The sequence below is a fragment of the Pseudomonas sp. WPR_5_2 genome (assembly GCF_003634475.1).
Taxonomy (GTDB): domain Bacteria; phylum Pseudomonadota; class Gammaproteobacteria; order Pseudomonadales; family Pseudomonadaceae; genus Aquipseudomonas; species Aquipseudomonas izuensis.
Window position 1 is genome coordinate 228935 of record NZ_RBLA01000003.1, and the last position, 56438, is coordinate 285372.

General features: G+C 60.3%; 53 protein-coding genes (2 of these 53 running past the window's edge). 30 read left to right on the forward strand and 23 right to left on the reverse strand.

What is annotated here, in order from left to right; translation table 11 throughout:
- Both BJ917_RS13600 and BJ917_RS13605 read right to left on the reverse strand, forming a co-directional pair.
- Positions 1 to 416 carry the 5' portion of a transporter substrate-binding domain-containing protein gene (locus BJ917_RS13600; protein WP_096513112.1) on the reverse strand. It extends 367 nt beyond the left edge of the window, so 416 of the gene's 783 nt are visible here — the first part of the coding sequence; it begins with the start codon at positions 414 to 416; its stop codon lies off the left edge, out of view.
- Between the two features lie 330 nt (positions 417 to 746).
- Entirely contained in the window at positions 747 to 3197 is a 2451-nt protein-coding gene (locus tag BJ917_RS13605) for a penicillin acylase family protein (protein WP_121103619.1), read from the reverse strand.
- A 220-nt stretch (positions 3198 to 3417) separates the two neighbouring features.
- Between BJ917_RS13605 and BJ917_RS13610 the strand changes: the two genes are divergently transcribed.
- Complete coding sequence (locus BJ917_RS13610; protein ID WP_121103620.1) at positions 3418 to 3969, forward strand: cysteine hydrolase family protein; 552 nt, start codon at positions 3418 to 3420, stop codon at positions 3967 to 3969.
- A 133-nt stretch (positions 3970 to 4102) separates the two neighbouring features.
- Here the strand turns inward: BJ917_RS13610 and BJ917_RS13615 are convergent, their stop codons facing one another.
- The 4 genes from BJ917_RS13615 to BJ917_RS13630 all read right to left on the reverse strand — a co-directional run bounded on the left by BJ917_RS13615 (position 4103) and on the right by BJ917_RS13630 (position 5895).
- Positions 4103 to 4303: an SEC-C metal-binding domain-containing protein gene (locus tag BJ917_RS13615; protein ID WP_034146774.1), complete on the reverse strand. Its 201-nt coding sequence runs from the start codon at positions 4301 to 4303 to the stop codon at positions 4103 to 4105.
- Positions 4304 to 4308: 5 nt separating this feature from the next.
- The gene (locus tag BJ917_RS13620) at positions 4309 to 4794 is read right to left on the reverse strand and encodes an LEA type 2 family protein (protein ID WP_096513109.1); all 486 of its coding nucleotides are present in this window, start codon (positions 4792 to 4794) and stop codon (positions 4309 to 4311) included.
- Positions 4795 to 4916: 122 nt separating this feature from the next.
- Positions 4917 to 5393, reverse strand: a complete 477-nt coding sequence (locus BJ917_RS13625; protein WP_121103621.1) for a YchJ family protein — start codon at positions 5391 to 5393, stop codon at positions 4917 to 4919.
- Positions 5394 to 5397: 4 nt separating this feature from the next.
- A complete protein-coding gene (locus tag BJ917_RS13630; protein WP_096513107.1) occupies positions 5398 to 5895 on the reverse strand; it encodes a DUF6231 family protein in 498 nt (165 codons plus the stop codon).
- A 190-nt stretch (positions 5896 to 6085) separates the two neighbouring features.
- On the opposite strand from BJ917_RS13630, the gene BJ917_RS13635 reads away from it, so the two are divergent.
- The 4 genes from BJ917_RS13635 to BJ917_RS13650 all read left to right on the forward strand — a co-directional run bounded on the left by BJ917_RS13635 (position 6086) and on the right by BJ917_RS13650 (position 8760).
- Positions 6086 to 6781 (forward strand): OmpA family protein, encoded by a 696-nt coding sequence (locus BJ917_RS13635; RefSeq protein ID WP_096513106.1) that lies wholly within the window; start codon positions 6086 to 6088, stop codon positions 6779 to 6781.
- Between the two features lie 89 nt (positions 6782 to 6870).
- Positions 6871 to 7584, forward strand: coding sequence for an OmpA family protein (locus tag BJ917_RS13640; protein ID WP_096513105.1), 714 nt, complete (start codon positions 6871 to 6873; stop codon positions 7582 to 7584).
- A 146-nt stretch (positions 7585 to 7730) separates the two neighbouring features.
- On the forward strand, positions 7731 to 8009 hold the full coding sequence (locus tag BJ917_RS13645) for a DUF1145 domain-containing protein (protein WP_096513104.1): 279 nt from the start codon (positions 7731 to 7733) through the stop codon (positions 8007 to 8009).
- Positions 8002 to 8760 (forward strand): hypothetical protein, encoded by a 759-nt coding sequence (locus tag BJ917_RS13650; RefSeq protein WP_096513103.1) that lies wholly within the window; start codon positions 8002 to 8004, stop codon positions 8758 to 8760. Before BJ917_RS13645 ends, BJ917_RS13650 begins: the two co-directional genes overlap by 8 nt.
- A 131-nt stretch (positions 8761 to 8891) precedes the next feature.
- On the opposite strand, the gene BJ917_RS13655 is transcribed toward BJ917_RS13650, so the two are convergent.
- A complete protein-coding gene (locus tag BJ917_RS13655) occupies positions 8892 to 9356 on the reverse strand; it encodes a CopD family protein (protein ID WP_096513102.1) in 465 nt (154 codons plus the stop codon).
- A gap of 99 nt (positions 9357 to 9455) precedes the next feature.
- Here BJ917_RS13655 and dinG point away from each other — a divergent pair, with 99 nt between their 5' ends.
- The 5 genes from dinG (at position 9456) to pdxH (ending at position 17584) form a co-directional block, all read left to right on the forward strand.
- The gene (gene dinG, locus BJ917_RS13660) at positions 9456 to 11600 is read left to right on the forward strand and encodes an ATP-dependent DNA helicase DinG (protein WP_096513101.1); all 2145 of its coding nucleotides are present in this window, start codon (positions 9456 to 9458) and stop codon (positions 11598 to 11600) included.
- 95 nt (positions 11601 to 11695) lie between these two features.
- Positions 11696 to 14209: a beta-galactosidase gene (locus BJ917_RS13665; RefSeq protein WP_121103622.1), complete on the forward strand. Its 2514-nt coding sequence runs from the start codon at positions 11696 to 11698 to the stop codon at positions 14207 to 14209.
- Positions 14210 to 14661: 452 nt separating this feature from the next.
- The gene (locus BJ917_RS13670; protein ID WP_096513099.1) at positions 14662 to 15807 is read left to right on the forward strand and encodes a serine hydrolase domain-containing protein; all 1146 of its coding nucleotides are present in this window, start codon (positions 14662 to 14664) and stop codon (positions 15805 to 15807) included.
- A 115-nt stretch (positions 15808 to 15922) separates the two neighbouring features.
- On the forward strand, positions 15923 to 16912 hold the full coding sequence (locus tag BJ917_RS13675; RefSeq protein WP_096513098.1) for an OmpA family protein: 990 nt from the start codon (positions 15923 to 15925) through the stop codon (positions 16910 to 16912).
- Between the two features lie 24 nt (positions 16913 to 16936).
- Positions 16937 to 17584: a pyridoxamine 5'-phosphate oxidase gene (gene pdxH / locus BJ917_RS13680; protein WP_096513097.1), complete on the forward strand. Its 648-nt coding sequence runs from the start codon at positions 16937 to 16939 to the stop codon at positions 17582 to 17584.
- Between the two features lie 6 nt (positions 17585 to 17590).
- Here pdxH and BJ917_RS13685 read toward each other — a convergent pair whose 3' ends face one another.
- The gene (locus tag BJ917_RS13685) at positions 17591 to 17827 is read right to left on the reverse strand and encodes a hypothetical protein (protein ID WP_121103623.1); all 237 of its coding nucleotides are present in this window, start codon (positions 17825 to 17827) and stop codon (positions 17591 to 17593) included.
- 174 nt (positions 17828 to 18001) lie between these two features.
- On the opposite strand from BJ917_RS13685, the gene BJ917_RS13690 reads away from it, so the two are divergent.
- Entirely contained in the window at positions 18002 to 18466 is a 465-nt protein-coding gene (locus BJ917_RS13690; protein ID WP_096513095.1) for a glycine zipper 2TM domain-containing protein, read from the forward strand.
- 119 nt (positions 18467 to 18585) lie between these two features.
- Here BJ917_RS13690 and nhaA read toward each other — a convergent pair whose 3' ends face one another.
- Entirely contained in the window at positions 18586 to 19773 is a 1188-nt protein-coding gene (gene nhaA, locus BJ917_RS13695) for a Na+/H+ antiporter NhaA (protein WP_096513094.1), read from the reverse strand.
- Positions 19774 to 20013: 240 nt separating this feature from the next.
- On the opposite strand from nhaA, the gene BJ917_RS13700 reads away from it, so the two are divergent.
- A complete protein-coding gene (locus tag BJ917_RS13700; RefSeq protein WP_096513093.1) occupies positions 20014 to 21108 on the forward strand; it encodes a PLP-dependent cysteine synthase family protein in 1095 nt (364 codons plus the stop codon).
- Between the two features lie 125 nt (positions 21109 to 21233).
- On the opposite strand, the gene BJ917_RS13705 is transcribed toward BJ917_RS13700, so the two are convergent.
- Both BJ917_RS13705 and BJ917_RS13710 read right to left on the reverse strand, forming a co-directional pair.
- The gene (locus BJ917_RS13705) at positions 21234 to 22847 is read right to left on the reverse strand and encodes an NAD(P)/FAD-dependent oxidoreductase (protein WP_121103624.1); all 1614 of its coding nucleotides are present in this window, start codon (positions 22845 to 22847) and stop codon (positions 21234 to 21236) included.
- 95 nt (positions 22848 to 22942) lie between these two features.
- Positions 22943 to 23608 carry a COG3650 family protein gene (locus BJ917_RS13710; RefSeq protein ID WP_121103625.1) on the reverse strand — a complete coding sequence of 222 codons (666 nt, stop codon included), beginning with the start codon at positions 23606 to 23608 and terminating at the stop codon, positions 22943 to 22945.
- Positions 23609 to 23823: 215 nt separating this feature from the next.
- Here BJ917_RS13710 and BJ917_RS13715 point away from each other — a divergent pair, with 215 nt between their 5' ends.
- Positions 23824 to 24153, forward strand: a complete 330-nt coding sequence (locus BJ917_RS13715) for a hypothetical protein (protein ID WP_254007501.1) — start codon at positions 23824 to 23826, stop codon at positions 24151 to 24153.
- Between the two features lie 35 nt (positions 24154 to 24188).
- On the opposite strand, the gene BJ917_RS13720 is transcribed toward BJ917_RS13715, so the two are convergent.
- Positions 24189 to 24785, reverse strand: coding sequence for a short chain dehydrogenase (locus BJ917_RS13720; protein WP_121103626.1), 597 nt, complete (start codon positions 24783 to 24785; stop codon positions 24189 to 24191).
- Positions 24786 to 24890: 105 nt separating this feature from the next.
- Here BJ917_RS13720 and BJ917_RS13725 point away from each other — a divergent pair, with 105 nt between their 5' ends.
- On the forward strand, positions 24891 to 25799 hold the full coding sequence (locus BJ917_RS13725) for a LysR family transcriptional regulator (RefSeq protein WP_121103627.1): 909 nt from the start codon (positions 24891 to 24893) through the stop codon (positions 25797 to 25799).
- A gap of 194 nt (positions 25800 to 25993) precedes the next feature.
- On the opposite strand, the gene BJ917_RS13730 is transcribed toward BJ917_RS13725, so the two are convergent.
- The 5 genes from BJ917_RS13730 to BJ917_RS13750 form a co-directional block, all read right to left on the reverse strand.
- A complete protein-coding gene (locus BJ917_RS13730) occupies positions 25994 to 26695 on the reverse strand; it encodes an ABC transporter ATP-binding protein (protein ID WP_096513087.1) in 702 nt (233 codons plus the stop codon).
- The gene (livG, locus tag BJ917_RS13735; protein ID WP_096513086.1) at positions 26696 to 27463 is read right to left on the reverse strand and encodes a high-affinity branched-chain amino acid ABC transporter ATP-binding protein LivG; all 768 of its coding nucleotides are present in this window, start codon (positions 27461 to 27463) and stop codon (positions 26696 to 26698) included.
- Positions 27460 to 28716 (reverse strand): high-affinity branched-chain amino acid ABC transporter permease LivM, encoded by a 1257-nt coding sequence (locus tag BJ917_RS13740; protein WP_096513085.1) that lies wholly within the window; start codon positions 28714 to 28716, stop codon positions 27460 to 27462. The genes livG and BJ917_RS13740 overlap by 4 nt, the downstream gene beginning before the upstream one ends.
- On the reverse strand, positions 28713 to 29636 hold the full coding sequence (gene livH / locus BJ917_RS13745; RefSeq protein WP_084321765.1) for a high-affinity branched-chain amino acid ABC transporter permease LivH: 924 nt from the start codon (positions 29634 to 29636) through the stop codon (positions 28713 to 28715). The genes BJ917_RS13740 and livH overlap by 4 nt, the downstream gene beginning before the upstream one ends.
- Positions 29637 to 29868: 232 nt before the next feature.
- Positions 29869 to 30996 carry a branched-chain amino acid ABC transporter substrate-binding protein gene (locus BJ917_RS13750; RefSeq protein WP_096513084.1) on the reverse strand — a complete coding sequence of 376 codons (1128 nt, stop codon included), beginning with the start codon at positions 30994 to 30996 and terminating at the stop codon, positions 29869 to 29871.
- A gap of 349 nt (positions 30997 to 31345) precedes the next feature.
- Between BJ917_RS13750 and BJ917_RS13755 the strand changes: the two genes are divergently transcribed.
- Positions 31346 to 31651 (forward strand): DUF2288 domain-containing protein, encoded by a 306-nt coding sequence (locus BJ917_RS13755; RefSeq protein WP_096513083.1) that lies wholly within the window; start codon positions 31346 to 31348, stop codon positions 31649 to 31651.
- 270 nt (positions 31652 to 31921) lie between these two features.
- On the opposite strand, the gene BJ917_RS13760 is transcribed toward BJ917_RS13755, so the two are convergent.
- Positions 31922 to 34123, reverse strand: coding sequence for a hypothetical protein (locus BJ917_RS13760; protein WP_096513082.1), 2202 nt, complete (start codon positions 34121 to 34123; stop codon positions 31922 to 31924).
- A 198-nt stretch (positions 34124 to 34321) separates the two neighbouring features.
- Here BJ917_RS13760 and BJ917_RS13765 point away from each other — a divergent pair, with 198 nt between their 5' ends.
- Positions 34322 to 35218, forward strand: coding sequence for an NAD(P)-dependent oxidoreductase (locus tag BJ917_RS13765; RefSeq protein WP_096513081.1), 897 nt, complete (start codon positions 34322 to 34324; stop codon positions 35216 to 35218).
- Here BJ917_RS13765 and BJ917_RS13770 read toward each other — a convergent pair.
- Entirely contained in the window at positions 35175 to 37391 is a 2217-nt protein-coding gene (locus BJ917_RS13770) for a bifunctional diguanylate cyclase/phosphodiesterase (RefSeq protein WP_305955485.1), read from the reverse strand. The genes BJ917_RS13765 and BJ917_RS13770 overlap by 44 nt on opposite strands.
- A 146-nt stretch (positions 37392 to 37537) precedes the next feature.
- On the reverse strand, positions 37538 to 37903 hold the full coding sequence (locus BJ917_RS13775; protein ID WP_096513079.1) for a YkgJ family cysteine cluster protein: 366 nt from the start codon (positions 37901 to 37903) through the stop codon (positions 37538 to 37540).
- 303 nt (positions 37904 to 38206) lie between these two features.
- On the opposite strand from BJ917_RS13775, the gene BJ917_RS13780 reads away from it, so the two are divergent.
- The gene (locus BJ917_RS13780) at positions 38207 to 39556 is read left to right on the forward strand and encodes an MFS transporter (RefSeq protein WP_121103629.1); all 1350 of its coding nucleotides are present in this window, start codon (positions 38207 to 38209) and stop codon (positions 39554 to 39556) included.
- Between the two features lie 159 nt (positions 39557 to 39715).
- Here BJ917_RS13780 and rapA read toward each other — a convergent pair whose 3' ends face one another.
- Positions 39716 to 42562, reverse strand: a complete 2847-nt coding sequence (gene rapA / locus BJ917_RS13785) for an RNA polymerase-associated protein RapA (protein WP_096513077.1) — start codon at positions 42560 to 42562, stop codon at positions 39716 to 39718.
- A 218-nt stretch (positions 42563 to 42780) separates the two neighbouring features.
- Between rapA and BJ917_RS13790 the strand changes: the two genes are divergently transcribed.
- The 3 genes from BJ917_RS13790 (at position 42781) to ccoM (ending at position 43654) form a co-directional block, all read left to right on the forward strand.
- Positions 42781 to 43122, forward strand: coding sequence for an aspartate-semialdehyde dehydrogenase (locus BJ917_RS13790; protein WP_096513076.1), 342 nt, complete (start codon positions 42781 to 42783; stop codon positions 43120 to 43122).
- Between the two features lie 67 nt (positions 43123 to 43189).
- Positions 43190 to 43396 (forward strand): hypothetical protein, encoded by a 207-nt coding sequence (locus BJ917_RS13795; RefSeq protein WP_121103630.1) that lies wholly within the window; start codon positions 43190 to 43192, stop codon positions 43394 to 43396.
- A gap of 141 nt (positions 43397 to 43537) precedes the next feature.
- Positions 43538 to 43654 carry a cytochrome c oxidase subunit CcoM gene (gene ccoM / locus BJ917_RS32540; RefSeq protein WP_281355032.1) on the forward strand — a complete coding sequence of 39 codons (117 nt, stop codon included), beginning with the start codon at positions 43538 to 43540 and terminating at the stop codon, positions 43652 to 43654.
- Between the two features lie 264 nt (positions 43655 to 43918).
- Here the strand turns inward: ccoM and BJ917_RS13800 are convergent, their stop codons facing one another.
- Both BJ917_RS13800 and BJ917_RS13805 read right to left on the reverse strand, forming a co-directional pair.
- Entirely contained in the window at positions 43919 to 45394 is a 1476-nt protein-coding gene (locus BJ917_RS13800; protein ID WP_096513075.1) for an inorganic phosphate transporter, read from the reverse strand.
- A 375-nt stretch (positions 45395 to 45769) separates the two neighbouring features.
- A complete protein-coding gene (locus BJ917_RS13805) occupies positions 45770 to 45970 on the reverse strand; it encodes a hypothetical protein (RefSeq protein WP_008056863.1) in 201 nt (66 codons plus the stop codon).
- A 690-nt stretch (positions 45971 to 46660) separates the two neighbouring features.
- On the opposite strand from BJ917_RS13805, the gene pcaR reads away from it, so the two are divergent.
- From pcaR to pcaD, 10 genes are all read left to right on the forward strand, one after another.
- A complete protein-coding gene (gene pcaR / locus BJ917_RS13810) occupies positions 46661 to 47503 on the forward strand; it encodes a pca regulon transcriptional regulator PcaR (RefSeq protein ID WP_096513074.1) in 843 nt (280 codons plus the stop codon).
- Between the two features lie 128 nt (positions 47504 to 47631).
- Positions 47632 to 48978: an MFS transporter gene (locus tag BJ917_RS13815; protein WP_121103631.1), complete on the forward strand. Its 1347-nt coding sequence runs from the start codon at positions 47632 to 47634 to the stop codon at positions 48976 to 48978.
- Positions 48979 to 49272: 294 nt separating this feature from the next.
- On the forward strand, positions 49273 to 50130 hold the full coding sequence (locus BJ917_RS13820; protein ID WP_008054173.1) for a CoA transferase subunit A: 858 nt from the start codon (positions 49273 to 49275) through the stop codon (positions 50128 to 50130).
- Positions 50130 to 50909, forward strand: a complete 780-nt coding sequence (locus BJ917_RS13825; protein ID WP_096513072.1) for a CoA-transferase subunit beta — start codon at positions 50130 to 50132, stop codon at positions 50907 to 50909. Before BJ917_RS13820 ends, BJ917_RS13825 begins: the two co-directional genes overlap by 1 nt.
- Positions 50906 to 52111 carry a 3-oxoadipyl-CoA thiolase gene (pcaF, locus tag BJ917_RS13830; protein ID WP_177435588.1) on the forward strand — a complete coding sequence of 402 codons (1206 nt, stop codon included), beginning with the start codon at positions 50906 to 50908 and terminating at the stop codon, positions 52109 to 52111. The genes BJ917_RS13825 and pcaF overlap by 4 nt, the downstream gene beginning before the upstream one ends.
- A gap of 37 nt (positions 52112 to 52148) precedes the next feature.
- Positions 52149 to 52853, forward strand: a complete 705-nt coding sequence (gene pcaH, locus BJ917_RS13835) for a protocatechuate 3,4-dioxygenase subunit beta (protein ID WP_121103633.1) — start codon at positions 52149 to 52151, stop codon at positions 52851 to 52853.
- Between the two features lies 1 nt (position 52854).
- Complete coding sequence (pcaG, locus tag BJ917_RS13840) at positions 52855 to 53421, forward strand: protocatechuate 3,4-dioxygenase subunit alpha (protein WP_096513069.1); 567 nt, start codon at positions 52855 to 52857, stop codon at positions 53419 to 53421.
- Between the two features lie 192 nt (positions 53422 to 53613).
- Positions 53614 to 54918: an MFS family transporter gene (locus BJ917_RS13845; protein ID WP_096513068.1), complete on the forward strand. Its 1305-nt coding sequence runs from the start codon at positions 53614 to 53616 to the stop codon at positions 54916 to 54918.
- Positions 54919 to 54961: 43 nt separating this feature from the next.
- Positions 54962 to 56326, forward strand: coding sequence for a 3-carboxy-cis,cis-muconate cycloisomerase (locus tag BJ917_RS13850; protein ID WP_121103634.1), 1365 nt, complete (start codon positions 54962 to 54964; stop codon positions 56324 to 56326).
- Positions 56327 to 56337: 11 nt separating this feature from the next.
- On the forward strand, positions 56338 to 56438 hold the beginning of the coding sequence (gene pcaD, locus BJ917_RS13855) for a 3-oxoadipate enol-lactonase (protein ID WP_121103635.1). The gene runs 688 nt beyond the window's last position; only the first 101 of its 789 coding nucleotides appear in the window; its start codon is at positions 56338 to 56340; its stop codon lies beyond the right edge, outside the window.

The following is a 56438-nucleotide window of genomic DNA, read 5'->3' on the forward strand; positions in this document are numbered from 1 at the left end:
TCGTAACCGACGGTCTTGCCTTTGAGGGAAGCGGGGTCGGTCGTGATGCCGGAGCCTTTCTTGTACACCAGAGCGGTCGGGCCGGAGAACAGTTCGCTGGAGAAGTCGATGACCTTCTGGCGAGCTTCGGTGACGGTCATCGAAGAGATCACACCGTCGAATTTATTGGCCTTCAGGCCAGGAATCATGCCGTCGAAATCACTTTCGACCCATTTGCACTTGACCTTCAGCTCGGCGCAGATCGCGTTGCCCAGATCGATGTCGAAGCCCACCAGGCTGCCGTCGGCCGCTTTCGACTCGAACGGTGCGTAGGAAGGGTCAACGCCGAAACGCAATTCCTTGTATTCCTTTGCCAGCGCAGAGCCAGCAGCTACGCACAATGCCAGTGCAGACAGGGTCAGCAATGCTTTTTTCATTATTCAATCCCTAAGAACCAATATGAGCGCTTGTGGCGCAGAATTATTGTTACTGGTAAGCGTAAGACCTAATGAAAGTAGCAATTTCCGAACCAGAGTGCCGAACAAGCGTTTAAAAGGTGTTCGGGAAATTGCCGGATGGGATTAGTGCACGAAAATGGGCGCCGTGGAAAGCCTGCACTGTTTTGGGTGGTGATGCTTGAAGGCAAGAGGGGGTTGCCCCTGACCTGTAGAAGCCGGCTTGCTGGCGAAAGCGCTGTGTCAGACGTCATCAAAGTTGATTGATGCGCCGCCTTCGCCAGCAAGCCGGCTCCTACCTGTTGGCCGGCGTTATTTGCCCGGTGTCAGGGTCACCCGCTTGGTGCCGTACACCTTGTCAAGGTTCTGCGGCTGCATCGGCAAGCTCATGTATTGCCCCTTGAGCCAAGGATCGATGCTGTTCAGGTAGTTCGGGCTGGCCGGGTTGCCGGACTGGCCGGTGGCGAGCTGCGCCATCAGCGGCTCGGCCTGGCCGAAGTCGACGATAAAGCGCATGGCCGGTGCCAGCGTCGTGTTGAAATCCCGGCCCCAGGCGAATGCTGCCGTGTTGAGCGTGGTGTGATCGCCGCCGGCTGGCAACGGTCCGCGCACGGTCTGGCCGCTGCTGCTCTTCCATTCGTAGCGGTGCAATTTGCCCCACTGCCAGGCTTTGTGATCGCCGCCCAACTGGCTGTCGCCGGTGCTGATCGCCGCGGCCAGGCTGCGGGCGAGGATCGCCGGTTTGTCTTCTTTCTGCGGGGTGTGCATGTCATCCCAGAACGGACTGTCTTCACGCCCGAGCAGGTGATCGGCCTGCGCGGCGTAGGACAACTGGCCGTTGGCGATAAAGGCTTTCCACGCCGGGCTGCTTTCCGGCCCCAGTTCGTCGAGGAAAATCTGCCGGGTGCTTTCTTGCAGGAACAGTTCGTAGATGGCGGCGTCGGCAGAGGTCGGGCTGAGTTTGCCGTCGAAGGCCATCAAGCGTGCGAGCGCCTCGCGTGCCTTGCCGCGTTCGGCAATCGGCAGCGCCTCAATAGCCTGCTTGAGCGGCTGAGCCATGCCCGGTGCTTCAAACATTTTCTTCAGTTTGGCGGCGAAGGTGGTGGTCTGGTCGTACTGCATGGCGATCAGGCTGCGGGTGTCATGTTTTCCCGCCCCGGCCAGTTCCGCCAGGCGCTCGCCGCGCTCCGGCGCCGCCCAGGAGTTGGACAGTTGCATGCCATAGCCATGGGGAATGACCCGCTGGTTGGCGGTGCCGAGCCAGCCCTGTGCCGGGTCCTGATCGTAGGGGTGCAGCATTGGGTCGGCGTATCCGTCCCAATCGTAGCGACCTTCCCAACCGGGCGATGGCAGCAGCCCTTCGCCTTCGCGGCGGTTCGGGTAGCGGCCGGTGACCTGCCAGCCGATGTTGCTGGCATCGGCAAACACCAGGTTCAAGGCGATGGCCCGGATCTCGCGGCTGGCGTCCGAGGCCCTCTCGACGTTCTGCGCACGGGACAGGTCGAAAAACGCATCCAGGGTTTTGTCGTCGGTGAAGTTCGGCGTTTGCAAGGCCAGGCCGAAACCGCTGCCCTGGGCCAGGCTTTGGGCGCTGTTGAGCAATGGGCCGTGGCGGGTTTCGTACACCGCTTCGCGAATCGGCCGCTGGCCTTTGACGAAATAGGTTTCGTTGCGCACGATCGCCGGCGTCCATTTACCGTTGGAATCGTAGGTCAGGCCATTACCCTGGCGTTTGATTTTTTCCAGGAACAGGTCCTGGTTGTCGCCCATGACCGTGGTTGTGCTCCAGGCCACTTTGCCGTTGAAGCCACCCAAGACCATCGGCAGACCGGCGATGGTTACGCCGGACGCCTGATATTTCGTCGTGCGAATTTGTACATAGGTGAACAGCGACGGCACGCCCATTGGCCCATGGCTGTCACTGGCCAGCAGGCTTTTGCCGCTGCGGCTGCGTTGCGGGGCGATGGCCCAGTTGTTCGACGACGTGGCGCCCAACAGATTCAGGTCAGACAGCTGCGCCGTGGCTTTGCTGATCTCCGCCAGCCCCGGCACTTGCCCGTTGAGCTTGATGCCTTGCAGCTTTTCGCTTTCGGCCAACGGTAGTTTTTCGTCGGGGGCGGAAGGGGTCAGCCACGGGAGTTTGTCGGTGGTGACGGTCTGGGCCAGCACCAGCGAGGAAATTTCTTCGGGCAGGTTGGCCGATTGGCTGAAGTTCAACAGGCAGAAAATCAGCGCCGAATCTTCCGGTTGCCAGTATTCAGGCTTGTAACCGCTGGCGGCGAGGTCCGCCGGCAGTTTGTCGCGGTAGCGGAACAGGTAGGCGTTGACCCCGCGGGCATAGACTTCGAAGAATCGCTTGAGGCGGGGCGAAGACGCCTTGTACAGCTCGCCGGCGCTTTTCTTCAGATTGACTGCGCGCATGTACCGGTCGGCATCCAGCAGGTCCGAACCGTGCATCTCGGCCAGACGCCCCTGAGCCAGCAAACGCAGGGTAACCATTTGCGTTATACGGTCGCTGGCGTGCACGTAGCCGAGGGTGAACAGCGCGTCGTGAAAGGTGCTGCTTTCGATCAACGGCATGCCCATGGCATTGCGGCGCACCGAAACGTTCTGCGCCAGCCCCTTGAGCGGCTGTACGCCGGAGGTGGGAGGCAGGGTGTCCTGGGCATTGAAGCTCTGACAACCGGTCAGGCTCAAAACCCCCGCCACTGCTGCGGCAACGCCGAACCGGGGTAGAAAATGTGTAAGGGCTGGCGAGGCCATGGCAAAGCTCCTGCGGGGGTAGGGTGCAAATAAAGGCGCTACGTTAGTGAGCGGCAGGGGGCCGCGCAAGCGGGGGGCAAAGTTATTTCAGGATTTGTCCGATAAACCAAAAAGATCGCAGCCTTCGGCAGCTCCTACATTGATTGGCGGACATCTTGTAGGCGCTGTCGAAGGCTGCGATCTTTTCAGCTTTCAAACAAGGTGACGGAGAAACGCTGGCATGGAGCTCAAGACAAACGCAGCACTGATCATCATCGATCAACAGAAAGGCATCCTGCATCCCAGGCTCGGTCGCAGGAATAATCCTCAGGCCGAGGAGCGCATGCTGGCGTTGCTGGGTCATTGGCGCCGCAGCGGGCGGCCGATCGTTCACGTACAGCACTTGTCGCGCTCGGAAGACTCGGTGTTCTGGCCGCAGCAATCAGGGGTGGAGTTTCAGGAGCGGTTTGAACCATTGCCTGGCGAGCAATTGATTCAGAAGCAGGTGCCGGATGCGTTTTGTTCGACAGCGTTGGAGGCACGTTTGCGCGGGGCGGGAATCGAGCAGTTGATCATCGTCGGTGTGGCGACCCACAACTCGGTGGAGTCCACCGCACGAACGGCGGGCAACCTGGGGTTCGATACGTGGGTGGTGGAGGATGCGTGCTTTACCTTCGACAAGGCTGATTTCTTTGGAAATGCCCGTTCAGCCGAGGAGGTGCATGGGATGTCGTTGGGGAATTTGCATGGGGAGTATGCGACGGTGGTCAGCACTGCGCAGATTCTGAATTGATAGTGACTTTGAGGGCCTCTTCGCGAGCAGGCTCGCTTCCACATTGGTGTTGTGTACGACACAAGGTCAAATGTGGGAGCGAGCCTGCTCGCGAAGGCGATTCAACAGGCGAAGCAGATCTTCACCCGAAGCATCAAGCGCCGTGGCACTTCTTGAATTTCTTGCCGTTGCCGCATGGGCAAGGGTCGTTGCGGCCGACGTCTTTCAAGGCGTTGCGCACCGGTTCCTGGTGGGCATGGCCGCAGTTCGGGCCGTGGACATGGCCATGGTCGTGATCATGGTGGTCATGATCGTGGTTGCAGTCAGGGCCATGGACATGGGGTTGCTGGGTCATCGGGGTTACTCCGGAATTAGATCGGCGGGGATTATTACGCCATTACGCGCCAGGTGCACGTAGTGGGCGATGAATAAACCGGTTTCCATCTCGCCTTCCAGTCGATAGGGAATGGACTGCCCAGGGTTTTTCAGTTGTTTGACCAGGTCTTTGACCTTCGGCCACAGGTTGGTGCGGATCGGCACCTTATAGAAACGGCTGGTCTTGGGGCCGACGGTGATCCAGTGTTCATGCTCGCCTTCGGCCAGCAGGACATTGCCCAGGTGAATGCGGTATTCCAGACCTCGCACGGTCAGGTCGCTGTCCCTACGGTTGTCAATGCGAAAGTGCAGCATGAACCGCTGTTCCATCAGCTTGGCACGCACCACTTCCACCCTGACCAGGTGCACCTCGGGGTCCGGTTCATCCGTGTCGAACCAGGACGCGCAGCCACCAAGCGCCAGAAACAGGAGTGGAGTGAGCAGGTAAAGTACGAATCGCTGGGTGATCATCGTCGTGGTTCTCCCTTGAACCCCAGTCTAGCCGTTAAAAGATCGCAGCCTTCGACAGCGCCTACAGGTGTGCGTCGAGCCCATGCAGGCGCTGCCGAAGGCTGCGATCCTTTGACCCAGCGTCAACCGCCGAAATACCCCGAACAGCACTTCTTGAACTTCTGCCCACTGGCGCAAGGGCAGGCGTCGTTGCGCCCGATATCGAGTGGCACGGTTGGGTCGATGAAGAACCAGCGGCCGGCGCTCTGCACAAACGACGAGCGCTCACGGTGACTGTGCTCACCACTGCCGTCGTGCCAGCGTGCGGTGAAGGTGACAAAGGCGTGCTCCGGCTGGCCGCCGAGCACTTCGGAACTTTCCACCTCAAGGCCCAGCCAGGTGCTTTGAGCGCTCCAGTCACTGATCGACTGCCGATCGAGCCCGGCCTGCTGGGCGGGCAGGGTAGTGGCCACCAGGTAATCGATCAGGCCCAGCACGTAGGCGCTGTAGCGCGAACGCATCAAGGCTTCGGCGCAAGGGGCCGGGTGGCCGGCATGGAAATGACCGCAGCAGGCGTCCAGCAGGGTGCCGCTGCCGCAAGGGCAAATGGATGTACTCATTGCGTTACCACCAGTATTTCCCGAAGTTTTCCGGATTGGCCCAGAACCGCGAGTTGAGCCAGTCGGGCACCTGTTTGTAGTCAAGCAGATCATAGGTGAACAGGGTCAGTACCTGATCGTCGCGCTGGAAGCGTTCACTGGCTTGCAGGGCCAGGGAGAAAAAATCCGTCTCCTGCCAGCCGCTGGCCGGCAAATCGGCCAGTACCGCGATACGGCTGGCGTTGAGATTGCGGATGCCACCCAGCAAATTCAGGCCATCGCGCTTGGGCAGGTGTTCGAGACAATCGACCACCAGCGCCAGGTCAAACCGGCGCGCCGCCAATTCGGCAGGCAACGCCCCGGGTGCCGCGTGCGCCACGTCGCTGTCCGGGTGCGCGAGCTTGAAAGCTTCGAGCGCGGGGAATTCGCTGGCGCCAATCAGCAACAGGCGCGAAGGGGCGTAACGATCCAGCAAAGCGGCCAGCGCCTGTTGCGGTGTACGCGAAGAAATACCTGCAATCATTGAAGATCCTCACTCAGATCTGCCAAGACTAGCCTGCCCGCAAGTTCGAGCCTAGAGCGGGTTTGCCGTAAAAGTGACGATCTCCCGTGAACACGGGATAAAACAGCAATGGCCTATTGCTGGCGGAGATTAAAACTCGGGTCTTTACTCCCTGAATCGGTTCTAAGCCGATCCTTCAGGAGATAACTAGATGAGCATAGTTCGGACAGCATTACCCCTGGTACTGCTAACCAGTGTGTTGACTGGTTGCGCAGGCTTGCAGAAAACCGACTGGCCGACCTGTGCGGCGGTCGGTGGTGTCGTAGGTGCGGGTCTCGGTGCAACCGAGAGTTCGTCATGGGCAGGGTATGGTGCGCTACTGGTTGGCGGTACCGCGGCGGCCTATTGCTGGGTTCACGGTGATGGCGACGAAGACGGCGATGGCGTTCCGGATAGCCGCGACAAGTGTCCTGGCACGCCTAGAGGCGTGAGGGTCGATGCCGACGGTTGCCCACCACCGGCACCTGCTCCAGTGGTTGAAGAAGCCGTGGTGGTCAAGGAAGAAACCATCGTCATCCGCGATGTTCACTTCCAGTTCGACAAGGCGACACTCACGGCGTCTGATAAACAGGTACTCGATAAGATCGCCACGCGTTTGAAAGCGGAAGCCCCTACTGCCCGGTTGAGCGTTACCGGTCATACCGACAGCGTGGGCAGCGATACCTACAACCAGAAACTGTCGGATAAACGCGCTCACTCGGTGGTTGAATATCTCATTCAACAGGGCGTGCCACGCAGCAGCTTCGTTTCGGTCGTCGGCGCGGGTGAAAGCCAGCCGGTTGCCGATAACAAAACCGCTGACGGCCGCGCGATGAACCGTCGCACGGAAATCAAAATCAACCGCTAGATCCCTCGCATCCGCGGCTTGTGCAGTCGCGGATGCAGGTCTTTACTCCTGTGTAACCGGCATTGGCCGGTGACACAGGAGCTTTCAAAATGAGCAATCTCACACGGACCGTCTTGCCGGTTCTGCTGCTAGGCAGCCTGTTGACCGGTTGCGCTACTCACAGTGATGGCACTGCCCCCCTCAATCAACGTACCTGGCCGATCTGCAGCGTCATTGGCGGACTGGTCGGCGGAGGCCTGGGTGCTATCGAAAGTGGTGGCTGGGCGGCCGGTGGAGCGGCGCTTGGTATCTTGACCGGCGGTTTGATCTGTTACGCCCAGGACGGTGACGAAGACGGCGATGGCGTTTTCGACCGTCGCGATCGTTGCCCCGACACCCCGGCCAATACCCCTGTGGAACATCACGGTTGCCCGCTGCCGCAATACCCGGCCAGCGAGAAACCTGCGGAGCCCGCACAGCCTGAAGTCATCACGTTGAGCAATGACGTGTTTTTTGGCTTCAATCAATCCGACCTGACCCCGGCCGCGCAGAGTCAGCTCGATTCCATCATGGGCAAACTGCTGGATGCCAGCGTGGTGAGCATCAAGGTGGTCGGGCATACCGACAGCGTCGGGGCGGATGCCTACAATCAGGCGCTGTCGGAGCGACGGGCCAGCAGCGTTGCGCAGTACCTGTTGAGCCAGGGTGTAGCACCCGGCAAGCTCACCAGCGAAGGTAGAGGTGAAAGCCAGCCGGTGGCTGATAACGAAACAGAAGAAGGTCGTGCGAAAAACCGTCGCGTGGAGCTGCACATCAATCGCTGAGCCGCGAAATAGAGCCGTCGGGTGAAAAACGTATCACTGCGACGGCCGTTCGGCGGCCTTCATGAAGAATTTTCGTTTGCCCTCTGGCTTATCCCGCGTGGAAGCCGTTACTGTGCGCGCAAACAATAATTCTCATCGGGGGGCGTATGAAGGTGCTATGGGGGCTGGGCAAGCTGTTGACCCTGCTGTTCTGGTCGGTGGTGCTGGTCAATCTGCTCACGCCGTTCGTCTATCCGCTTTATCTGCTGGTCAACCTGGCCGGCGGCCTGTTGGTGGTTCTCCATCTTCTTGAAGCGCTGCTGAGTTTTCGCACCCTCCGGGGTCGCGCCCACCCTTGGCTCGATCGCCTGAAGATCGTGATTTTCGGCGTTTTCCACCTGCAAACCATTCCGGCTCCCACCGCACCGAAGGCTTCCCATGCGTAAACTCTGTCTGCTCGCCGCACTCATCAGCCCATTGGCCTTCGCTCAGGTGGTGAGTGTTGAAACCAACTCGCTGATGCGTCTGCCAAACACTGCCAGCACATTGCAGCTGGACCGCCTGGAAGTGGCTGATTACGGCACATTGCTGATTCCCTCGAACGTGACCGAAGTCACCGTCGCCGAACTGCGCCTGGGGCGTGATGCGCGGATCGCGATCGTACCCGGTGAACAGGCGCTGGAGCTGAAAATCAGCCGTGCCCAGTTGTCCGAGGGTAGCCAGATTACCGCTCGCGGTGCACCGGGCACTTATCAGAAGGCCGCCCGCTCCGGGCGCAATCTGAATCTTCAGATCAAGGCCCTGAACGCACCGCAATTGCTGGTGGACGCTCGCGGCGGTGCGGGGGCGCCGGGTTTTGTCGGCCTCGATGGGGCCAACGGCCAGGCACCGGGTTGCACCTGGGGCCAGGCGGGGCACGGTGCCGATGGCAGCGACGGCAGTGACGGCCAGCCAGGGGCACCGGGGGCCTTGGTCAAACTGGCAGTGCCGCGCGACTACCCGGCAGAACAGATCAAGGTCCAGGTGGCCGGCGGTGCCGGTGGCCTGGCCGGGCCTGGCGGCAAGCCGGGGGCGGGCGGTAAGGCCAAGGGCTGCATTATCTATAAAGCCGATGGCGGCAAGAGCGGTAAACCTGGCGCCGATGGGCAACCGGGGCCTGCTGGGGCAGCGGGTTCGGTGACGGTGCAGCGGTTGTAAGCATTATCTGAATTGTGTGGCGCCTGATCGAATGTCTTCGCGGGCAAGCCACGCTCCCACAGGTTTTGTGTCGTTCACGGCATTTGCGAACGACACAAAACCTGTGGGAGCGTGGCTTGCCCGCGAAGCTTTTAGAAGGTCGGCCGAACCGCAGCAACTACCACAACCACCAACCCCACCAGCAAATTAATCCCCACCACCCTGCGAATCCTCCCCAGCACCGCCGCTCCCACCGGCCAATCCTGCGCATCCACGGCTGTGCGCAATTCCGGCAGCATCAACGCTTGTATCCGGATGAACAGCGCCGTCATCACCACATACAACCCCATCATCACTTCCACATAACGCGGCGCGTTCTCAAAGCCGGTGAAGTGCAGATTCAGCATGCCTACACCGCTGACGGGCAAGAGCACCACTGCCACCCACACCCAGCGGAAAAAACCTTGAAACACTTCCAGCCACAGCTTCAGTCGAGCGGGGCCCTCCAATGCCTTCAAGGCCGCGGGGCGCAAGACCATCCAGGCGAAAAACATGCCGCCCACCCATACGAGCGCGGCGAGGACATGCAGGCTATAAACAAGACTGAAAGCGGTCATTGAGGTACTCCGTTCTGCGCGGGATTCATTAGCGGGGTATGATAGCGACCCATCCGAACTACTGAAAATTTATCCAGCGTTTTTTGCGCCCGACAATCCATGATCAGCACTGAACTCAAAACCACGATCCAGGGCGCCTACTCGCGTTTTCTCGAAGCCAAGAGCCTCAAGCCGCGCTACGGCCAACGCCTGATGATCGCCGAAGTCGCCAAGGTCCTCGGTGATATCGACACCGACGATGAAGGCCGGCGCAGTGGCGAGCCCGCGATTGTCGCGGTAGAGGCGGGCACCGGTACCGGCAAGACCGTGGCCTACAGCCTGGCGGCCATCCCCACCGCCAAGGCTGCCGGCAAGCGCCTGGTGATCGCCACGGCCACCGTCGCCCTGCAAGAGCAGATCGTCTACAAGGATCTGCCCGACCTAATGCGCAACAGCGGGCTGAATTTCAGTTTCGCCCTGGCCAAGGGGCGTGGGCGCTACATGTGCCTGTCCAAGCTCGACATGCTGCTTCAGGAAGGCCACGCACAAACCGCTACGGCGCAGCTGTTCGAAGAAGAAGGTTTCAAGATCGAGGTCGACGAGGCCAGTCAGAAGCTGTTTACCAGCATGATCGAGAAACTCGCCGGCAATAAATGGGACGGCGACCGCGACAGTTGGTCCACTGCCCTGGAGGACGCTGACTGGGCGCGCCTGACCACCGATCACAGCCAGTGCACCAACCGCCATTGCCCGAACTTCGGTCAGTGCGCCTTCTACAAGGCCCGCGAGGGCATGGGCAAGGTCGACGTGATTGTCACCAACCATGACATGGTCCTGGCCGACCTGGCCCTGGGCGGCGGTGCGGTGCTGCCGGATCCGCGCGACACCATCTATGTGTTCGACGAAGGCCATCACCTGCCGGACAAGGCCATTGGCCACTTCGCCCATTACACGCGCCTGCGTTCCACCGCCGACTGGCTGGAAACCACCGCCAAGAACCTCACCAAGCTGCTGGCCCAGCACCCGCTGCCAGGGGATCTGGGCAAGCTGATCGAGCAGGTGCCGGAGCTGGCGCGGGAGATCAAGACCCAGCAGCAGTTCATGTTCACCGCTTGCGAGCAGATCGCCGATTTCAAGCCCGGCGAAGACGTCGAGGGACGGGAACGCCCACGTCATCGTTTCGTCGGCGGCGTGATCCCCGAGCACATGCGCGAAATGGGCATCGAACTGAAGAAAGGCTTTGCCCGCCTGACCGACCTGTTCACCCGGCTCACCGACCTGCTCAAGGAAGGCATGGACGGCGAGGTCAACATCGGCATCGCCAGCAACCAGGCCGAAGAGTGGTATCCGTTGTTCGGCAGCCTGTTGTCCCGCTCTTCGGGCAACTGGGAGTTGTGGACCGCCTTCACCGTCGAAGACCCGGAAGACAACCCGCCCATGGCGCGCTGGCTGACCCTGGCCGAAAGCGGCTCGCTGTTCGACATCGAGGTCAATGCCAGCCCGATCCTCGCGGCGGAAATGCTGCGACGCAACCTGTGGAATGTTGCGTATGGCTGCCTGGTGACTTCGGCGACATTGACCGCCCTAGGCACCTTCGACCGCTTCCGCATGCGTGCCGGCCTGCCGAAAAAAGCAGTGACCGCCGTGGTGCCGAGCCCCTTCCATCACGCCGACGCCGGTGTGTTGCGGGTGCCGAACCTCAATGCCGACCCCCGGGATGCGGCAGCGCACACGGCGGCGATCATCCGCGATCTGCCGGAACTGGTCGAAGGCTCGCGGGGCACGCTGGTGCTGTTCTCTTCGCGCAAACAAATGCAGGACGTGTTCGACGGCCTCGACCGCGACTGGCGCAAGCAGGTGTTCATTCAAGGCAATCTGTCGAAACAGGAAACCCTGAACAAGCACAAGGCGCGTGTCGATGGCGGCGATTCGAGCGTGTTGTTCGGCCTGGCGAGTTTTGCCGAAGGGGTCGACTTGCCTGGTGCGTATTGCGAGCACGTGGTGATCGCCAAGATCCCGTTCTCGGTGCCCGATGATCCGGTCGAAGCGGCGCTGGCCGAGTGGATCGAGGCTCGCGGAGGCAATCCGTTCATGGAAATCTCCGTGCCGGACGCCTCGCTGAAGCTGGTCCAGGCCTGTGGTCGCTTGCTGCGTACCGAAGAGGACCGTGGCACCATCACCTTGCTCGACCGACGCCTGGTGACCCAGCGCTATGGCAAGGCGATCCTCAATGCGTTGCCTCCCTTCCGCCGAGAAATTTCCTGATACACCGGTGGGCAAATCTGCCCACCGCGTTGTCTATCTCTCTGCCATCGCTTTTCCACTGGCCCATTGAGGTCGTTAGGGAGAATTTCGTTCTCATGATTCGCCGTTCGCTGCGCCGTTCGTTACCTGCCGTTTTCGCCCTGTTGTCCGCAACGCCCTTGCTGGCTGCCCCCGCAGCCCAGCAGACGCTGTTCAACTTTGTGCGCCCCGCCGACGTGGTCCAGGTGGCGACACAAGATGCCAGCCTGCCGCAATCCAATGCCGAGCAAACCCCGGAAGGCGAAGTGCTGCGTCGGGTGACGTTCAACCCGGTCGCCCGGCCGACGCTGCGCCTGAGCCCGCAGACCGGGGTCTGGGACTGGTCGCAATCGGGTGTCATGAGCCTGCGGATCCAGAGTGCCATGAACTGGGCCGTGACCTTGTACGTGACCCTCCAGAGCAACGATGGCAAGACACTGGTCAGTCGTGTCGACCTGCCGGCCGGCCCCGCGCAAACCCTGCTGGTGCCGTTGCAACCGACTTCGCCGCTGAGCCAGGGGATGAAGGCCGGGCCACCAATGCCGATGACGGTCGATGGCCAACGCATCCTGCTGGCCAGCAGTGCCGGTGAGCTGGACCGCAGCCAGGTTGTGTCGGTCAGCGTGTGGATGGATCAGCCGAAGGCCGCCCAGAGCATTTTGCTGGAGCGATTCGGCGTGCAGGACGGCGAAGCCGTGACCCACGCCGTTTACGGCGGGTTGGTGGATGCGTACGGGCAATCGGCCCGGGCCAAATGGCCGGAAAAAGTCAGCAGTGATGAACAGCTGAAAGGCGCGGCCGCCAAGGAACAGCAACAGCTCAAAGCCTGGCTGGCCGAGCGCGAGAAGTCGTCGCTGGACAAGTTCGGTGGCTGGACGCAAGGCCCGGCGTTCAAGGCCAGTGGTTTTTTCCGTACGGAAAAACGCGATGGCCGTTGGTATCTGGTCACACCGCAAGGGCACCCGTTCTATTCGCTGGGGATCAACACGGTCGCTGCGGACGTCAATCAGACCTATACCGCCGGACGCGAATGGATGTTCGAATCCCTGCCCAAGGCCGACGAGCCGCTGGCCAATCACTTCGGTGAAGGGGATAACCGGGGCGGCAACGGCGTCGATCTGGGACGGGGCTTCAATTTCGGTCGTTGGTACGACTTCTATGGCGCTAATCTGCAGCGTCTGTACGGTGACCCTTGTGCGCTGGGCAGCAATACAAAGGCCGGTGTTGCCGAGGCAGCCAAGGCTGACGCGGTACAGGCAACGGCAGAGAAGGCCGCCGAGCAACCGATCGTGCCTTCGACTGCCGAATCCGGCGTCGCCGAAGCGGCGAAGACCGGCGCGGTCGATGCGACGGTGGCGAAAGCGGCTGAGCAAACGCCGGCAGCACCCTGCAAGGCAACCTTCGATGAGCAACGCTGGGCCAGCCACACCCTCGACCGCCTGCAAGCGTGGGGCTTCAACACGGTCGGCAACTGGAGCGCCCCGGCACTGGGCGACGCCGAGCGCGTGCCGTACACCTTGCCGCTGTCGATCGTCGGCGATTACGCCAGCATCAGTACCGGCAACGACTGGTGGGGCGCCATGCCCGATCCGTTCGACCCGCGTTTCGCCATGGCCACCGAACGCGCCGTGGCCATCGCCGCCCGCGACCATCGCGACGATCCTTGGCTGATCGGTTATTTCGCCGACAACGAGCTGGCCTGGGCCGGCCCCGGCGACGATCCGAAAGCCCGCTATGCCCTGGCCTACGGCACGTTGAAAATGACCACCGACGTACCGGCCAAACGCGCGTTCCTCAAGCAGTTGCGTGACAAATACCGTAACCAGGCGGGTCTTTCCAAAGCCTGGGGTATCGATCTGCCTGCCTGGGAGTTGATGGAAGACCCCGGTTTCGTGCCGCCGCTGCCAAGCGCCGAACACCCGGAAATCGAAGCCGACTTCAAATACTTCCAGAAGGTCTTCGCCGACACCTACTTCAAAACCATTTCCGATTCGCTCAAGTGGCACGCGCCGAACCAATTGCTGCTCGGTGGCCGCTTTGCCGTCAGTACCCCGGAAGCCGTTGAGTCCTGCGCCCAGTATTGCGATGTGTTGAGCTTCAACATGTACACCTTGCAACCCCAGGACGGTTATGACTTCGCCCAATTGCGCAGCCTCGATAAACCGGTGCTGATCACCGAGTTCAATTTCGGCTCGACCGATCGCGGTCCGTTCTGGGGCGGCGTGACGCAACTGCCGAAGGAAGAAGACCGTGGCCCGGCCTATGCGAACTTCCTCAAACAGGCGCTGAGCGAACCGTCGATCGTCGGCGTGCACTGGTTCCAATACCTCGATCAACCGGTGACCGGACGCCTGCAGGATGGCGAAAACGGCCACTTCGGTCTGGTGGGCATAACCGATCTGCCATTCCAGGGCTTTGTCGACAGCGTGCGCAAGAGCAACCTGGCAGCCGTCGATCAGTTGAGCAAAGAGGCGCAGAAGGCGGGCGCTGAAACCAGTCACAACACCGAGGGCGGTCGCAAGGCCGAGGCCGGCAAAGGCCCGGGGAAAGGCACCGGAAATGCGGGTGGGCATTCCGGTAAAGGCCATTAAGAACTAATACCGCGTCATCGTTCTTCGCGAGCAGGCTCGCTCCCACAGGCTTTACGCCGAACCATTGTGGGAGCAACCTGGCAGCCGTCGATCAGTTGAGCAAAGAGGCGCAGAAGGCGGGTGCTGAAACCAGTCACAACACCGAGGGCGGTCGCAAGGCCGAGGCCGGCAAAGGCCCGGGGAAAGGCACCGGAAATGCGGGTGGGCATTCCGGTAAAGGCCATTAAGAACTAATACCGCGTCATCGTTCTTCGCGAGCAGGCTCGCTCCCACAGGCTTTACGCCGAACCATTGTGGGAGCGAGCCCGCTCGCGAAGGCGTCGGTACAGACACCCAAAAAAACTGATCATTTCCGAGGGCGATTTACCGCCCGGCCCGCCCCTGTTCCCAAAACCCTCAAGGGCTGGAACAATGCGGGCCACTTTGTCGAGCGTTTATCCGGGGAGTTGCGGGTGCAGATTCAGGGTCATTACGAGCTTAGATTCGAGGCTGTGCGTGAGGCGTTTGCGGCGCTGTTCGACGATCCTCAGGAGCGTGGCGCGGCGTTGTGCATCCGCATCGGCGGCGAAACCGTACTCGACTTGTGGTCCGGCACCGCCGACAAGGACGGCGCCGAGGCCTGGCATAGCGATACCATCGCCAACCTGTTCTCCTGCACCAAGACCTTCACCGCCGTCACCGCCCTGCAACTGGTGGCCGAAGGCAAGCTGCAATTGGATGCCCCGGTTGCCCGCTACTGGCCAGAGTTCGCCGCGGCCGGTAAAGAATCCGTGACCCTGCGCCAACTGCTCTGCCATCAGGCCGGTCTGCCGGCGTTGCGCGAGTTGCTGGCTCCCGAGGCGCTCTACGACTGGCAAACCATGGTCGACGCCCTGGCGGCCGAAGCCCCCTGGTGGACGCCGGGTGAAGGCCACGGCTATGCGGCAATTACCTATGGCTGGCTGATCGGCGAGTTGCTGCGGCGTGCCGACGGTCGCGGGCCGGGTGAATCCATCGTGGCCCGGGTGGCCAAGCCTTTGGGGCTGGATTTCCACGTCGGCCTGGCCGATGAAGAATTTTATCGTGTGGCGCACATCGCCCGCGGCAAGGGCAACGTCGGCGATGCCGCGGCTCAACGCTTGCTGCAAGTGACAATGCGCGAGCCGACCGCCATGACCACCCGCGCCTTCACCAACCCCCCATCGGTGCTGACCAGCACCAACAAACCGGAATGGCGGCGCATGCAGCAACCGGCGGCCAATGGCCACGGCAATGCCCGCAGCCTGGCCGGGTTTTACGCCGGTCTGCTCGATGGCAGCCTGCTGGAAGGGGAAATGCTCGACGAGCTGACCCGCGAGCACAGCCTGGGCGAGGACAAGACCTTGCTGACCCGGACCCGATTCGGTCTGGGCTGCATGCTCGATCAGCCGGATGTGCCCAATGCGACTTTCGGCCTTGGCCCGCGCGCATTCGGTCATCCGGGCGCAGGTGGCTCTATCGGTTTTGCTGACCCTGAGCACGATGTGGCTTTCGGTTTTGTGACAAATACACTGGGGCCGTACGTCTTGATGGATCCGCGCGCACAAAAGCTTGTGCGGGTACTGGCCACTTGTCTGTAAATCCCGCTTAAAGGTCCCAGGTCCGGAACCCGAAAGCCTTTTCAGTTTCAAATCATCTGTTTATGCAGGCCTGACCGGCCTGTTTATTTTTTGACTTCATTTTTGTGGATATCCCATGTCAACCAAACCAACCCTCGCCTTGGCACTGTGCTTCGCTATCACCGGTTGCGCGCAGAATCCGAAAAGTGATGCGGACGGCGGCAGCTGGTGGCCGTTCAGTTCCTCCGACAAAGTCGCGACCAAGGAGCCCGCTCCGGCACCTTTGAAGCCAGCGGCGACCGCTCCGGTGGCCAAGGCTGACGCCGAGAGCGGCGGCAAGTGGTGGTGGCCGTTCGGCGGCAAAGATCAACCCGCTGCCAAAGCTGTACCGATGCCGGACCCGAAAGTGACCCAGGCTTGGCTCGATGACTACGAACCACGTCTGCGCACGGCGATCAAGGACAGCAACCTGCAACTGGAACGCCGTGAAAACGTGCTGGTGGTGACGGCGCCCGTCGAAGGTTCGTTCAACCCGGATCGCCCGGCCATGCTGCTGCCGGTCACGCTCGGCCCGTTCACCCGCGTGGCGAAAATCCTCGAAGCCGACCCTAAAACTGCAGTGCTGGTGCTCGGCCATAGCGATACCTCGGGTTCCGCACCGGCCAACGTGAAGCTGAGTCAGGAGCGTGCACAAGCCGTGGCGGCGATCTTCCGTCTCAGCGGTCTGCAACGCGATCGCCTGATGCTGCGCGGTATGGGCGGTGAAGCCCCGCGTGCCGCCAACGACAGCGTTGAAGGGCGTGCATTGAATCGTCGCGTGGAACTGTTGGTGACCCCGCAAAACACCATGGTCGCATTGCTGAGCAAGTACAACATGCCGGCCCCGGCGCCTGTGCACATGGTCGCAGCCCAGGATGCCAAGCCGGTTGCCAAACCTGTGACCCCGGCACCAGCCGATGCGAAGAAAGCGGCAGCTCCGGTGGCGAAAAAAGCGCCGGCCAAGAAAGCGGCCAAGGCTCCAGCCAAGAAAACGCCGGCTAAAACCGCGACGCCAGCGAAAAAGACTGCACCGGCCAAAGCCGCTGTCGACACCAAAAAAGTCGCCGCCGATACTGTAAAGCAGTGATTCGTTAACCAAAAGGAATGCGTCATGACCAAGGCACTGGCCGATATGCGCCGCGATTACACCCGTGACGGCCTGACCGAGGCGCAAGCCCCGGCCGAACCGTTCGCGCTGTTCCACCAATGGTTCGCCGACGCGGTGAAAACCGAACAGGCACCCGTGGAAGCCAACGCCATGACCTTGGCCACTGTCGATCAGGACGGTCGACCGCATTGCCGCATCCTGCTGCTCAAGGGCCTGGATGCCCAGGGCTTTACCTTCTTCACCAACTACGACAGCGCCAAGGGGCAGCAACTGGCCGCGAATCCCTTCGCGGCCATGACCTTTTTCTGGCCGACCCTGGAACGCCAGGTGCGCATCGAAGGGAAGGTGGTGAGGGTAACGCCTGAAGAGTCTGACGCTTACTATCAGGTTCGCCCGCTGGGCAGTCGGATCGGTGCCTGGGCTTCACCGCAGAGCCGGGTGATTGCCGATCGCGCCGAGCTGGAAAGTCTGCTCAAGGATACCGAGCAACGTTTCAGCGATTCCCAGCCTCACTGCCCTGAACACTGGGGTGGTTATCGCCTGTTGCCGGAGCGCATCGAGTTCTGGCAAGGCCGTCCGAGCCGCCTGCATGATCGCCTTAACTATCGTTTGCAGGGTGCCGACTGGATTCTTGAGCGTCTGGCACCCTGAAACAGCCTACCGGTCGGGATAACCTGCCGCAGCGGCTTCCAGCCATTGCGGCAAATCTCGACGCTTGATCTTCTGCGCACGAGCGTTCGCCAGTTGCTGGAGCATGAACGCTTTTTTGCATTCATCGCCCCCGGCCAGCGCCAACGCTAGGTCTCGATCCATCCAGCGTCTGATCCGCACGTACAGCCATCCGTGAAAATACAGACCGGCAACAGTCGTGACGACAATGATAAAGTAATCCATGAAATTCCTGTGCCAGCAGCGCAAATTGCATGATTTGCCGCTACCGTGTGATGAATTCGTGAAGGGACCTGTACCCTGTACAAGCCCTGAATCAAAGCAATTTTATCCGGGCGACGCCGTGACAGGCGTCAAGCTGCGGAGTTTAATGATTACTTGTCCTTTGGAGTTGATGCTATGCGTAAGTCTGTTCTGCTGGTTGCTTCCTTTTCCACGATGGCGATGTTGCTCACCGGCTGCCAATCGAGCCTGACCGGTGACTCCTACTCCCGTGACGAAGCGCGTCGCGTGCAGACCGTTCGCATGGGCACCATCGAAGCATTGCGCCCAGTGAAAATCGAAGGCACCAAAACCCCAATCGGCGGCGCCGCGGGTGCTGTCGTCGGCGGTGTCGGCGGTAGCGCCATCGGTGGCGGTAAAGGCAGCATCGTCGCCGCGGTCATCGGCGCAGTCGCCGGCGGCCTGGTGGGCTCGGCGGCCGAAGAAGGCCTGACCCGTACCCAAGGTGTGGAAATTACCGTACGCGAAGACGACGGCAGCATGCGTGCCTACGTGCAACAAGTGCAGCCAAACGAAGTGTTCCGTGTGGGTGAGCGTGTGCGGATCTCCTCTGTTGATGGGACCAGCCGCGTTTCGCACTAAGCGGGAACACGGGTAAAAGAAAACCCCGATCAGGTGACTGGTCGGGTTTTTTTTCGCCTGTAGAAAAAGAGGGAGCCTTGGCTCCCTCTCTTCTGAACGATGGGCAAACTCGCTTGTGACTATGTGGCTTGAAGCGCGCTTTTGCGACTCGCCGCCGCCGTCACCGCATAACCGATCAGCGCCGCCAGTATCGAACCGGTCAGAATCCCCATCCGGTCCATCCCGGCGTATTCGCTGGCGCCCGGGACGAAGGCCAGGGAACCGACGAACAGGCTCATGGTGAACCCGATGCCGCAGAGAATCGCCACGCCCAGTACCTGACCCCAGTTGGCGCCTTGGGGCAGGGCGGCGATACCGGTTTTTACCGCCAGCCAGGTCAGGCCGAACACGCCGAGGGTCTTGCCCAGCAGCAGGCCGACTGCAATGCCCATCGGCACGTGATGGGTAAAGCTTTCGACGGTCACGCCGCTCAGGGACAGGCCGGCGTTGGCGAAGGCAAACAGCGGCAGAATGCCGTAGGCCACCCATGGATGGAGGGCGTGTTCCAGGGTTAGCAAGGGCGACGGTTCGGCGTTTTTCGTGCGCAGCGGAATGCAGAAAGCCAGGGTCACGCCCGCCAGCGTGGCGTGCACACCGCTCTTGAGTACGCAGACCCAGAGGATCAGGCCAATGATCATGTACGGCCCGAGCTTGACCACACCGAGCCGGTTCATGCCGATCAGCGCCGCGATGCAGGCCGCGGCCAGCACCAGGGAAAGGGTCGACAGCGCACCGGAATAGAAGATCGCGATGATGATGATCGCGCCGAGGTCGTCGATGATCGCCAGGGTCATCAGGAACAGCTTCAGCGACACGGGAACCCGTTTACCCAGCAGCGCCAGCACACCGAGCGCGAAGGCGATGTCGGTGGCGGTCGGGATCGCCCAGCCGCTCAGGGCCGGCGGGTTGTCACGGTTGAGGAACCAGTAGATCAGTGCCGGTACCACCATGCCACCAATGGCGGCGGCGCCGGGCAGGACGATTTGCGAAGGCTTGGACAGCTGTCCGTCGAGGACTTCGCGCTTCACTTCCAGGCCGATCAACAGAAAGAACAAGGCCATCAGACCGTCGTTGATCCACAGCAGCAGCGGCTTGGCGATCTTCAATGCACCGATCTGGGCCACCACGGGCGTGTCCAGCAGGCCGTTGTACAGCCACGACAACGAGGAATTATTGATGATCAAAGCCAGAATGGCCGCGGCGATCAATAACAGACCGCTGGCAGCTTCCAACTGAAAGAAACGCGTGAAAGTGCTACGCAGAGGCAAAGTCGCTCTCCATCGATGAGTTCAAAAAGGTGGGACACCCTAACCCGTACCCTTAGAAGTTAAAACAAAAGTTATATTCTTTTTTATTATATGTCGTTACAAGCCGCTTTCCACGAACGGACCTGAGCCTAGCAGTTGCCGGGCGTATTGGACCGTAGCTGTACCTGTGCGCGATGTAGGATTTTTCCTAAGCTTGTTGATTGAGCCAGACTCCTGCCCGATTCAACGAGATCATCAACTATGAGCGACAACCGACAGTGGGCCCGCGAAGCCATCCGGATCATCGAAGCCGACTTTCAGCGCAGCGCCGACACCCACCTGATCCCCTTGCCGCTGCCGGGTTTCCCGGGCATCGAGTTGTACTTCAAGGATGAATCCAGCCATCCCACCGGCAGCCTCAAGCACCGTTTGGCCCGTTCGTTGTTCCTGTATGCGTTGTGTAACGGCTGGCTCAAGCCCGGTGCGCCGGTGATCGAGGCCTCCAGCGGTTCGACGGCGATTTCCGAAGCGTATTTCGCCCGGTTGCTGGGCGTCCCGTTCATTGCGGTGGTGCCGGCCAGCACGTCCAAGGAAAAAATCGCACAGATTGCGTTCTACGGTGGCCAGACCCATCTCGTGGATGATCCGACGCAGATCTACGCCGAGTCCGAACGACTGGCACGAGAACATGATGGGCATTACATCGATCAGTTCACCTACGCCGAGCGCGCCACCGACTGGCGGGCGAACAACAACATTGCCGAATCGATCTTCCAGCAGATGCGTTTCGAAAAGTATCCGGAGCCGAGCTGGCTGATCTCCAGTCCAGGCACCGGCGGCACCACGGCCACCCTGGGGCGTTACGTGCGCTACCGCCAACATTGTACCCGCGTGCTGTGTGCCGATGCCGAGCGTTCGGTGTTCTTCGATTACTACCAGACCGGCAATGCCAGCCTGCGCCTGGATCACGGTTCGCGAATCGAAGGCATTGGCCGACCGCGGGTGGAAGCATCGTTCCTGCCGAAGGTGATCGACGCGATGGTCAAGGTGCCGGACGCGTTGTCGCTGGCGGCCATGCACTACCTGGCCGAGCGATTGGGGCGACATGTCGGCGGTTCGAGCGGAACCAACCTGATTGGCGCACTGATGGCGGCGCAGCAAATGGCGGCGGCGGGGGAGACGGGATCCATCGTGGCGATCCTGTGCGACAGCGGCGAGCGCTATGCCACGACGTATTACGATCAGAAATGGCTCAAGGCCGAGGGGTATGAGTTGAGCGGTTTGATGGCGGTGGTGGCAGCGAGTGTCGAGCAGGGCGTGGCGCTGCCGGCCAGTGTGTTGCGCGCCAATATCTAAGAACTTTCAGGCACTGAAGTCCCCGTGTGGGAGCGAGCCTGCTCGCGAAAGCGGTAGATCATTCAACATCTCTGTTGGATGATACTCCGTCTTCGCGAGCAGGCTCGCTCCCACAGGGATTTGTATCAGGCCTCCAGACCGAGGATGTCCCGCGCCACGGCTTCCGCAATCCGAATCCCGTCGACACCCGCCGACAGAATTCCTCCCGCATAACCCGCGCCTTCACCCGCCGGGAACAAGCCCTTCACGTTCAGGCTCTGCAACGATTCGTTGCGGGTGATCCGCAGTGGCGACGAGGTGCGGGTCTCGATCCCGGTCAACACCGCATCGTGCAGTGAGTAACCGCGAATCTGCTTCTCGAACGCCGGCAAGGCTTCGCGAATGGCTTCGATGGCGAAGGCCGGCAAGGCCAGCGCCAGGTCACCCAGGGCAACGCCCGGCTTGTAGGACGGTTCAACGCTGCCCAGTTCGGTGGACGGCTTGCCGGCGATAAAGTCGCCGACCAGTTGCGCCGGTGCTTCGTAGTTGCTGCCGCCCAATACGTAGGCGTGGGACTCCAGGCGTTCCTGCAACTCGATACCCGCCAGCGGACCGCCCGGATAGTCAACCTCCGGGGTAATGCCGACGACAATGCCGGAGTTGGCGTTGCGTTCGTTACGCGAGTACTGGCTCATGCCGTTGGTGACCACGCGGTTCGGCTCGGACGTCGCCGCCACCACGGTACCGCCCGGGCACATGCAGAAGCTGTAGACCGAGCGACCGTTTTTGGCGTGATGCACCAGCTTGTAATCGGCGGCACCCAGTTTCGGGTGACCGGCGTACTTGCCCAGGCGCGCGCGGTCGATCAGCGACTGCGGGTGCTCGATACGGAAACCCACCGAGAACGGTTTGGCCTCCATGTACACGCCACGACCGTGGAGCATGCGGAAGGTGTCCCTGGCGCTGTGGCCGAGGGCCAGGATCACGTGTTTCGAATGGATTTGCTCGCCGCCGTGAAGTTCGACGCCGACCAGTTGCCCGTCTTCGATCAGTACGTCGGTGACCCGCTGCTGGAAGCGCACTTCACCGCCGAGGGCGCGGATCTCTTCACGCATGTTTTCCACGACACCGGTCAGGCGGAACGTACCGATGTGCGGTTTGCTGACGTAGAGGATTTCTTCCGGCGCACCGGCCTTGACGAACTCGTGCAGGACTTTGCGACCCAGGAATTTCGGGTCCTTGATCTGGCTGTAGAGCTTGCCGTCAGAGAATGTCCCCGCGCCGCCTTCGCCGAATTGCACGTTCGACTCGGGGTTGAGCACGCTTTTACGCCACAGGCCCCAGGTGTCCTTGGTGCGCTGGCGCACATCGGGGCCGCGTTCGAGGATGATCGGCTTGAAGCCCATTTGCGCCAGCAGCAGGCCGGCGAAAATGCCGCAGGGTCCGAAGCCAACGACGACCGGACGCGCGCCCAGGTCGGCCGGCGCCTGGCCGACCATTTTGTAGCTGACATCCGGCGCCACGTTGACGTTACGGTCATCGACGAACTTGTGCAGCACCGAGGCCTCGTCGCGAACGTTGAGGTCGATGGTGTAGATGAAGCACAGTTCGGAGGATTTTTTACGCGCATCGTAGCTGCGCTTGAACAGGGTGAAGTCGAGCAAGTCATCGCTGGCGATGCCCAGGCGCTGCACGATGGCAGGACGCAGGTCTTCATCGGGATGATCGATCGGCAACTTGAGTTCGGTGATTCGTAACATGGCGGGATCCGGTTCGCGGGGCGCATAACTGCGCCAGGGCGTTTGAAGCCGGCGATTATAAGCCGCAATGAACCGGTCCCGTGAGGCCTAAACGATCAGTCGTCGCGCGATCCGCCGAAATACCCGCAACCGCGTTGCACCTGGCCGTCGATTCGCAGTTCGGCAGTCATGTGCTGAATGCTGCCGGTGCTACTGTCGACGCAACGTTGCGGTGCGACCCACAGTTCGATGTGCTGATTGTTGGCTTCGGTGCTGAGATTGAAGCGGCCATCGCCCAGTTGCTCTTCGACGTAGGGCACCGCCAACGGCGGCTGGCCGGCGCGGTCGATGACCATGCCTTTGCCGCTGACTCTTAGGCTCCACTCGGGAGCATGGCCGGCAGCGCGCAGAATCAGCAGTTTGAAGTTGGGATCGTCACAGGCGTTGCCGGAGCGTTCGACGCGGTACAGCTGTTCGAGGTCGAGCTGCCCGTCACCGGAGCCGGAAACGATCCGCCCGCGCACATCGGCAAACAGTTTGCCCTGGGCATCGGCCAGGCTCGCGGCCTGTTGCAGGACGCTGGTACCCCCCGTGTCATTGACCGCATAACGACGTTGCTCGCCGCACGGCTGGAACAACAACTTGCCGTCGGCGGCGCTCAACTGGCCTTGCATGCGGGTCTGGCCGACATGGGAAGCGCTTTCACGCGCACCGTCGAACAACTGGCATGCGGCGAATAACGGAACCAGGGCAACAAGGACTAAGGAACGGGCAACGCGCATCTTGGGGTCTCCTGACAAGTGCCGCCACGTTACTCAGACTGACCGTTCATCACAACCCATGAGTGGGTTTGTCGTGGTTTCTGACGCCGTTCTAGAAACATTCGGCTTTACTTCAGGCAACAGAGCGAAAGGTATTTGGACGTAACCTTGTCGACTTTTTCGTTGCGGGAGGTGTTATGAGGGGATCAGGGAAACTTCTTTTTGTGGCATTGGGAATGATGGCGGCGCTGCCCTCTCTGGCGGCAGACATCGATTTTTCGTCCAGGTCGGACTTTACCGAAATGAGCCTGGAGCTCAAACGGGTCGATGATCCGAATCCGCAATCCATTGGGCTCAAGGTCACCCTGAGCCCTGAGGCGCAACGCCGTCTGGAGCAGGTGACGAGTCAGGAAATGCATCAGCGTTTGCGGCTGTCCATCAATGGCGTTCTGGTCTCGACCGCGACGATTCAATCGGTGATCAATGGTCCCGGTCTGGCGATATCCGTACCGCGCGCGGTAGCCGGCAAGCTGGTTCCTACACTGCTGGAACCCCCGGCATCCTGATGCGGCGCTGAGTCAGCGCCGCACCTTGGGGGTGTTCAGATGTGAAAGGTCTGGCCTGTCTGCAAGCCTTCGACACTTTTTGCGTAGGCCAATGCCACATCGGCTGCCGGAACCGGTTTGAAGCCACGGAAGTAGGGTGCGTATTTGCCCATGGCTTCGACCAGTACGTTGGGACTGATCGAATTCACCCGCATGCCGCGAGGCAATTCAATGGCCGCGGCACGAACGAAGCTGTCCAGTGCGCCGTTGACCAGCGCTGCCGAGGCACCGCTGAGGATAGGGTCGTGGCTGAGTACGCCAGTGGTGAAGGTAAAGGACGCGCCGTCATTGGCGTACTCGCGGCCGATCAGCAGCAGGTTGACCTGGCCCATCAACTTGTCTTTCAGGCCCAGGGCAAAACTCTCTTCGGTCATTTCAGCCAGTGGGGCGAAGGTCACGTTGCCGGCGGCGCAGATCAGCGCATCGAACTTGCCGGTCTGCTCGAACAGTTTGCGAATCGAAGCGCTGTCGCTGATGTCCACCCGGAAATCACCGCTATTGCGGCCGATGCGGACGATTTCGTGGCGTTGGGACAGTTCCTTGTCGATTGCCGAACCGATGGTGCCGCCTGCGCCGATCAAAAGAATCTTCATGTTGCCGTTCCTCCACGGGTTTGAATGTGGCTTCAGTTTAGTGTGGTTTTTTTCACTGATAAGCGCGCTAATAGGCAACCTTTGGTTTTCAAATGGAAACAATCCATGAGTGAAATGGATGATCTCGCGGCGTTCGCCGTGCTGGTCGAAGCGGGCAGTTTTACCTTGGCTGCGCAGCAACTCGGGTGCAGCAAGGGACAACTGTCCAAACGCATCAGCCAATTGGAAGCGCAGTTTTCCGTGGTGTTGCTGCAACGCACCACGCGGCGCTTGAGCCTGACGGCGGCCGGTGCTGCGCTGTTGCCACAGGCGCAAGCACTCGTAGTACAAGTGGAGAGGGCGCGTCAGGCTTTGGCGCGGCTGAAGGACGACATGGCCGGTCCGGTGCGTATGACTGTTCCGGTATCGCTGGGGGAAACCTTCTTCGATGGCTTGCTGCTGGAATTTTCGGCCAGGTACCCCGAGGTGCAAATCGAGTTGGAGCTCAATAACAGTTACCGAGAACTGTCCCGCGACGGTTTCGATCTGGCGATCCGCTCCGACGTAGCCAATGACCAGAGACTGGTGGCGCGCCCACTGTTGGCGTGGCACGAAATGACCTGCGCCAGCCCGGCCTATCTGGAGCAGTTCGGTGAACCGCAGACACCCCAGGCGTTGATCGAACACCGATGCCTGCTCAACAGCCATTATAGCGGTCGCGAAGAATGGCTCTATCACCAGCAACACGAATTGTTGCGGGTGCGGGTGTCCGGACCGTTTGCCAGCAACCATTACAGCTTGCTGAAGAAGGCTGCACTGGCCGGCGCCGGCATTGCCCGCTTACCGTCCTACCTGTTGCCGATGGAATTGGCTGACGGGCGTTTGCGTTGGCTCCTGCGTGATTATCAGACCCGGAGCATGCCCATGTACCTGGTGCATCCGTATCAGGGCGGGTTGCCGAAACGCACGCAGGTGCTGGCGGATTACTTGATGGGGTGGTTCAAGCGCAGTGGGGAGGCGCTGGATCGGCTGTAACTGTAAAACATGACACTGCACAAAACCTGTGGGAGCGAGCCTGCTCGCGAATCTGGATTGTCAGATACATCAATGTTGAACATCCCACCGCTTTCGCGAGCAGGCTCGCTCCCACAGGAGGGCTACGTCGTTGTTGCGATTGTGGCAGGCAAAAAAAACGGCCCGAAGGCCGTTTTTTTGTTTACCGCAAAGGCTTAGCCACCGAGGTACGCGTCACGTACTTTCGGATCGGTCAGCAGCGCTTCACCGGTGCCTGTCATCACCACCCGGCCGTTCTCCAGAACATAGGCGCGGTCAGCGATTTTCAGCGCCTGGTTGGCGTTCTGCTCGACCAGGAACACCGTTACACCGTCCTTGCGCAGTTGTTCGATGATGTCGAAGATCTGCTGGATGATGATCGGTGCCAGGCCCAGCGACGGCTCGTCGAGCAGCAGCAGCTTGGGCTTGCTCATCAGTGCACGACCGATGGCGAGCATTTGCTGTTCGCCGCCGGACATGGTGCCGCCGCGCTGGTTGAAGCGTTCTTTCAGGCGCGGGAAAAGTCCGAGGACTTTGTCCATCTGTTCCTGATAGTCGCCTTTCGCGGTGAAGAAACCGCCCATGGAGAGGTTTTCTTCCACGGTCAGACGGGCAAACACCCGACGACCTTCCGGGACCACGGCGATGCTTTTGCGCATGATCTGCGAGGAGTCCTGGCCAACCAGTTCCTCACCCATGTAGCGGATGCTGCCGCTGTGGGCCCGAGGCGAACCGCACAGGGTCATCAACAGCGTGGACTTGCCGGCACCGTTGGCGCCGATCAGGGTCACGATTTCGCCCTGGCGGACTTCGACGTTGACGCTGTGCAGCGCCTGGATCTTGCCATAGAAGGTGGAAACGTTTTCGAACTGCAGCATTTACGCTTCCCCCAGGTAGGCTTTGATCACTTCAGGATTGTCGCGGATCTGTTCCGGTGTACCGTCGGCCAGCGGCGTGCCCTGGTTGATCACGACGATGTGGTCGGAAATGCTCATGACCAGTTTCATGTCGTGCTCGATCAACAGCACGGTGACATTGTGTTCTTCGCGCAACACGCTGATCAGCGCCTTCAGGTCTTCGGTTTCCTTCGGGTTCAGGCCGGCGGCCGGTTCGTCGAGCATGAGGATCCGCGGGCGGGTCATCATGCAGCGGGCGATTTCCAGGCGTCGTTGCTGACCGTAGGCCAGGGTGCCGGCAGGGCGGTTGGCGAACTCCTTGAGGTGAACCTTTTCCAGCCAGTACTCGGCGTACTCCATGGCCTCGCGTTCGCTTCTGCGGAACGACGGGGTCTTGAACAGACCGGACAGGAAGTTGGTGTTCAGGTGACGGTGCTGGGCGATCAAGAGGTTCTCGACCGCGGTCATGTCCTTGAACAGCCGTACGTTCTGGAAGGTGCGCACCACGCCTTTGAGGGCGATCTTGTGGCCCGGCAGGCCTTCGATCGGCTCGCCGTCCAGCAGGATGCTGCCGCCGCTCGGCTTGTAGAAGCCGGTCAGGCAGTTGAACACGGTGGTCTTGCCGGCGCCGTTGGGGCCGATCAAGGCAACCACCTGTTTCTCTTTCACGCTCAAGGCGACGCCGTTGACCGCCAGCAAGCCGCCGAAGCGCATGCTCAGGTTTTCTACTTTAAGGATCTCGCGGCTCATTTGCGCAGCTCCATGTGAGGACGTTGCATGGGCAGCAGACCCTGAGGGCGCCAGATCATCATCAGTACCATCAAGGCACCGAACATCAACATGCGGTACTCACTGAACTCACGCATCATTTCCGGCAGCAGGATCATCACCACGGCCGCGAGCACCACGCCCAGTTGCGAGCCCATGCCGCCCAGGACAACGATGGCCAGAATGGTCGCCGACTCGATGAAGGTGAAGGATTCCGGTGTCACCAGACCCTGACGCGCGGCGAAGAAGCTGCCGGCGAAACCGGCGAAGCACGCACCCAGGGTGAAGGCCGAAAGCTTGATGATCGTCGGGTTCAGACCCAGCGCACGGCAGGCGATTTCATCTTCACGCAGCGCTTCCCAGGCCCGACCCAGGGGCATGCGCAGCAAGCGGTTGATGACAAACAGCGCGAACAAGGCCAGGAACAAGGCCACCAGGTAAAGGAAAATCACCTTGTTGATCGAGTTGTATTCCAGGCCGAAGTACTCGTGGAACGTCTGCAGGCCTTCGGCGGCTTTACGTTCGAAGGTCAGGCCGAAGAACGTCGGTTTCTCGATGTTGCTGATGCCGTTCGGACCGCCCGTGAGGCCGGTCAGGTTGCGCAGGAACAGACGGATGATCTCACCGAAGCCCAGGGTCACGATCGCCAGGTAGTCGCCACGCAGGCGCAGGACCGGGAAGCCGAGCAGGAAGCCGAAAGTGGCCGCCATCAGGCCGGCGATCGGCAGGCAGATCCAGAAGCTCAGGCCGTAGTAATGCGACAGCAACGCATAACTGTAGGCGCCGACGGCATAGAAGCCGACATAACCGAGGTCGAGCAGACCGGCCAGACCGACCACGATGTTCAGGCCCAGGCCGAGCATCACGTAGATCAGTACCAGTGTGGCGATATCCACCGCACCACGGGAGCCGAAGAACGGCCAGACCAGCGCACCGATGATCAACGCAATGATGATCCAGCGCTGGGTGGTTGGCAGGGTCAGGAAGTTACTGGCCTTGGCCGGCATGACCGGCAGGTTGGGCGAGGATTTCCAGGCCGCGCTGATCTGCTGGTCGAACAGCACACGCAGGAACATCAGCACCGAGCACACGGCGATGGTGATCAACGTGGCGTCGCTGGTGCCATGGACTTCGAGGTTGATGCCGACGATGGTCAGCTTCAGACCCAATACCGGGTAGGCCACGGCCCACACCAGCAAGGCGCTGAACAACGCCTGTTTAAGATTCCTAGTCATACTTTCTCAACCTCCGGACGGCCCAGCAGGCCGGTTGGCCGGAACAACAACACCAGAACCAGCAGGCCGAACGCCACGACGTCCTTGTACTGGTCGCCGAAGATATCGGCACCGAAGGCTTCCGCCACCCCAAGCACGATCCCGCCGAGCATGGCGCCCGGAATGCTGCCGATACCGCCCAGTACCGCTGCGGTGAAGGCCTTGAGGCCGACCAGGAAACCGGCGTTCGGGTTGATCACGCCGTATTGCATGCTCAGCAGCACGGCCGCGATGGCCGCCAGGGCGGCACCGATGACGAAGGTCAGGGCGATGATGTTGTTGGTGTTGATACCCAGCAGGTTGGCCATCTTGATGTCTTCGGCACAGGCGCGGCAGGCACGACCCAGGCGAGAGCGGGAGATGAACAGCGTCAGGCCGAGCATGGCGACCAGGGTCACCACGAACACCACGATTTGCATGTAGGAAATCAGCACTTCATGTGCGCCACCTGGCCCGATGGCAAAGTTGCCCGGGATCAGGTTGGGAATGGATTTGTCCTTGGAGTCTTGCGCCAACAGAACCGTGTTCTGCAGGAAGATCGACATACCGATGGCAGAAATCAGCGGAATCAGACGGTTGCTGCCGCGCAAGGGGCGGTAGGCAATCCGTTCGATGCTGTAGCCGTAGGCACTGGTGACGACGATAGTCGCCAGGAAAGCGGCGGTCATCAACAGCGGAACACTGTCGAGTCCCAGCATGGCCAGCCCGGCGATGGCGATGAACGCCACGTAGGAGCCGATCATGTACACCTCGCCGTGGGCGAAGTTGATCATTCCAATGATGCCGTAAACCATCGTATAGCCGATGGCGATCAGGGCATACGTGCTGCCAATGGTCAGACCATTAACCAGCTGTTGGAAGAAGTGATAGATGTCAGGCATTACAGCGCTCCTAAAAACCTGATACGCATTTCACTGGTGGAGTCATTTTCCCGCCCGAGCCCCGTGGATCTGCACCCACTTCGAATTCGGGGTTTGCCAGCGAACCGCTGATGACGGTTTTGAGATTTTCAGGTGGGGAGACTAGCGGATCACGCCAGCGCGGCCCAATACGTTCGTAAAACAAAGCCCACGGCACGCCGTGGGCTTTATTGGCAGTCAGTCAGGCAGCGCCTTACTGAGGCGAAGCTTCAGTTTTTGGTTTGCCGAAGTGCCACTCGTAAACCACAAACTTGAAGTCTTTCAGGTCGCCCTTGGCGTCGAAGCTCAGGTCGCCAGTCGGGGTCTTGAAGGTGCCTTTGTGGATGGCTTCAGCCACTTTGGCGGCGTCTTCGGACTTGGCAGCCTTGATGCCTTCGGCGATCACTTCCACAGCCGAGTAGGCCGGGAACACGAACGGACCGCTCGGGTCTTCTTTCTTGGCTTTGAAGTCTTCAGCCAGTTTCTGGTTGGCCGGATCCTGGTCGAAGGATTTCGGCAGGGTCACCAGCAGGCCTTCGGAAGCGTCCTTGGCGATCTGCGAAATGGAGTCGTTACCCACGCCTTCCGGACCCATGAACTTGGCTTTCAGGCCTTTTTCCTGGGATTGACGCAGGATCAGGCCCAGCTCCGGGTGGTAGCCGCCGTAGTAGACGAAGTCGACGTTGGCTTGCTTGAGTTTGGAGATCATGGAAGAGAAGTCTTTGTCGCCGGCGTTGATGCCTTCGAACACGGCAACCTTGACGCCTTTGCCTTCCAGGGTTTTCTTCACGGCGGTGGCGATGCCTTCACCGTATTGCTGTTTGTCGTGCAGGACAGCAACGATTTTCGGTTTTACGTGATCGGCAATGTAGTTACCGGCGGCAGGGCCCTGGGCGCTGTCCAGGCCGATGGTGCGGAACACCATTTTGTAACCACGGTTGGTGATGTCCGGGCTGGTGGCAGCCGGGGTGATCATCACGACGCCTTCGTCTTCGTAGATGTCCGAAGCCGGTTGGGTGGAGCTGGAGCACAGGTGACCGACCACGAATTTCACGCCGTCGTTGACGACTTTGTTCGCGACCGCTACCGCTTGTTTAGGATCACAGGCGTCATCGTATTCAACGGCTTCGAGTTTCTTGCCGTCTACGCCGCCTTTGGCGTTGATCTGTTCGATGGCCATTTTGGCGCCACTGAACTGCATGTCGCCGTATTGGGCTACAGGGCCGGTTTTAGGGCCGGCGATGCCGATCTTGATGGTGTCAGCTGCGAACGAATGGCTGGCAACCCCGGCCAGAACCATAGCGGCAAACAGTTTGGAAATCTGCTTAGTAGCCTTAGTCATAGTGCTCCACTCTTACTGTTGTAGTTTTTATAGTCCTGGCGCCGTCGGCAGCAGAACCGGGTCAGTATCTACGACATCCCCCGGAAAAGCCCCTCGGCAACTGTACCGGTACAGTGTAGAGCGCCGATTGTCAGCCTGGGAAGCTGGCGCCGGGGGACAAAACTTGGGCGTGTCGCTTTTTTGAAAGAAAAAGACAGAATTGCGGCGGGGGTTTGACGGGCGTATAGCCAGTTTCCGTGCATTCCTTGGCTTTCCTGCTCTTTTCGTTCAGTGACTCAAATTGCATCTGGGTTTTTCTGCCGGACCACCGACGTTATCATTGCGTCGATTTCTTTTCCGGACCGTACCCATGATTGAAGAACCTAGCACCCTCTATGCCAAGCTGCTTGGTGAAACCGCATCTATTACCTGGAAAGAATTGGAACCGTTCTTTGCCAAGGGTGCCCTATTGTGGGTCGACCCTGGCCTGGATTTGATCGCCGCGGCCGAGGCAATGGCTACGGACGATGGCGAGAAAGTGGCTGCCTGGTTGGCTGCCGACAAGGTCGCCAAGCTGTCTGAAACGCGGGCGCTGGATCTTTTCGAACGTGATCCGCAGCTGTGGGCCGTGGTGGTTTCGCCGTGGATCATGATCCAGGAAAGAGCAAAGCCTTGAATGCGTGCACCTGTCTGGTGCGCGTCGCTACCGAGCAAAAGTGTGTAGGCGAGTAGCGTGATGGCAGGTTGCCGTAGAGAAAGGCCACAGCCTCACGGTGACGTAAACGTAACGGGAACAGTTGAGTGAGCGGTCGGAGGGCTGCTCAATTGTTTCTGGATATTGGGATTCGCGGCAAATTCAGTGCCGCCTTCGCGAGCTGGCTCGCTCCCACAAGGTTCAGTGATGACCCTGTGGGAGCGAGTCTGCTCGCGAATGGAGCGACGCGGTTTAGAAGGTTTTGCCCGTATGGTTATTCAGCGAAATAACCTTGGTCTTGCCAATGCGGTGACGGTAGATCTCGCGCAGGTACTTGATCGCTTTCTTCACGCAATCCCGGGACAGGCGAATGTCGTTGATCGAGACGAACTTGTCCTTGTCGTTGATCAGCTCGCGGTATTTCTTCTCGTACATCGGTTTGATCGCATACCAGTTGGTATCGAGGATCTTCGCCGGGTTTTCGAACTCGTTGAGCAAGTCGTCGATGCGCTCTTCGTCGAAATCTTCATTGATGATGAAGTCCAGCATCGAGTTGTCCAGGGTTTCGTCGAAGCGGTACGGGCTGCGGGCGAAGCAACGCTTGATGAAGGCCACGATCAGCGTCAGGAAGTCGTCCGACAGGCACGGGCTCTTGGCGATCAGGGTGGTCAGCGACAGGTTGGCCGAGGCGCCGATCACCAGCGCATAACGCTTGAGCGTGGTGTTGGGGAACAGGTTGTTGAGGTGGGTCTTCAACCGGTTCAGGTCCATGTAGGACAGCTTGTAGTCCTTCGGCAGGGAAACGATCGACACCACCGACGAACAGTTCTTGAAGAAGTGCAGGTCGTGCAAAGCTGCGGCGTCGTAGCCGGAATTCTTGTACTGCTCCAGCGACGCGCGATAGCGCTTGGACTCGATCGGCAGCAGGCTGATGCCTTCGATGGCCTGTGTGACTTTGTTGAAATGCGGCAGGTCGATGGAGCGGAAGAACAGATCGTCGATGTTCAGGCGCTGCGGCTCTTTCTCGAACACCTTGAACTTGTCGTTGGTCGGCGCCGGGCTTTCCGGGACCACGGACTCGGCGTAGGCGATCGCCACAGGGCCGGCCAGGCTCATGAACAGGTCGTTGGCATCAAGGCGAATGGTTTCGCCGATGTCGATGCCGGCGCGCCGGAAATAGTTCTGGTCGTAGTCGGTCGTTACCGCTTGCGCTGTCAGAATGTTGAAAATCTGCTGCGAGATGTATTGGTTGGCGTGCTTTTCCATGGCATTGACATCAATGTTCTGGATGTTGCCATCGTCGCTTTCTTCGGCGTAACGCATGATGTCGTTGGAGATCAGCATCATTGCGTTCCAGGGGCGGATTCGGCCCATGACGCTGGCTTCGCTGCTGTCTTCGTTGGCGAAGTTGTAGGAGAAGTCCCACTCTTCCGACAGGTATTTGCACAGCAGGCGACCGGCGTTGATATGCAACGCTTCGGACATTTCACTGCGATGATCGGAAATGTTCGGCAGGACGCAGATACCGCTGGTGAAAATCGGCTCGAAAACGAAGGAGTGACCGCTCTTGCCGTCGTGCTCGTCCATCGGCTTGGTGTCGAACGTCTTGTTCATGTACGAGTGCTGCTGGGCCAGGCCGAACTCCGAGGCCATGCCCGAGCCGGTACCGCCACCGGCGCTGAAGATCGAGAAGTACAGGCGTGATTGATTGGCCTTGATGCCGCAGCTGTCGATCAGGTACGAGTGAATCATCTTCCAGTCAGGGCTGGAAAAACGCTGGGTGTCCTTGTTCAGGATAATCTTGGCCAGGTATTGGCCAAGAATCGGCGCGTTACCGGCACCACCGGCGTGGACTTCCGACAAGTCCATGATTTTCATTTTGCTGTAGTCGCGCAGGAACCCGCTTTTTTCACCCTTGCGCGAGAAGCGGATTCGACCGGCGATGTCTTTGTCCAGGTCGCCGAGCATCACCAGCGGTTCGACCAGGAACACCGGTTTGGTGGCCTTGTTCGGCATCAGGCGCAGATTGTTGCGAATCCACTGTGCCGGGCTGTAGCCTTTTTCGGCATAGCGTTTATCCGGCGACAGGCGGTCTTCGCTGTTGAATTCGTTGAGGTAGAACTTGCGGGCGTTGTACACCAGTTCCGCGACATCCAGCGCGATGTTCGAACCGCAGCGACCCAGGCCGATCAGGCATACCGACGGGAATTCCTGGTCGTTATGCTGCTCGTTGTCGCCTTCCAGGTGCGGTGGGCGCGGGAACACCATGTCACGCAGGCCGTCGAGATTGTCGAGGATACGGTCGGTGTTGGTTTCGGTGTAATACAGGTATTGCTGGGTCGCCAGCGGACGTGACGGGAGTAATGGCTTCGACGCTATAGGGGCAGGGCTGTTCGCCGCAGGGCTCAAGGTCAGGTCGGATACCGCGGTGGCCGGATTATTTTTGGAAGTCATTATTCGCCATCTACCTGGGCTTGTTAGTCGGGCGACGCGCTGTCGTCGAACCGTCACGGAATGAGAAATCGCGTCTTTTATCAGCGCGTATTTGTCCCAAGCGTCAGAGCCGTGGCCTGAACATCGCTCGGGGGAATCCTTTCCTGAGTCATGATGAATCGGCCAATATTCGACGATCTTTAATCAAGAAGAGGCAAAATGATGTCAGCGCTACCTTCGTTGGGGTTTGCCGGAATCGGTCTGATGGGGTTGCCGATGTGCCGGCGCCTGCTGGCGGCGGGTTATCCGCTGACGGTGTGGAACCGTAATCCGGACAAGTGCACACCACTGGTCGAGGCCGGTGCCCGCCAGGTCGCCACGCCGGCAGAGTTGTGCCAGCACGCCGACGTCGTGATGTTGTGCCTGGCGGACACCTCGGTGGTGCGTACAGTGGTGTTTGGCCCTGCCGGGGTGGTCGAAGGCGCGAAAAATGGCCAGTTGCTGGTGGATTTCTCCAGTCTGGAGCCGACCGCAACCCGGGAAATGGCGGCGGAGCTCGTCAGTAAAACCGGCATGGGTTGGCTCGACGCCCCGGTGTCCGGTGGTGTGGTCGGCGCCGAGGCCGGCAGCCTGGCGATCATGGTCGGTGGCGACGCGGAAAATCTCGAACGCATCAGACCTGTGTTGTTGAGCCTGGGTCAGCGGGTGACGCACATGGGGGCGGTTGGAGCGGGGCAGGTGACCAAGGCCTGCAATCAGATGATCGTGGCGTGCAACGCCTTGGTGATTGCCGAAGTGGTGGCGCTGGCGGAGCGTTCCGGCGTCGATGCGAGCCTGATTGCCGAGGCGCTGGCCGGAGGCTTTGCCGATTCGAAACCCTTGCAGATTCTCGCCCCGCAAATGGCCGAAAGCCGCTTCGAACCGGTGAAATGGCACGTGCGGACCTTGCTCAAGGATCTGGACACAGCGGTGAAGTTTTCCCGCGAGCAGGGTTCGGCGACACCCATCAGTGGCCTGGCGGCACAGCTGATGCGGTTGCATGGCGGGCAGGGGTTCCTGGAAAAGGATCCTTCTACATTAGTGCAGATGTACCGTGAACCAGACTCAAGGACGTAAGCGTATAGGTGTGTTTGCGCTGGTTGATTTCATTCAGCACCGGAAGTAGTTCAACCAGCGGCACCGGGCGACTGAGCAGGTAACCCTGAACGAAGTCGCAGCCATGGCATTCGAGGAACTGGTATTGCTCGAAGGTTTCGACGCCTTCGGTAACCACCTCAAGATGCAGGGTGTGGGCCATGGCGATAATCGCCTGGACGATCTCCATGTCCTGGGTCGACTTGGGGATGTCCTGTATGAATGAACGGTCGATTTTCAACGTGTTGAGCGGCAAGCGCTTGAGGTAGGCCAGGGACGAATAACCGGTGCCGAAATCATCGATCGACAGCGACACGCCCAAGGCGCGAATCTGTCGCAGCTGTACCAGGGTGTCGGCAATATTGCCCATCAGCGCATTCTCGGTCACCTCCAGCTCCAGCCGTTGCGGTGCGACCCCGGTGCTGCGCAATGCCTGTTCGATTTGACCGGCCAGCTCTTCGCGCGCCAGGCTCAGGGGCGAGCAGTTCACGGCGATCTTCAGGGCTTCGCATCCCTGGTGCGACAACTCGGCGAGGTCTATACAGGCCTTGCGCAGCACCCAGTTGTCCAGTTCGGTGATCAGGCCATTGGCCTCGGCAATGGGGATGAAACGGTCCGGTGCGAGGAATCCGTGGACCGGGTGTTGCCAGCGAATCAACGCTTCAAGCTTGCTGACCTCCCCGGTTTTCAGGTCGTAGATCGGCTGGTAATAGAGCATCAGGCCCGTGTCTTCGCGCAGGGCGTTGCGCAATTCTTCCTCCAGTTGCAGTTCCAGCGTGGCGCGGGCCTTGAGGTTGGCGCTGAAGAAGTTCAGGCCGTTGCGGCCGCTACCCTTGGATTGGTACAGCGCCAGGTCGGCGTTTTTCAGCAGCTCATCGCAGGTCTTGCCGTCATCGGGAAACAGGCTGATGCCGATACTGGTGGTCATGACCATGCGCCGCCCGGCCAGCTCGATGGGCTCCTTCATTTTTTGCATGATGCGCTGCGCCATGTGCCGCGCTTCTTCGCGATCATTGAGGTTGATGAGCATGCAGAATTCGTCGCCACCGAAGCGTGCCACCACATCTTCGTGACTGCGCACCGAGCCTTTGATATGGCTGGCCAGCACCTTGAGCAATTCGTCGCCCGCGTCGTGGCCGAGGCTGTCGTTGATGCGCTTGAAATGATCGATGTCGAGAAACAGCACGGCGAGCATGCCGCCTGCATGGGTTTTCTCGATGAGTTTCTCGGCGAAGAGCTGATTGAAACCGCGGCGGTTGGTCAGGTTGGTCAGGGGGTCAAAGTGCGCCACCTGTTGCAGCGACATGCGCGCCTGATCCAGCTGGCTGAGCAGTGAATTGACCCGTTGCAGGTCATGCTCCTTATGTTGCAGTTTCTTGTCCGCCAACGCCGCACTGATGCAGCTGCCAATGATCAGCAGTGTCATCACCGCGACCGTCAGGCCCAGTTGCAGGTGATTGTTTTCCCCGGGCTGGGTCAGGAGGCTACCGCTTGGCAACACCAGATTGAAGGCCGCCATGCCGGTGAAATGCATGCTGATGATGCCTGTCCCGAGTACCAGGCTGGCGCCGTACTTGAGCAGCTGATGGAACATGCCGACGCCGTTGCGCAAGTAGCTCGCCAGCAGCAATGCCGCCAGGCTGGCGGCAATCGCCACCAGGATAGAGAGGGCGAACATGGTCGGTTGGTAGTAGACCATTGCCTGTGAGCGCAGGGCGGACATACCCACGTAATGCATGGTGGCGATGCCCAGGCCGATCCAGATCGACGCCTTGAGGCATTGCCAGAAATTCAAGGCAGGACGACTGAGTGTATGCATCGCCAGCCATGAAGTGAGCAGGGCGATCAGGAGGGAGACAAGGGTGATGGGCAACAGGTAATGCACGTTGACTGGCGCCTGGAAGGCCAGCATGCCGATGAAGTGCATGGCCCAGATCCCGCCGGCCAGGCACCCGGCACCGACCCAGCGCCAGAGTCGTCGGGAAGCGGCATTTTCCGCATGCGCGACCCGTTCGGCCAAGTCTAGCGTGGCGAAGCTGCCGGCACAGGCGACCAGATATGCCAGTAGCACCAGAAAAGGGTCATGTATGCAATTGAGTATGACCTGCCCGCTCTCTGGCAGCTCGGTAATGAAATGCAGACCAAGCCACTCCATAGCATGCCCCATGTTGTATTCCTGGCCGACGCAAGCCGCGTCGACGAATGTCCTGAAGTATAGAGGGCATGCAGGGAGCGCAAGACGTAGTGGCACATTGGTGTCAATGATTTCGGCATTAAGTTAATCGCGATTAGTGCTAAGCATCAGGCGATTTGCTTCTCAGGCATCTGGAATGCGGGCTCCAGCGCCGCCAGGCCGAACGCCGCCCGGGCTGCGTCGCAATCGGGGTTGGGCTGGCCATCGGTCCAGGACGCTTCGAATTCCCGGCAGGTGCTCGAGCGTTTTTCGTAGATCGAGCATTGCACCCTACTGCCTACGTCCCCTGCCAGACTGACGCAGCGTACGGGTTTGCACTCGGTGCCCAGCATGGCGACGCGGCTGGGGCTGATCTGTGCGACAAGCTCATCGGGCACTGTCCCTCCGGACGAAGCGCATTCACCCCAAAAAAATGACACGCGAAAATGAGAACAGCAGGCACCGCAATTCAGGCACGGACTGGCATCGGACATGGGTATTTATCTTAGGAGGGGTGGGGAACGCTGAGGGCAGACAAGGCCGCTATTCTAGGCTTCGCCAGCGGCTTGGAAAGGGGGGGCGAAAAGTATTTTTCAAGGGATGGCAGTGCGGTGAAAACATTCCCCTCGGGCCAATGAACATTGAGCCTCGCCGGTGGGCGGGGGCGGCGCTTGTGCGCTGTTTTGCCATGGGCTGGTATCAGCCTTGCGAATGATGACAGACAGCTGTGGCGGGCCTGTCTAGATTGCTGTTACCGGGGACAGTGACGCCCCAATAACAATAAAAGAGACGGACCCATGCAGAACTCGACCCAAGCGGCGAATGCCTGGCGCATTCTGTTCCTGCTGTTCCTGGCCAACCTGTTCAACTTTTTCGACCGCACCATCCCGGCCATCATCATCGAACCGATCCGGATGGAATGGCATCTCAGCGATTTTCAGCTGGGCATCATCGGCACTGCATTCACTATTGTCTACGCGATCGCCGGCCTGCCCCTGGGGCGGATGGCCGACACCGGTTCGCGCAGCAAACTGATGGGCTGGGGCCTGGCGGTGTGGAGCGGGCTGACCGCGGTCAATGGCATGGTCGGCAGTTTCTGGAGCTTTCTGCTCGTGCGCATGGGCATCGGCATCGGTGAAGCCAGCTATGCGCCCGCCGCCAACTCGCTGATCGGCGACTTGTTTCCGGCGCATCGCCGGGCGCGGGCCATGGGGATTTTCATGCTCGGGCTGCCGTTGGGGCTGTTGCTGGCGTTCTTTACCATCGGAGCGATGGTCAAGGCGTTCGACAGCTGGCGCGCGCCGTTCTTTATCGCCGCGGTGCCGGGGTTGATCCTGGCGATCTTCATGTTCTACATCAAGGAACCCAAACGCGGTGCCGCGGAAAGCGTGCAGGTGTCGCAGGAGAAAGTTGACCGTCCGATCCGCCGTGTCCTCGCAGTGCCGACCTTCCTGTGGCTGGTGCTGGCCGGGCTGTGCTTCAACTTCGCCACCTATGCCTGTAACTCGTTTCTGGTGCCGATGCTGCAGCGCTATTTCCTGATGCCATTGCAGGAAGCGGCGGTGGCGACCGGGGTCATCGTCGGTGTAACCGGCCTGGTAGGACTGACCCTGGGTGGCTGGATCGCAGACAAGATCCACCAGCGGGTTGCCAATGGTCGTCTGTTGTTCGCCGCGTTCAGTCTGATTATTTCCACCCTCTGCACGGCATGGGCGCTGCATTCGGGGCGGATTGAAATCGGCATCTTTGTAGCGGTGTTCAGTCTGGGCTGGCTGTTTGCCTATAACTTCTACACCTGCGTTTACACGGCGATCCAGGACGTGGTCGAGCCGCGTCTGCGAGCGACGGCCATGGCATTGTTCTTCGCCGGGTTGTATCTGCTGGGCGGTGGGCTGGGGCCGGTGGTGGTCGGTGCCTTGTCCGATCACTTTGCGCATACGGCCATGCTGTCGGCTGGAGCCGAACAGATGACCGAGGCATTCAAGGCGGTCGGCCTGCATGATGCGATGTACCTGATACCGGTGGCGTTGTTTTTCACCATGGTGTTTCTGGTGTTGGCATCGCGGTGTTTTGTACGCGATGCCAAGCGGATGAAGGATGGGTTGGTGGCGGTGGTTGAGCCTGAGGGTGCTGCGGCGACTGCGTAATCGCCATCGCGAGCAGGCTCGCTCCCACATTTGGAATGCATTCCCCTGTAGGAGCGAGCCTGCTCGCGAAGAGGCCATCAACAGCAACCACAAAACTCAAGCAAACAAAAAGGCCCGCATCGCTGCGGGCCTTCTTGTTTATCGGTGGAGCAGGGGGGCTTAACCCGCCACCAACACCCGGATCGCTTCCAGCCGCAGCGCAGCCTTGTCGAGCATGGCCAGGCCTTGTTCGCGCTGTTTACGCAGGGCAACCAGTTCGCTGTCGCGTACGGTCGGGTTGACCGCTTGCAACGCGGTCAGGCGCGCCAGTTCTTCGTCGGTATCGGCTGCCAGGCGACGTTGCGCCTCGGCCACGCGTTCGGCATGGCGCGGATAGATCTTGTCTTCGCCGGCGTTGATCCGTGGCGTCAACTGATCGCGCTGGGCCTGGATAAACTTGTTGGCGCTGGCGCGGGGAACGCTTTCCAGTTGATCGTTCAGGGTTTCGAACGACACCCGGGCCGACAGGTCATTGCCATTGGCATCGAGCAGGCAGCGCAGGGCGGCAGGCGGCAGGTAACGCCCCAATTGCAGCGAGCGTGGCGCGACCACTTCGCTGACGTAGAGCAGTTCGAGCAACACGGTGCCGGGTTTCAGTGCCTTGTTCTTGATCAACGCCACCGCGGTGTTGCCCATGGAACCGGACAACACCAGGTCCATGCCGCCCTGCACCATCGGGTGTTCCCAGGTGATGAACTGCATGTCTTCGCGCGACAGCGCCTGGTTGCGGTCGTAGGTGATGGTCACGCCTTCGTCATCGCCCAGCGGGAAGCTGGCATCGAGCATTTTTTCGCTCGGCTTGAGGATCAGGGCGTTTTCCGAATGGTCCTCGCTGTCGATGCCGAAAGCGTCGAACAGGGTTTCCATGTAGATCGGCAGGGCGAACTGGTCGTCCTGCTCGAGAATCGCTTCAACCAGTGCTTCGCCTTCGCCAGCACCGCCGGAATTGAGCTCCAGCAAGCGGTCGCGGCCGGTGTGCAGTTCGGCTTCCAGACGCTCGCGCTCGGTACGGGCTTCGTCGATCAGTGTTTGCCATTCTGCATCGTCGGCCTCTTCCAGCAGCGGCAACAGGCGCGGGCCGAACTGATGCTGCAAGGCGTTGCCGGTCGGGCAGGTATTGAGGAACGCATTGAGCGCCTCGTGGTACCACTGGAACAGGCGCTCTTGCGGGCTGGTTTCCAGATACGGGACGTGCAGTTCGATGATGTGTTTCTGGCCGATCCGGTCCAGACGACCGATACGCTGTTCCAGCAGGTCCGGGTGGGACGGCAGGTCGAACAGTACCAGGTGATGGGAGAACTGGAAGTTGCGGCCTTCACTGCCGATTTCCGAGCAGATCAGCACTTGCGCGCCAAACTCTTCGTCGGCGAAGTAGGCGGCGGCACGGTCGCGTTCGAGGATGTTCATGCCCTCGTGGAACACCGTGGCCGGGATGCCGGAACGCACACGCAGGGCGTCTTCCAGGTCCATGGCGGTTTCAGCGTGGGCGCAGATCACCAGCACTTTGGTGCGCTTGAGCATTTTCAACTGGTCGATCAGCCATTCGACGCGCGGGTCGAATTTCCACCAGCGCTCTTCTTCGCTGGCGTCCGGCTGGGCCTGGAAGCTGACCTCCGGGTACAGCTCGGCGTGATCGCCCAACGGCAGTTCGAGGTATTCGTCCGGGCACGGCAACGGGTAGGGGTGCAGTTTGCGTTCCGGGAAACCCTGCACAGCGGCACGGGTATTACGGAACAACACGCGACCGGTGCCGTGGCGGTCGAGCAGTTCGCGCACCAGGCGGGCGCTGGCTTCGGTGTCGCCATCGTTGACCGCTTCCAGCAAGGCTTCGCCTTCGTTGCCGAGGAAACCGTGGATGGTCTTGTGCGCTTGCGGCGACAAACGTCCCTGGTCCAGCAGTTCCTGAACGGCTTCGGCCACCGGGCGATAGTTTTCGCTCTCGGCGCGGAATGCGTGCAGGTCATGGAAACGGTTTGGGTCGAGCAGGCGCAGACGGGCGAAGTGACTGTCCTGGCCCAGTTGTTCCGGGGTTGCGGTCAACAACAGCACGCCGGGAATGGTTTCGGCGAGTTGCTCGACCAGCGAGTATTCAGGGCTGACCTGATCTTCGTGCCACACCAGGTGGTGCGCTTCGTCGACCACCAACAAGTCCCAGCCAGCGGCGAACAGCGCGTCCTGGGCCTTCTCGTCGTCCACCAGCCATTCCAGTGCAACCAGCGCGAGCTGGGTGTCTTCGAACGGGTTGGAGGCATCGCTTTCGATGAAGCGTTCTTCGTCGAACAGCGCGACCTGCAAGTTAAAGCGGCGGCGCATCTCCACCAGCCACTGGTGCTGAAGGTTTTCCGGCACCAGGATCAGCACGCGATTGGCGCGACCCGAGAGCAGTTGGCGATGGATCACCAGGCCGGCTTCGATGGTTTTACCCAGACCCACTTCGTCCGCCAGCAGAACCCGTGGCGCGATGCGGTCGGCGACTTCACGGGCGATGTGCAATTGGTGCGCGATCGGTTGCGCACGCACGCCACCCAGGCCCCACAGCGAGGACTGCAACTGGCGACTGGTGTGTTCAAGGGTGTGGTAACGCAGGGAGAACCAGGCCAGCGGGTCGATCTGGCCGGCGAACAGACGGTCGCTCGCCAGGCGGAACTGGATAAAGTTCGACAGTTGGGTTTCCGGCAGGGTGACCACTTCGTTCTGGGCGTTGAGGCCGTGGTAAACCAGCAGGCCATCCATGTCGTCGACTTCGCGGACGGTCAGTTTCCAGCCTTCGAAGTGCGTGATGGTGTCACCCGGCGAAAACCGCACGCGAGTGAGGGGCGCATTTCGCAGCGCGTACTGGCGGGTGTCGCCAGTGGCCGGGTAGAGCACGGTCAACAAGCGGCCGTCCTGTGCCAGAACGGTGCCTAAACCCAGCTCGGCTTCGCTGTCACTGATCCAGCGTTGCCCCGGTTGATACTGCTGCGCCATGCTGCCTGACTCCCACCTTGAAAAAGCGGGCTATCTTAACGGAATGAGGGCTTCAGGGCCAAAGGACTCTCAGAAAAACTCTCGGGTTTACGTTAGCCCACTTACGCACGCTGCGTGGGCTACGGCACCACCGAGTGCCAATCGGGTCACAGTTTGCGACCGATGGCTCAAGTCACCCTCCCGGCGGCCGACAGCCTGCTCACAGGAGACCCATAAATATGCTGCCACCGATGCTTCCCTTGAGCGCCGTGCCAATCACTTCCCAGCACGACCCGGTCCGCCCACGTCCGGACATCGCGCCTGTGGTGCCAATGCAGGAAAGCTCCAGTGACAGCACCATCGACCTGAAACACCGCAACCCCGAAGAAGCAGCCTTGTTGTTGCGCGAGGAGCAGCGCCGGCAGCAGGAGCGCGAGCGTCGCCGCCGTGAAGCCGACGATGATCCCGAAGCGTATCTGGCAATTCCCGGTGATGACCTCAATGCCGACAACACCGTGCCGGTGGCACCGTTGATGGAAGATCAGCCGCGCCAGGGGTTGTGGGTCGATATCGAGATTTGAGGTCGCGACTGGTCAGCGCCGTCGCCAGACCGCATTATTGGTGCATCCCTGCCGAATGATGCGGCAGATGACCAACATTCCAAGCGATGCACTGAACGCCATGAGCCAAGACGACAAGCTGATCGACCTCAACGCCGAACGCGCCAAGCGCGTCCATGACCTCAACGACAAGCGCCTGAATGAAATGCGCCAGGCGTTCGAACAGGCCATGCCCCTGGGTAAAGCGAAGAAAAACCCGAAAGCCAAATCGAAGAACAAGCCGAAAAAACGTTGACCCCCGCATCGGTTGATGCGGGTCAGTTTTTCCCCTCCTTATAGGCCCGGCCCCGGGCAACATTGATCCCGGTCAATATTCTCTCCTGCCCGATTGGTTACCTTAACTCCATCGCAGCAAGGCAACTGCAGGAGAGGCGTCATGTTTTTCGACAACGTGGTGATCGCCGGAGTGCTGACTGTCAGCCTCATGTTGGTGTTTTTTGCAGGGTTCGGATTTTTTATCTGGAAGGATTCGCACAAGCGGAGAAAACCGTAGGTCTTTCTTGATGCAATGAGCACGCAAGGCATTTTGGGCAACTTCGGTTGCCCTTTTTTTTGCCTGCGAAATTCTATCGGTAAACACGTAACCCTGTAGGAGCGAGCCTGCTCGCGATAGCGGTGGGACAGTCAACATTGATGCTGTATGTGATGGCCTCATCGCGAGCAGGCTCGCTCCTACAGTGATTTGTGGTGTAGCGAAGATTCGGCAATAAAAAAGGCGCGGTCCTCACGGAACGCGCCTTTTTCATTCAGCAGCGTATCAGCTACCCAGTGCCTTCGAAGCCAGCCAGAACAGGCCCGCCGACAGGGCGACCGTGGCTGGCAGGGTCAGCACCCAGGCCAGCAGGATGGTCTTGACGGTGCCGCCTTGCAGGCCGCTTTTGTTGGCGACCATGGTCCCGGCAACACCCGAGGACAGTACATGGGTGGTGGAAACCGGTAGGCTGAAGACGTTGGCCAGGCCGATCAGGCTGGCGGTGGTGATCTGTGCCGACATACCCTGGGAGTAGGTCATGCCTTGCTTGCCGATCTTCTCGCCGATGGTCAGTACCACGCGTTTCCAACCCACCATGGTGCCCAGGCCCAGCGCCAGTGCAACTGCCAGAATCACCCAGAAAGGCGCGTACTCGGTGGTGGTGGTCAGATCCTTGCGCAGCTTGTCCAGGTCGGCCTTTTCACGGGCGGCCAGGAATGGCAATTTGCTGACCTTCTTCGCGGTATCGTCCAGGCACAGCAGGTAGCGGCGTACTTCGATACGGCTTTCCGACGACAGCGAGTGGTAGTCCGCAACGCCTTTCAGGGTACCGAGCAAGGCATCGATGGTCGGTTCGGTCTGTTGCGGGTTGCAGCGGAATTTCTCCGGCAGATCGCCTTCCACGCTTTTACCCAGGGCCAGGAACTCGCCCAGGGAATCGGCATTGCGCTTGTAGAACTGGCTCAAGTGCAAGGTGGCGTCACGGGTACGCTCGATCTGGTAGGTGGTGCTGCTCAGGTCGAGCACGAACTGTGCAGGCACGATACCGATCAGCACCAGCATGATCAGGCCGATACCTTTCTGACCGTCGTTGGAACCGTGCACGAAGCTGACGGCCATGGCCGAGATCACCAATACCAGGCGGTTCCAGAACGGAGGGTGCTTCTTGTCGTCGATCTTGCGACGCTGTTCCGGCGTCTTGTGCATCTTTGACAGCGGACGCCACCATTTGAGGCCGATCAGTATCAGCGCGGCGATCAGGAAACCTGCCATGGGCGAGAACACCAGCGAAGCACCGATATCGATCGCCTTCTGCCAGTTCACGCCGTCAGCCAACGGAATATCGTTGATCAGGGCGTTGGCCAGGCCTACGCCGAGGATCGAACCGATCAGCGTGTGGGAGCTGGAGGCGGGGATACCGAAGTACCAGGTGCCCAGGTTCCAGGTGATGGCTGCGGCGAGCAACGAGAACACCATCGCCAGGCCATGGCCGGTATTCACGTTGATCAGCAGTTCTACCGGCAGCAGGTGGACAATGGCATACGCCACGCCAACGCCGCCCAGCAATACACCGAGGAAATTGAACACACCGGAAAAAAACACGGCCAGATGAGGCGGCATTGCTTTGGTGTAGATAACAGTGGCTACCGCGTTAGCGGTGTCATGAAATCCATTGATGAACTCGAAGGCGAGGACAAAAGCCAGGGCGAGCAAGAGGCTCACAAGCACCCAAGCATCCAGTCCGCTGAATAAATCGATCATGAAGGTTTTCTGACCCGGTCATAAGGGGGCGCGATTATGCCAGAAAAGACTATCAATCGATGCACTAGCTGCTCATCGGTAACATTCTTCAATGAAATATTTTGCAGCCACGCCCGCAGCCCCGGCGATTTTTCGGGGTTTGCAAGTCATTGAATTTCTTGGGAACGCAGTCGCCACAAGGGTTTCACTCACTTGGGGGAGCGATTGGACCGCTTGTGTGAAATTTCTGAAAGGGAGGTCAGATGTGAGCCTTTTACCCTGTCAGATGGACAAAGTAGCCGCTGCCCGCTCGTAGCGGGCGCAGAAGACTACATCAATACACCCCGCTTTTAACGGGTGTAAATGCAGACCCCGAAAGGCTTCAAGCCGAGGTGCTCATGGCTCTTCGGCCTTGAGTTCCTTTTCCATTTTTTCCAGTTCCTGCTTGAAAACCTGATCCTGAACGGTGGCGCGTTTACGCCAGGGTTTGCGTTCCGGTTCGGGCTGGGCGGCGTAGGTGGTGACTTCCCCGCCGTAAACTTCCTTGTAGCGTTGTTCCTGGCGCTCAAGTTCCGCGCGCAGTTCGTCTTTCGTCACAGTGCTACCTGATTGAGTTGAGATGAATTCTGGTGAAACGCGCTGCGTTCAATGTATTGATCACGCTCGTCGGAAGGACAAGGCCCAGGCAGGCATTGTTTTTACGGCAGGGGCAATCAGTACATCCATGTTGCAGGCGGCCACGGCACCAGAGATAAATAGCTGACGTAGCATCAGATTCCTGTTTCGGCGAGCGCGTTGGCGATGCAGATGCAGTCAGCGTCGGACGCTTGCCGGGGACGGTGGCGATGGAACATCACAGCACCGGGTAGCGGGATCGGCGAACAACAAATCGCCTGGCTACTGAATTGCATTATAGCGAGCGATTCACAGAACACTATCGCCAAAGAGTTAAAAGTGGATCTTGGCGTGTGATTGTTTTGTTGCCCGCAACTTCAATGGCAACTAGCGCGCTGGCGGATGTCACAGTGCAACGATGCCTTTCTGGCGCCATTAAGTCGGAACAACTTGGGAGGCAACTACGTCCACCTTTAACACCGCATTCCAGTCTGCTCGAAAGTATATAAGGAAGGTCGCGTATTTCGGCCAGTGGGCAGGCGGGATGTGGAGGAGGTCGATTGCGATTATCGGTCGATGGTTCGATAATCGCCCGATCTTGGTTGGCCGGGGTTGTTTGCCGGACCCATGCCGCTTGTAATAGTCGCTGATCCGTTTGGGAAAGGACCATATATGAACGATCAACTGCGCAATTCCTTCGCTTCAGTGGCACCGCCGATCGTCGCTTCGCCAGCCAAGCGGATTCAGGCCCTGACCGGTGACCCGGACTTCATGACCTCGCTGGCCCGTGGGCTGGCTGTGGTGCAAGCGTTTCAGGAGCGCAAGCGACACCTCACCATTGCCCAGATCAGTCACCGCACGGAAATTCCCCGCGCCGCTGTCAGACGTTGCCTGCATACCCTGATCAAACTCGGCTACGCCACCACCGACGGTCGTACCTATTCATTGCTGCCCAAGGTGCTGACCCTCGGCCATGCCTATGTATCCTCGACCCCGCTGGCCGTTTCTGCCCAGCCGTACCTGGACCGTATGAGCGAGCAACTGCATGAGGCCTGCAACATGGCCACCCTGGAAGGCGATGACATTCTCTATATCGCCCGCTCGGCGACAACCCAGCGTCTGATTTCGGTGGACCTCTCGGTGGGCGGGCGCTTGCCGGCGTATTGCACGTCGATGGGCAGGATTCTGCTGGCTGCCCTGGATGACACTTCGCTGGGTGAATACCTCGATCACGCCGACCTGCAAGCCAAGACCAGTCGCACTATCCATACCCCTGAAGCGTTGCTCGAATGCCTGCAGGAAGTGCGTAAACAAGGTTGGTGCATCGTCGATCAGGAACTCGAACAGGGCCTGCGTTCGATTGCCGTACCGGTGTACGACGCTTCCGGTCAGGTGGTCGCGGCACTCAACGTCAGTACCCATGCGGGGCGAGTCAGTCGTAACGAACTTGAACAGCGTTTCCTTCCTGGTTTGTTAAGTGCCAGCCGCGACCTCAGCGCGCAGCTGTTTGCCTAAGCTGTTCGATAATCGCACGGAGTCGCGTCGGGTGAATTGACGCTGTTTGCTGCGGATTATTACTGTCGCGGCTGCGCCAGCTTCGGCTGGCTCCTGTACGACTGCGTACTTCGCATGGAATAAAAATAATGAACCAGCCTCAGTCTGCTGTAGGAAACTGCCTAGACGTGCAGTCCTTCATCAATGCCCAACCGATCTCGCGCTACCAGTGGCGCGTAGTGATCCTCTGTTTCCTGATTGTCTTCCTCGATGGCCTCGACACCGCCGCCATGGGGTTCATTGCCCCCGCCCTGTCTCAGGACTGGGGCATCGACCGCGCCAGCCTGGGCCCGGTGATGAGTGCGGCATTGATCGGCATGGTTTTCGGTGCGCTGGGTTCCGGCCCATTGGCTGACCGCTTCGGGCGAAAAATCGTACTGGTGAGCGCCGTGTTGTTGTTCGGCGCGTTCAGCCTGGCCTCGGCCTACAGCACCAATGTCGATCAGTTGCTGGTACTGCGCTTCCTCACTGGCCTGGGCCTGGGGGCCGGGATGCCGAACGCCACCACGCTGCTGTCGGAGTACACGCCGGAGCGCAAGAAGTCCCTGCTGGTGACCAGCATGTTCTGCGGTTTCAATTTGGGCATGGCTGGTGGCGGGTTCATTTCGGCCAAACTGATTCCCGCCTTCGGCTGGCACAGCCTGTTGCTGATCGGCGGGATCTTGCCGTTGATCCTTGCTGTCGTCTTGCTGCTCTGGCTGCCGGAATCGGCGCGCTACCTCGTCGTCCGCAATCGCGGTAACGACAAGGTGCGCAAGGCCCTGGCGCCCATCGACCCGACAGTGGTCGCCCAGGCCGCAAGCTTCAGCGTGCCGGAACAGAAAACCGTGAAAGCGCGCAATGTCTTTGCGGTGATCTTCTCCGGTACCTACAGCGTCGGCACCTTGTTGCTGTGGCTGACCTACTTCATGGGCCTGGTGATTGTTTACTTGCTGACCAGTTGGCTGCCGACCCTGATGCGCGACAGTGGCGCGAGCATGGAGCAGGCTGCATTCATCGGTGCGCTGTTCCAGTTTGGCGGTGTGTTAAGTGCAGTGGGCGTGGGTTGGGCGATGGATCGGTTCAATCCGCACAAGGTCATCGGCACTTTCTACCTGTTGGCCGGGGTGTTTGCCTACGCGGTGGGGCAGAGCCTGGGCAACATCGCAGTACTGGCGACCCTGGTGCTGGTGGCCGGGATGTGTGTCAACGGTGCGCAATCGGCGATGCCGTCGCTGGCCGCGCGGTTTTATCCGACCCAGGGGCGAGCCACCGGTGTGTCGTGGATGCTGGGTATCGGCCGCTTCGGCGCGATCCTCGGCGCCTGGATGGGCGCAACGCTGCTGGGCCTGGGCTGGAATTTCGAGCAGGTGCTGACGGCGTTGGTGATCCCGGCGGCGCTGGCGACCACGGCGGTGGTGATCAAGGGCATGGTCAGTCATGCGGATGCGACCTGACAGGTTGATCCGCAATCTTCAGTGATGCTGATGGCCTCATCGCGGGCAAGCCTTGCTCCCACAGGTCTGTGTCGTTCCCAAGTCGGATAAACGCCTCGGACCTGTGGGAGCAAGGCTTGCCCGCGATGCTTTTGGGATCGGTAGGTACGCAACAATGTGTTCGATAATCGAACACTCAGTCGATTATCGGATTGTTTGACGTTTTTCACAGGCTTAATCTTCAGTCATTCCGGCGCTGCGCATCGGCGCCTTTTTCGACCACTGTTGGTTAATAACAAATGGGAGCCTGCCCCAATGGCTGAAATTCTTTCGCTGCATGACGCGGTGAAGCAGTTCGTGAACGACGGCGATACCGTTGCGCTCGAAGGCTTCACTCACCTGATCCCGACGGCGGCGGGTCACGAAATCATTCGCCAGGGCAAGAAAGACCTGACCCTGGTGCGCATGACCCCTGACCTGATCTACGACCAGTTGATCGGTGCCGGTTGTGCCCGCAAGCTGATTTTCTCCTGGGGTGGTAACCCGGGTGTCGGTTCGCTGCATCGTCTGCGCGATGCAGTCGAGAAGCAGTGGCCACACGCGCTGGAAATCGAAGAACACAGCCACGCCGACCTGGCCAATGCCTACGTCGCGGGGGCCTCCGGCCTGCCGTTTGCGGTGCTGCGTGCCTACGCCGGTTCCGATTTGCCGAAGGTCAACCCGCTGATCAAGTCCGTGACCTGCCCGTTCACCGGTGAAGTGCTGGCGGCGGTGCCTTCGGTGCGCCCGGACATCACCGTGATTCACGCGCAGAAAGCCGACCGCAAGGGCAACGTGCTGCTGTGGGGCATTCTCGGCGTGCAGAAAGAAGCCGCGCTGGCTGCCAAGCGTTGCATCGTCACCGTCGAAGAGATCGTCGACGACTTGAATGCACCGATGAACTCCTGCGTGTTGCCGACCTGGGCCTTGAGCGCCGTCTGCCATGTGCCGGGTGGCGCGCATCCGTCCTACGCCCACGGCTACAACGAACGCGACAACCGCTTCTACCAGGCCTGGGACCCGATTGCCCGCGACCGTGAAACCTTCACCGCGTGGATCAACGAGTACATCCACGGCAGCGCTGACTTCAGCGAGTTCCAGGCCAAACTGGCCGCCGCTTCGGAGGCGAAGTAATGACTTACACCACCAATGAAATGATGACCGTCGCCGCTGCCCGTCGCCTGAAAAACGGTTCGGTGTGCTTCGTGGGCATCGGCCTGCCATCGAAAGCGGCCAACCTGGCGCGCCTGACGTCCTCGCCGGATGTCGTGCTGATCTACGAATCGGGTCCGATCGGTGCCAAGCCGAGCGTATTGCCGCTGTCGATCGGTGACGGCGAACTGGCGGAAACCGCCGACACCGTGGTCCCGACCGGTGAGATTTTTCGCTACTGGCTGCAGGGCGGTCGCATTGACGTCGGTTTCCTCGGTGCGGCCCAGGTTGACCGTTTCGGCAACATCAACACCACAGTGGTGGGCGACTACCACGCACCGAAAGTCCGCCTGCCGGGCGCCGGCGGCGCACCGGAAATCGCTGGCTCGGCCAAGAGCGTGCTGATCATCCTCAAGCAATCGGCGCGTTCGTTCGTCGACAAGCTCGACTTCATTACCTCGGTCGGCCACGGCGAGGGCGGCGATTCGCGCAAGCGTCTGGGTCTGCCGGGTGCCGGTCCGGTCGGCATCATTACCGACCTGTGCACCATGGAGCCGGAAGCCGGCACCAACGAATTTGTGGTTACCGCGCTGCACCCGGGCATCACCCGCGAGCAAGTGGTTGCCGCCACCGGTTGGCCGATTCGCTTTGCCGCCAGTGTCGACACCACTGCCGAGCCGACCGAAATCGAATTGACCGCCCTGCGCGATCTGGAAGCCCGTACCGCGGCGGCCCACGGCCAAGCCCCTGGAGAAGCGTGATGCGTGACGTTTATATCTGCGACGCGATTCGTACCCCCATCGGCCGTTTCGGCGGTGGCCTGTCGGCAGTACGTGCCGACGATCTGGCCGCCGTGCCGATCAAGGCACTGATGGAGCGCAACCCGACCGTGGACTGGACGGCGGTGGACGAAGTGTTCCTCGGCTGCGCCAACCAGGCCGGTGAAGACAACCGTAACGTGGCGCGCATGGCGCTGCTGCTGGCCGGCCTGCCGGACACCATTCCCGGCGTTACTCTCAATCGCCTTTGCGCGTCGGGCATGGATGCCATCGGCACCGCGTTCCGCGCCATCGCCAGTGGCGAAATGGAGCTGGCGATTGCCGGCGGTGTCGAGTCGATGTCCCGCGCGCCGTTCGTGATGGGCAAGGCCGACGCTGCGTTTTCGCGCAACATGAAACTCGAAGACACCACCATCGGCTGGCGCTTCATCAACCCGCTGATGAAAGCCCAGTATGGCGTGGACGCGATGCCGCAGACCGGCGACAACGTCGCGCAGGACTACGAAGTGTCCCGCGAAGATCAGGATGCGTTCGCCCTGCGCAGCCAGCAACGCACGGCCGCCGCGCAAGCCGTTGGTTTTTTCGCTGAAGAAATCGTCGAAGTGCGGATTGCCCACAAGAAGGGTGAAACCGTGGTCAGCCAGGATGAGCACCCTCGCGCCGACACGTCCCTGGAAGTCCTGGCCAAGTTGAAGCCAGTGAACGGCCCGGACAAAACCGTCACGGCGGGCAACTCCTCAGGCGTCAATGACGGTGCCGCCGCGTTGATCCTGGCCAGCGCCGAAGCGGTGAAAAAACACGGCCTGACCGCTCGCGCCAAAGTGCTGGGCATGTCCAGTGCCGGTGTTGCGCCACGGGTGATGGGCATCGGCCCGGTGCCGGCGGTACGCAAACTGACCGAGCGCCTGGGTGTGGCGGTCAGCGATTTCGATGTCATCGAACTCAACGAAGCCTTCGCCAGCCAGGGCCTGGCGGTGCTGCGTGAACTGGGCCTGGCGGACGACGCACCTCAGGTCAACCCGAACGGCGGCGCGATTGCCTTGGGTCACCCATTGGGCATGACGGGTGCGCGACTGGTGCTGACCGCGTTGCGTCAGTTGGAAAAAACCGGTGGCAAGAAAGGTCTGGCGACCATGTGCGTCGGCGTCGGCCAGGGTCTGGCCCTGGCGATCGAACGCGTCTGATACGCCCCGTCGGCTAATAAGAACTGAGGAAAGTGTAATGACTGACAAGCCTGGATACCGTCGTCCGCAGGCGGGCACTCAGCCGGACTATCTGCACCCGACCTACCAATCCACCAACCTGCGTTCGCCGTCCAAGCCGTTGGTGTTCCTGCCGCATTCGTTGTCGGAAATCACCGGGCCGACCATCGGCGCCGAGCGTGTCAGCGAGAACGACAACGACCTGACCGCCCAGCACAAGGGCGAGCCACTGGGTGAGCGCATCATCATTCACGGCCGCGTGCTGGATGAAAACGGCTTGCCGGTGCCAGGAATTCTGGTGGAGATCTGGCAGGCCAACGCCGCCGGTCGCTACAACCATGCCCGCGACCTGCACGACGCGCCGCTGGACCCGAACTTCACCGGCACCGGTCGCACCGTGACCGACGCCGATGGCTGGTACCAGTTCCAGACCATCAAGCCCGGCGCCTATCCGTGGGGTAACCACCACAACGCCTGGCGCCCGGCGCATATCCATTTCTCGTTGTTTGGGCCGAGCATCCTGACGCGCCTGGTGACGCAGATGTATTTCCCGGGCGACCCGTTGCTGGCGTACGACCCGATCTACAACTGCGTGCCCGATACCAGCGCCAAAGAGCGACTGATCGCCAGTTTCGACCTGGAAAAAACCATCCCTTCCTATGCCCTCGGTTATCGCTGGGACATCGTCTTGCGCGGCCGCGATGCCACGCCGATGGAGAAATAAGATGACGCTGACTGCGACCACGTCCCACACCGTCGGGCCGTACTACCACATCGGCCTGACCTGGCTGAACCGTGAAAACCTTACCGTTGAACAAACCCTGGGTGAGCGCGTGGCGATCTCGGGGCAAGTGGTCGACGGCAACGGCGATGTCGTCAACGACGCGATGCTGGAAGTCTGGCAGGCCAACGCCGCCGGCAAGTACGACCACCCCGAAGACGATCAGGACAAGCCCCTGGACCCGCACTTCGAAGGGTTCGGCCGGGTGCCGGTGGATGCCGAAGGGCGTTTCCGTTTCACTACGATCAAACCGGGCACGGTTGAAGGCCTCAAGGGCACGACCCAGGCGCCGCATCTGGTGGTGCTGGTGTTTGCCCGTGGCCTGGTCAAGCACCTGCTGACACGGATTTACTTCGAGGGTGACGCGGCGAATGTGAACGATCCTCTGCTGGAATGCGTGCCGGCCGAGCGTCGTGGCACTTTGCTGGCGAAGCAGGATGCGAGCGGTGTGTACCAGTGGAATGTGATTCTGCAGGGTGCCGATGCTGAGACGGTGTTTTTCGATTATTGAGAACAGCGTAAATCCTTGTGGGAGCGAGCCTGCTCGCGAAAGCGGCGTGTCAGTACCATCAATGCTGAATGACACACCACATTCGCGAGCAGGCTCGCTCCCACAGGGGGAATGATGTGGCAGATGTATCTGTGGAACGGGACTGTTGCAAAGTATGTCTAGACTCTCACTGTCCCCATTGAGTGAAAAACAATGACAACACCAACCGCTTCACCCGCGCTATATACCGGCGAAGAGCGTAGAAAACGGATCTTTGCCATTGTCGGCGCCTCGTCCGGCAACCTGGTCGAATGGTTCGACTTCTATGTCTACGCCTTCAGTGCGCTCTATTTCGCGCCGGCCTTTTTCCCCTCCGACAACCCCACGGTGCAGTTGGTCAATACCGCCGGCGTGTTTGCCGCCGGGTTTCTGATGCGACCGATTGGCGGCTGGATTTTCGGTCGGTTGGCAGACAAGCACGGGCGCAAGAATTCGATGGTGATCTCGATTCTGATGATGTGCTTCGGCTCGTTGCTGATCGCTTGCCTGCCGACCTACAGCAGCATCGGGATCTGGGCGCCGATTCTGTTGCTGTTCGCACGTTTGCTCCAGGGCCTGTCGGTCGGTGGCGAGTACGGCACCACCGCCACCTACATGAGTGAAGTCGCCCTCAAGGGGCAGCGCGGTTTTTTTGCTTCGTTCCAGTACGTGACGCTGATTGGCGGGCAACTGCTGGCGGTGTTGGTCGTCGTGATCCTGCAACAGTTCCTCAGTGAAGACGAGTTGCGTGCCTACGGTTGGCGGATCCCGTTCGTGGTAGGGGCCATGGCGGCGCTGGTTTCGCTTTATCTGCGTCGTTCGCTGAAAGAAACCTCCAGCAAGGAAATGCGCGAAAACAAGGATGCCGGCAGCATCGGTGCACTGTTCCGCGACCATAAAGCCGCGTTCATCACTGTGCTCGGTTACACCGCAGGTGGTTCGCTGATTTTCTACACCTTTACCACGTACATGCAGAAGTACCTGGTGAACACCGCCGGCATGCCGGCCAAGACCGCCAGCTACATCATGACCGGCGCGCTGTTCCTCTATATGTGCATGCAACCGGTTTTCGGCATGCTCGCCGACAAGATTGGCCGGCGTAACTCGATGTTGTGGTTCGGTGCCCTCGGTACGCTGTGCACCGTACCGATTCTGCTGAGTTTGAAAACTGTCGGCAGCCCGTTCCTGGCTTTTGTGTTGATTACCCTGGCCTTGGCGATCGTCAGTTTCTACACCTCCATCAGTGGCCTGGTAAAAGCCGAAATGTTTCCGCCCGAGGTGCGTGCACTGGGTGTCGGCCTGGCGTATGCGGTAGCGAATGCGATCTTCGGTGGTTCGGCGGAATATGTGGCCTTGAGTCTCAAGGCCGTCGGCATGGAAAACGCCTTCTACTGGTACGTGACGGTGATGATGGCGGTGGCGTTCCTGTTCAGCCTGCGCTTGCCGAAACAGGCCGCGTATCTGCACCACGACCTTTGATCTTTACGCGGGCCTGACCGGCCCGCGCTTCCAGGGACTGTTTATGAACCATCGACCGGGCAATCAATTGTTCGATGCCTATTTCACTGCCCGCGATATGCGCGACGTGTTCTGCGATCAGGGCCGGGTCCAGGCCATGCTCGATTTCGAAGCGGCGCTGGCCCGGGCCGAAGCGCGGGTTGGCCTGATCCCGCAGTCTGCCGTGGCGCCCATCGAAGCGGCGTGTCAGGCCGGGCATTTCGACTTTGTCGCCCTCGGCGAAGCGATTGCCACTGCCGGCAACTCCGCCATTCCGCTGGTCAAGGCGTTGGGCAAACAGATTGCAAGTAAGGATGCCGAAGCCGAACGCTATGTGCATTTGGGCGCGACCAGCCAGGACGTGATGGACAGCGGCCTGGTGCTGCAATTGCGCCGGGCGCTGGAGCTGATCGACAGCGATCTGGCGCAGCTGGGGCAAAACCTCGCCAGTCAGGCCCAGCGTTATGTGGCTACGCCGCTGGCCGGGCGCACCTGGCTGCAGCATGCGACACCGGTCACCCTCGGAATGAAAATCGCCGGATGGCTGGGGGCGGTGACCCGCAGCCGCCAGCGCCTGCAAGAACTCAAGCCGCGCCTGCTGGTGCTGCAATTCGGTGGCGCGTCCGGCACCCTCGCAGCGCTGGGCGAACAGGCGATGCCGATTGCCCGGGCGCTGGCCGAGGAGTTGCAACTGAGCTTGCCTGATCAACCCTGGCACACCCAGCGGGATCGCCTGGTGGAGTTCGGTTCGGTGCTCGGGTTGATCGCCGGCAGCCTTGGCAAACTCGGACGCGACATCAGCCTGTTGATGCAAACGGAAGCGGGCGAAGTGTTCGAGCCGTCGGCGCCGGGCAAGGGCGGTTCTTCGACCATGCCGCACAAACGCAACCCGGTGGGCGCGGCGGTGCTGATCGGCGCGGCGACCCGCGTGCCCGGTTTGCTCTCAACCCTGTTCAGCGCCATGCCGCAGGAACACGAGCGCAGTCTCGGCCTGTGGCATGCCGAGTGGGAAACCCTGCCGGAGATTTGCTGCCTGGTGTCCGGCAGCCTGAAGCAAGCGCTGTTGGTGACCCGGGGGCTGGAAGTGGACGCCGGGCGCATGGCCCGCAACCTTGATTTGACCCAGGGCCTGGTGCTGGCCGAGGCGGTGAGCATCGTCCTGGCGCAACGGGTCGGGCGCGACACCGCGCATCACCTGCTGGAGCAATGCTGCAAACGCGCCGTGGCCGAACAGCGCCATCTGCGCGCGGTGCTCGGCGACGAACCGCAAGTGACTGCCGAGCTGTCGGCGCAAGAACTCGATCATCTGCTGGACCCCGCCCATTACCTCGGTCAGGCCCGTACCTGGGTCGAGCGAGCGGTGGCGGAACATTCTGCATTGACTGCCTGAAGGAGATTGCTGTGGCTTTTGTACAACTCGCCGAGGGCGAACTGCACTACCAAATTGAAGGACCGGTCGATACGCCGGTGCTGGTGCTGTCCAATTCCCTGGGCACCGATCT

Excerpts from the sequence above, each read along its gene's own strand:
- BJ917_RS13605 (WP_121103619.1), bottom strand. The coding sequence starts at position 3,197 with ATGGCCTCGCCAGCCCTTACACATTTTCTACCCCGGTTCGGCGTTGCC.
- BJ917_RS13610 (WP_121103620.1), top strand. The coding sequence starts at position 3,418 with ATGGAGCTCAAGACAAACGCAGCACTGATCATCATCGATCAACAGAAA.
- BJ917_RS13615 (WP_034146774.1), bottom strand. The coding sequence starts at position 4,303 with ATGACCCAGCAACCCCATGTCCATGGCCCTGACTGCAACCACGATCAT.
- BJ917_RS13620 (WP_096513109.1), bottom strand. The coding sequence starts at position 4,794 with ATGATCACCCAGCGATTCGTACTTTACCTGCTCACTCCACTCCTGTTT.
- BJ917_RS13625 (WP_121103621.1), bottom strand. The coding sequence starts at position 5,393 with ATGAGTACATCCATTTGCCCTTGCGGCAGCGGCACCCTGCTGGACGCC.
- BJ917_RS13630 (WP_096513107.1), bottom strand. The coding sequence starts at position 5,895 with ATGATTGCAGGTATTTCTTCGCGTACACCGCAACAGGCGCTGGCCGCT.
- BJ917_RS13635 (WP_096513106.1), top strand. The coding sequence starts at position 6,086 with ATGAGCATAGTTCGGACAGCATTACCCCTGGTACTGCTAACCAGTGTG.
- BJ917_RS13640 (WP_096513105.1), top strand. The coding sequence starts at position 6,871 with ATGAGCAATCTCACACGGACCGTCTTGCCGGTTCTGCTGCTAGGCAGC.
- BJ917_RS13645 (WP_096513104.1), top strand. The coding sequence starts at position 7,731 with ATGAAGGTGCTATGGGGGCTGGGCAAGCTGTTGACCCTGCTGTTCTGG.
- BJ917_RS13650 (WP_096513103.1), top strand. The coding sequence starts at position 8,002 with ATGCGTAAACTCTGTCTGCTCGCCGCACTCATCAGCCCATTGGCCTTC.
- BJ917_RS13655 (WP_096513102.1), bottom strand. The coding sequence starts at position 9,356 with ATGACCGCTTTCAGTCTTGTTTATAGCCTGCATGTCCTCGCCGCGCTC.
- dinG (WP_096513101.1), top strand. The coding sequence starts at position 9,456 with ATGATCAGCACTGAACTCAAAACCACGATCCAGGGCGCCTACTCGCGT.
- BJ917_RS13665 (WP_121103622.1), top strand. The coding sequence starts at position 11,696 with ATGATTCGCCGTTCGCTGCGCCGTTCGTTACCTGCCGTTTTCGCCCTG.
- BJ917_RS13675 (WP_096513098.1), top strand. The coding sequence starts at position 15,923 with ATGTCAACCAAACCAACCCTCGCCTTGGCACTGTGCTTCGCTATCACC.
- pdxH (WP_096513097.1), top strand. The coding sequence starts at position 16,937 with ATGACCAAGGCACTGGCCGATATGCGCCGCGATTACACCCGTGACGGC.
- BJ917_RS13685 (WP_121103623.1), bottom strand. The coding sequence starts at position 17,827 with ATGGATTACTTTATCATTGTCGTCACGACTGTTGCCGGTCTGTATTTT.
- BJ917_RS13690 (WP_096513095.1), top strand. The coding sequence starts at position 18,002 with ATGCGTAAGTCTGTTCTGCTGGTTGCTTCCTTTTCCACGATGGCGATG.
- BJ917_RS13700 (WP_096513093.1), top strand. The coding sequence starts at position 20,014 with ATGAGCGACAACCGACAGTGGGCCCGCGAAGCCATCCGGATCATCGAA.
- BJ917_RS13705 (WP_121103624.1), bottom strand. The coding sequence starts at position 22,847 with ATGTTACGAATCACCGAACTCAAGTTGCCGATCGATCATCCCGATGAA.
- BJ917_RS13710 (WP_121103625.1), bottom strand. The coding sequence starts at position 23,608 with ATGCGCGTTGCCCGTTCCTTAGTCCTTGTTGCCCTGGTTCCGTTATTC.
- BJ917_RS13715 (WP_254007501.1), top strand. The coding sequence starts at position 23,824 with ATGATGGCGGCGCTGCCCTCTCTGGCGGCAGACATCGATTTTTCGTCC.
- BJ917_RS13720 (WP_121103626.1), bottom strand. The coding sequence starts at position 24,785 with ATGAAGATTCTTTTGATCGGCGCAGGCGGCACCATCGGTTCGGCAATC.
- BJ917_RS13725 (WP_121103627.1), top strand. The coding sequence starts at position 24,891 with ATGAGTGAAATGGATGATCTCGCGGCGTTCGCCGTGCTGGTCGAAGCG.
- BJ917_RS13730 (WP_096513087.1), bottom strand. The coding sequence starts at position 26,695 with ATGCTGCAGTTCGAAAACGTTTCCACCTTCTATGGCAAGATCCAGGCG.
- livG (WP_096513086.1), bottom strand. The coding sequence starts at position 27,463 with ATGAGCCGCGAGATCCTTAAAGTAGAAAACCTGAGCATGCGCTTCGGC.
- BJ917_RS13740 (WP_096513085.1), bottom strand. The coding sequence starts at position 28,716 with ATGACTAGGAATCTTAAACAGGCGTTGTTCAGCGCCTTGCTGGTGTGG.
- livH (WP_084321765.1), bottom strand. The coding sequence starts at position 29,636 with ATGCCTGACATCTATCACTTCTTCCAACAGCTGGTTAATGGTCTGACC.
- BJ917_RS13750 (WP_096513084.1), bottom strand. The coding sequence starts at position 30,996 with ATGACTAAGGCTACTAAGCAGATTTCCAAACTGTTTGCCGCTATGGTT.
- BJ917_RS13755 (WP_096513083.1), top strand. The coding sequence starts at position 31,346 with ATGATTGAAGAACCTAGCACCCTCTATGCCAAGCTGCTTGGTGAAACC.
- BJ917_RS13760 (WP_096513082.1), bottom strand. The coding sequence starts at position 34,123 with ATGACTTCCAAAAATAATCCGGCCACCGCGGTATCCGACCTGACCTTG.
- BJ917_RS13765 (WP_096513081.1), top strand. The coding sequence starts at position 34,322 with ATGATGTCAGCGCTACCTTCGTTGGGGTTTGCCGGAATCGGTCTGATG.
- BJ917_RS13770 (WP_305955485.1), bottom strand. The coding sequence starts at position 37,391 with ATGGAGTGGCTTGGTCTGCATTTCATTACCGAGCTGCCAGAGAGCGGG.
- BJ917_RS13775 (WP_096513079.1), bottom strand. The coding sequence starts at position 37,903 with ATGTCCGATGCCAGTCCGTGCCTGAATTGCGGTGCCTGCTGTTCTCAT.
- BJ917_RS13780 (WP_121103629.1), top strand. The coding sequence starts at position 38,207 with ATGCAGAACTCGACCCAAGCGGCGAATGCCTGGCGCATTCTGTTCCTG.
- rapA (WP_096513077.1), bottom strand. The coding sequence starts at position 42,562 with ATGGCGCAGCAGTATCAACCGGGGCAACGCTGGATCAGTGACAGCGAA.
- BJ917_RS13790 (WP_096513076.1), top strand. The coding sequence starts at position 42,781 with ATGCTGCCACCGATGCTTCCCTTGAGCGCCGTGCCAATCACTTCCCAG.
- BJ917_RS13795 (WP_121103630.1), top strand. The coding sequence starts at position 43,190 with ATGACCAACATTCCAAGCGATGCACTGAACGCCATGAGCCAAGACGAC.
- ccoM (WP_281355032.1), top strand. The coding sequence starts at position 43,538 with ATGTTTTTCGACAACGTGGTGATCGCCGGAGTGCTGACTGTCAGCCTC.
- BJ917_RS13800 (WP_096513075.1), bottom strand. The coding sequence starts at position 45,394 with ATGATCGATTTATTCAGCGGACTGGATGCTTGGGTGCTTGTGAGCCTC.
- pcaR (WP_096513074.1), top strand. The coding sequence starts at position 46,661 with ATGAACGATCAACTGCGCAATTCCTTCGCTTCAGTGGCACCGCCGATC.
- BJ917_RS13815 (WP_121103631.1), top strand. The coding sequence starts at position 47,632 with ATGAACCAGCCTCAGTCTGCTGTAGGAAACTGCCTAGACGTGCAGTCC.
- BJ917_RS13820 (WP_008054173.1), top strand. The coding sequence starts at position 49,273 with ATGGCTGAAATTCTTTCGCTGCATGACGCGGTGAAGCAGTTCGTGAAC.
- BJ917_RS13825 (WP_096513072.1), top strand. The coding sequence starts at position 50,130 with ATGACTTACACCACCAATGAAATGATGACCGTCGCCGCTGCCCGTCGC.
- pcaH (WP_121103633.1), top strand. The coding sequence starts at position 52,149 with ATGACTGACAAGCCTGGATACCGTCGTCCGCAGGCGGGCACTCAGCCG.
- pcaG (WP_096513069.1), top strand. The coding sequence starts at position 52,855 with ATGACGCTGACTGCGACCACGTCCCACACCGTCGGGCCGTACTACCAC.
- BJ917_RS13845 (WP_096513068.1), top strand. The coding sequence starts at position 53,614 with ATGACAACACCAACCGCTTCACCCGCGCTATATACCGGCGAAGAGCGT.
- BJ917_RS13850 (WP_121103634.1), top strand. The coding sequence starts at position 54,962 with ATGAACCATCGACCGGGCAATCAATTGTTCGATGCCTATTTCACTGCC.